This is a genomic window from Streptomyces daqingensis (genome assembly GCF_014645895.1).
GTDB classification, from domain to species: Bacteria; Actinomycetota; Actinomycetes; order Streptomycetales; family Streptomycetaceae; genus Streptomyces; species Streptomyces daqingensis.
In genome coordinates this window covers 1-55,680 of record NZ_BMMP01000023.1, presented here as the reverse complement: position 1 = coordinate 55,680, position 55,680 = coordinate 1, and the positions used below count along the sequence as shown (strand labels likewise).

At 71.3% G+C, this 55,680-nt stretch carries 56 protein-coding genes, 1 tRNA gene and 1 other RNA gene (1 of these 58 only partly in view); 29 read left to right on the top strand and 29 right to left on the bottom strand.

What is annotated here, in order from left to right; genetic code table 11:
* The 5 genes from IEY56_RS25840 to IEY56_RS25820 form a co-directional block, all read right to left on the bottom strand.
* Positions 1-102: the start of an SURF1 family protein gene (locus tag IEY56_RS25840; RefSeq protein WP_189039681.1), read on the bottom strand. Its footprint begins 777 nt before the window's first position; 102 of the gene's 879 nt are visible here — the first part of the coding sequence; it begins with the start codon at positions 100-102; its stop codon lies off the left edge, out of view.
* A gap of 81 nt (positions 103-183) precedes the next feature.
* Positions 184-2,301: a hypothetical protein gene (locus IEY56_RS25835; protein ID WP_189039680.1), complete on the bottom strand. Its 2,118-nt coding sequence runs from the start codon at positions 2,299-2,301 to the stop codon at positions 184-186.
* Entirely contained in the window at positions 2,298-2,867 is a 570-nt protein-coding gene (locus IEY56_RS25830; RefSeq protein ID WP_373292189.1) for a SigE family RNA polymerase sigma factor, read from the bottom strand. Before IEY56_RS25830 ends, IEY56_RS25835 begins: the two co-directional genes overlap by 4 nt.
* A gap of 407 nt (positions 2,868-3,274) precedes the next feature.
* The gene (locus tag IEY56_RS25825; protein ID WP_189039679.1) at positions 3,275-4,408 is read right to left on the bottom strand and encodes an aspartate-semialdehyde dehydrogenase; all 1,134 of its coding nucleotides are present in this window, start codon (positions 4,406-4,408) and stop codon (positions 3,275-3,277) included.
* Complete coding sequence (locus IEY56_RS25820) at positions 4,405-5,757, bottom strand: aspartate kinase (RefSeq protein WP_189039678.1); 1,353 nt, start codon at positions 5,755-5,757, stop codon at positions 4,405-4,407. The genes IEY56_RS25825 and IEY56_RS25820 overlap by 4 nt, the downstream gene beginning before the upstream one ends.
* Before the next feature lie 733 nt (positions 5,758-6,490).
* Between IEY56_RS25820 and IEY56_RS25815 the strand changes: the two genes are divergently transcribed.
* From IEY56_RS25815 to IEY56_RS25805, 3 genes are all read left to right on the top strand, one after another.
* Complete coding sequence (locus IEY56_RS25815; protein ID WP_189039677.1) at positions 6,491-7,144, top strand: SRPBCC domain-containing protein; 654 nt, start codon at positions 6,491-6,493, stop codon at positions 7,142-7,144.
* A gap of 137 nt (positions 7,145-7,281) precedes the next feature.
* Entirely contained in the window at positions 7,282-7,761 is a 480-nt protein-coding gene (locus tag IEY56_RS25810; RefSeq protein WP_189039676.1) for an SRPBCC family protein, read from the top strand.
* 255 nt (positions 7,762-8,016) lie between these two features.
* Positions 8,017-8,772 carry a VWA domain-containing protein gene (locus IEY56_RS25805; protein ID WP_373292188.1) on the top strand — a complete coding sequence of 252 codons (756 nt, stop codon included), beginning with the start codon at positions 8,017-8,019 and terminating at the stop codon, positions 8,770-8,772.
* 60 nt (positions 8,773-8,832) lie between these two features.
* Here IEY56_RS25805 and IEY56_RS25800 read toward each other — a convergent pair whose 3' ends face one another.
* The 6 genes from IEY56_RS25800 to ffs form a co-directional block, all read right to left on the bottom strand.
* A complete protein-coding gene (locus IEY56_RS25800) occupies positions 8,833-9,123 on the bottom strand; it encodes a DUF1905 domain-containing protein (RefSeq protein ID WP_045865983.1) in 291 nt (96 codons plus the stop codon).
* Between the two features lie 187 nt (positions 9,124-9,310).
* Entirely contained in the window at positions 9,311-9,985 is a 675-nt protein-coding gene (locus tag IEY56_RS25795; protein WP_189039674.1) for a DUF5063 domain-containing protein, read from the bottom strand.
* On the bottom strand, positions 9,978-10,577 hold the full coding sequence (recR, locus tag IEY56_RS25790) for a recombination mediator RecR (RefSeq protein ID WP_189039673.1): 600 nt from the start codon (positions 10,575-10,577) through the stop codon (positions 9,978-9,980). The genes IEY56_RS25795 and recR overlap by 8 nt, the downstream gene beginning before the upstream one ends.
* A gap of 292 nt (positions 10,578-10,869) precedes the next feature.
* Complete coding sequence (locus IEY56_RS25785) at positions 10,870-11,214, bottom strand: YbaB/EbfC family nucleoid-associated protein (protein ID WP_074467955.1); 345 nt, start codon at positions 11,212-11,214, stop codon at positions 10,870-10,872.
* 240 nt (positions 11,215-11,454) lie between these two features.
* Positions 11,455-13,893: a DNA polymerase III subunit gamma and tau gene (locus tag IEY56_RS25780; protein ID WP_189039672.1), complete on the bottom strand. Its 2,439-nt coding sequence runs from the start codon at positions 13,891-13,893 to the stop codon at positions 11,455-11,457.
* 156 nt (positions 13,894-14,049) lie between these two features.
* An RNA gene (ffs, locus tag IEY56_RS25775) (signal recognition particle sRNA small type) lies at positions 14,050-14,148 on the bottom strand.
* 73 nt (positions 14,149-14,221) lie between these two features.
* Here ffs and IEY56_RS25770 point away from each other — a divergent pair.
* Positions 14,222-14,306 (top strand) — tRNA-Ser (locus IEY56_RS25770).
* Positions 14,307-14,400: 94 nt separating this feature from the next.
* Here the strand turns inward: IEY56_RS25770 and IEY56_RS25765 are convergent.
* Positions 14,401-15,324 carry a LysR family transcriptional regulator gene (locus IEY56_RS25765; protein ID WP_189039671.1) on the bottom strand — a complete coding sequence of 308 codons (924 nt, stop codon included), beginning with the start codon at positions 15,322-15,324 and terminating at the stop codon, positions 14,401-14,403.
* A gap of 74 nt (positions 15,325-15,398) precedes the next feature.
* Between IEY56_RS25765 and IEY56_RS25760 the strand changes: the two genes are divergently transcribed.
* Complete coding sequence (locus tag IEY56_RS25760; protein ID WP_189039670.1) at positions 15,399-16,157, top strand: CTP synthase C-terminal region-related (seleno)protein; 759 nt, start codon at positions 15,399-15,401, stop codon at positions 16,155-16,157.
* A 68-nt stretch (positions 16,158-16,225) separates the two neighbouring features.
* On the top strand, positions 16,226-17,239 hold the full coding sequence (locus tag IEY56_RS25755; RefSeq protein ID WP_189039669.1) for a DMT family transporter: 1,014 nt from the start codon (positions 16,226-16,228) through the stop codon (positions 17,237-17,239).
* A gap of 17 nt (positions 17,240-17,256) precedes the next feature.
* Here IEY56_RS25755 and IEY56_RS25750 read toward each other — a convergent pair whose 3' ends face one another.
* From IEY56_RS25750 to IEY56_RS25735, 4 genes are all read right to left on the bottom strand, one after another.
* Positions 17,257-18,357: a pyridoxal phosphate-dependent aminotransferase gene (locus IEY56_RS25750; RefSeq protein ID WP_189039668.1), complete on the bottom strand. Its 1,101-nt coding sequence runs from the start codon at positions 18,355-18,357 to the stop codon at positions 17,257-17,259.
* Entirely contained in the window at positions 18,354-19,319 is a 966-nt protein-coding gene (dapF, locus tag IEY56_RS25745) for a diaminopimelate epimerase (RefSeq protein WP_189039667.1), read from the bottom strand. Before dapF ends, IEY56_RS25750 begins: the two co-directional genes overlap by 4 nt.
* Before the next feature lie 128 nt (positions 19,320-19,447).
* Positions 19,448-20,152 carry a 2OG-Fe dioxygenase family protein gene (locus IEY56_RS25740; RefSeq protein WP_189039666.1) on the bottom strand — a complete coding sequence of 235 codons (705 nt, stop codon included), beginning with the start codon at positions 20,150-20,152 and terminating at the stop codon, positions 19,448-19,450.
* Positions 20,153-20,249: 97 nt separating this feature from the next.
* Positions 20,250-21,107 carry an iron-containing redox enzyme family protein gene (locus IEY56_RS25735; protein WP_229712205.1) on the bottom strand — a complete coding sequence of 286 codons (858 nt, stop codon included), beginning with the start codon at positions 21,105-21,107 and terminating at the stop codon, positions 20,250-20,252.
* Positions 21,108-21,564: 457 nt separating this feature from the next.
* Here IEY56_RS25735 and IEY56_RS25730 point away from each other — a divergent pair, with 457 nt between their 5' ends.
* From IEY56_RS25730 to IEY56_RS25695, 8 genes are all read left to right on the top strand, one after another.
* On the top strand, positions 21,565-22,434 hold the full coding sequence (locus IEY56_RS25730) for an AfsR/SARP family transcriptional regulator (RefSeq protein WP_189039665.1): 870 nt from the start codon (positions 21,565-21,567) through the stop codon (positions 22,432-22,434).
* An 893-nt stretch (positions 22,435-23,327) separates the two neighbouring features.
* Positions 23,328-23,543, top strand: coding sequence for a type II toxin-antitoxin system VapB family antitoxin (locus IEY56_RS25725; protein WP_189039664.1), 216 nt, complete (start codon positions 23,328-23,330; stop codon positions 23,541-23,543).
* Positions 23,540-23,962 (top strand): PIN domain nuclease, encoded by a 423-nt coding sequence (locus IEY56_RS25720; RefSeq protein WP_189039663.1) that lies wholly within the window; start codon positions 23,540-23,542, stop codon positions 23,960-23,962. The genes IEY56_RS25725 and IEY56_RS25720 overlap by 4 nt, the downstream gene beginning before the upstream one ends.
* A gap of 660 nt (positions 23,963-24,622) precedes the next feature.
* On the top strand, positions 24,623-24,931 hold the full coding sequence (locus IEY56_RS25715; RefSeq protein ID WP_189039662.1) for a hypothetical protein: 309 nt from the start codon (positions 24,623-24,625) through the stop codon (positions 24,929-24,931).
* 233 nt (positions 24,932-25,164) lie between these two features.
* Positions 25,165-25,467: a hypothetical protein gene (locus IEY56_RS25710; protein WP_189039661.1), complete on the top strand. Its 303-nt coding sequence runs from the start codon at positions 25,165-25,167 to the stop codon at positions 25,465-25,467.
* Positions 25,468-25,699: 232 nt separating this feature from the next.
* On the top strand, positions 25,700-25,999 hold the full coding sequence (locus IEY56_RS25705) for a hypothetical protein (protein WP_189039660.1): 300 nt from the start codon (positions 25,700-25,702) through the stop codon (positions 25,997-25,999).
* Between the two features lie 222 nt (positions 26,000-26,221).
* Positions 26,222-26,536, top strand: coding sequence for a hypothetical protein (locus IEY56_RS25700; RefSeq protein WP_189039659.1), 315 nt, complete (start codon positions 26,222-26,224; stop codon positions 26,534-26,536).
* Between the two features lie 231 nt (positions 26,537-26,767).
* Entirely contained in the window at positions 26,768-27,067 is a 300-nt protein-coding gene (locus IEY56_RS25695; protein WP_189039658.1) for a hypothetical protein, read from the top strand.
* Positions 27,068-27,164: 97 nt separating this feature from the next.
* Here IEY56_RS25695 and fdhA read toward each other — a convergent pair whose 3' ends face one another.
* The 3 genes from fdhA to IEY56_RS25680 all read right to left on the bottom strand — a co-directional run bounded on the left by fdhA (position 27,165) and on the right by IEY56_RS25680 (position 30,144).
* Positions 27,165-28,394: a formaldehyde dehydrogenase, glutathione-independent gene (gene fdhA / locus IEY56_RS25690; RefSeq protein ID WP_189039657.1), complete on the bottom strand. Its 1,230-nt coding sequence runs from the start codon at positions 28,392-28,394 to the stop codon at positions 27,165-27,167.
* Positions 28,395-28,540: 146 nt separating this feature from the next.
* Positions 28,541-29,326: an Fpg/Nei family DNA glycosylase gene (locus tag IEY56_RS25685; RefSeq protein ID WP_189039656.1), complete on the bottom strand. Its 786-nt coding sequence runs from the start codon at positions 29,324-29,326 to the stop codon at positions 28,541-28,543.
* A gap of 116 nt (positions 29,327-29,442) precedes the next feature.
* Entirely contained in the window at positions 29,443-30,144 is a 702-nt protein-coding gene (locus IEY56_RS25680; RefSeq protein WP_189039655.1) for a TetR/AcrR family transcriptional regulator, read from the bottom strand.
* Positions 30,145-30,244: 100 nt separating this feature from the next.
* Between IEY56_RS25680 and IEY56_RS25675 the strand changes: the two genes are divergently transcribed.
* The 4 genes from IEY56_RS25675 to IEY56_RS25660 are packed head-to-tail and all read left to right on the top strand — an operon-like array spanning position 30,245 to position 34,768.
* A complete protein-coding gene (locus IEY56_RS25675) occupies positions 30,245-30,736 on the top strand; it encodes a (2Fe-2S)-binding protein (RefSeq protein ID WP_189039654.1) in 492 nt (163 codons plus the stop codon).
* Entirely contained in the window at positions 30,733-31,791 is a 1,059-nt protein-coding gene (locus IEY56_RS25670) for an FAD binding domain-containing protein (protein WP_189039653.1), read from the top strand. The genes IEY56_RS25675 and IEY56_RS25670 overlap by 4 nt, the downstream gene beginning before the upstream one ends.
* Positions 31,788-34,058: a xanthine dehydrogenase family protein molybdopterin-binding subunit gene (locus IEY56_RS25665; RefSeq protein WP_189039652.1), complete on the top strand. Its 2,271-nt coding sequence runs from the start codon at positions 31,788-31,790 to the stop codon at positions 34,056-34,058. The genes IEY56_RS25670 and IEY56_RS25665 overlap by 4 nt, the downstream gene beginning before the upstream one ends.
* Entirely contained in the window at positions 34,055-34,768 is a 714-nt protein-coding gene (locus IEY56_RS25660) for a Rossmann-fold NAD(P)-binding domain-containing protein (RefSeq protein ID WP_189039651.1), read from the top strand. Before IEY56_RS25665 ends, IEY56_RS25660 begins: the two co-directional genes overlap by 4 nt.
* A gap of 44 nt (positions 34,769-34,812) precedes the next feature.
* Here IEY56_RS25660 and IEY56_RS25655 read toward each other — a convergent pair whose 3' ends face one another.
* The 5 genes from IEY56_RS25655 to IEY56_RS25635 all read right to left on the bottom strand — a co-directional run bounded on the left by IEY56_RS25655 (position 34,813) and on the right by IEY56_RS25635 (position 39,319).
* Entirely contained in the window at positions 34,813-36,198 is a 1,386-nt protein-coding gene (locus IEY56_RS25655; protein ID WP_189039650.1) for an FAD-binding oxidoreductase, read from the bottom strand.
* A 768-nt stretch (positions 36,199-36,966) separates the two neighbouring features.
* Complete coding sequence (locus IEY56_RS25650) at positions 36,967-37,677, bottom strand: DNA alkylation repair protein (RefSeq protein WP_229712209.1); 711 nt, start codon at positions 37,675-37,677, stop codon at positions 36,967-36,969.
* Positions 37,678-37,816: 139 nt separating this feature from the next.
* A complete protein-coding gene (locus IEY56_RS25645) occupies positions 37,817-38,674 on the bottom strand; it encodes an alpha/beta fold hydrolase (RefSeq protein WP_189039649.1) in 858 nt (285 codons plus the stop codon).
* A gap of 115 nt (positions 38,675-38,789) precedes the next feature.
* Complete coding sequence (locus tag IEY56_RS25640) at positions 38,790-39,020, bottom strand: hypothetical protein (protein WP_189039708.1); 231 nt, start codon at positions 39,018-39,020, stop codon at positions 38,790-38,792.
* Positions 39,017-39,319, bottom strand: coding sequence for a hypothetical protein (locus tag IEY56_RS25635; protein ID WP_308424177.1), 303 nt, complete (start codon positions 39,317-39,319; stop codon positions 39,017-39,019). The genes IEY56_RS25640 and IEY56_RS25635 overlap by 4 nt, the downstream gene beginning before the upstream one ends.
* A gap of 116 nt (positions 39,320-39,435) precedes the next feature.
* Between IEY56_RS25635 and IEY56_RS25630 the strand changes: the two genes are divergently transcribed.
* The gene (locus tag IEY56_RS25630) at positions 39,436-40,269 is read left to right on the top strand and encodes a helix-turn-helix domain-containing protein (protein WP_189039648.1); all 834 of its coding nucleotides are present in this window, start codon (positions 39,436-39,438) and stop codon (positions 40,267-40,269) included.
* Positions 40,266-40,478 carry a DUF397 domain-containing protein gene (locus IEY56_RS25625; protein ID WP_189039647.1) on the top strand — a complete coding sequence of 71 codons (213 nt, stop codon included), beginning with the start codon at positions 40,266-40,268 and terminating at the stop codon, positions 40,476-40,478. Before IEY56_RS25630 ends, IEY56_RS25625 begins: the two co-directional genes overlap by 4 nt.
* Here the strand turns inward: IEY56_RS25625 and IEY56_RS25620 are convergent.
* The 3 genes from IEY56_RS25620 to glgC form a co-directional block, all read right to left on the bottom strand.
* Positions 40,450-42,063, bottom strand: coding sequence for a sodium:solute symporter family transporter (locus IEY56_RS25620; RefSeq protein ID WP_189039646.1), 1,614 nt, complete (start codon positions 42,061-42,063; stop codon positions 40,450-40,452). The two genes, IEY56_RS25625 and IEY56_RS25620, sit on opposite strands and share 29 nt — an antisense overlap.
* Positions 42,060-42,527 carry a DUF485 domain-containing protein gene (locus IEY56_RS25615; protein WP_189039645.1) on the bottom strand — a complete coding sequence of 156 codons (468 nt, stop codon included), beginning with the start codon at positions 42,525-42,527 and terminating at the stop codon, positions 42,060-42,062. The genes IEY56_RS25620 and IEY56_RS25615 overlap by 4 nt, the downstream gene beginning before the upstream one ends.
* A 449-nt stretch (positions 42,528-42,976) precedes the next feature.
* A complete protein-coding gene (gene glgC, locus IEY56_RS25610; protein WP_189039644.1) occupies positions 42,977-44,197 on the bottom strand; it encodes a glucose-1-phosphate adenylyltransferase in 1,221 nt (406 codons plus the stop codon).
* Between the two features lie 469 nt (positions 44,198-44,666).
* On the opposite strand from glgC, the gene IEY56_RS25605 reads away from it, so the two are divergent.
* The 3 genes from IEY56_RS25605 (at position 44,667) to IEY56_RS25595 (ending at position 47,643) form a co-directional block, all read left to right on the top strand.
* Positions 44,667-45,449, top strand: a complete 783-nt coding sequence (locus tag IEY56_RS25605; RefSeq protein ID WP_189039643.1) for a response regulator transcription factor — start codon at positions 44,667-44,669, stop codon at positions 45,447-45,449.
* A 2-nt stretch (positions 45,450-45,451) separates the two neighbouring features.
* The gene (locus IEY56_RS25600; RefSeq protein WP_189039702.1) at positions 45,452-47,104 is read left to right on the top strand and encodes a sensor histidine kinase; all 1,653 of its coding nucleotides are present in this window, start codon (positions 45,452-45,454) and stop codon (positions 47,102-47,104) included.
* 62 nt (positions 47,105-47,166) lie between these two features.
* Entirely contained in the window at positions 47,167-47,643 is a 477-nt protein-coding gene (locus tag IEY56_RS25595) for a hypothetical protein (protein WP_189039642.1), read from the top strand.
* Positions 47,644-47,773: 130 nt separating this feature from the next.
* Here IEY56_RS25595 and IEY56_RS25590 read toward each other — a convergent pair whose 3' ends face one another.
* Positions 47,774-48,004, bottom strand: a complete 231-nt coding sequence (locus IEY56_RS25590) for a hypothetical protein (RefSeq protein WP_045866009.1) — start codon at positions 48,002-48,004, stop codon at positions 47,774-47,776.
* Between the two features lie 265 nt (positions 48,005-48,269).
* Between IEY56_RS25590 and IEY56_RS25585 the strand changes: the two genes are divergently transcribed.
* From IEY56_RS25585 to IEY56_RS25565, 5 genes are all read left to right on the top strand, one after another.
* Positions 48,270-49,334 carry a tetratricopeptide repeat protein gene (locus IEY56_RS25585; RefSeq protein ID WP_189039641.1) on the top strand — a complete coding sequence of 355 codons (1,065 nt, stop codon included), beginning with the start codon at positions 48,270-48,272 and terminating at the stop codon, positions 49,332-49,334.
* Between the two features lie 483 nt (positions 49,335-49,817).
* Positions 49,818-51,092 carry an acyltransferase family protein gene (locus IEY56_RS25580; RefSeq protein ID WP_229712204.1) on the top strand — a complete coding sequence of 425 codons (1,275 nt, stop codon included), beginning with the start codon at positions 49,818-49,820 and terminating at the stop codon, positions 51,090-51,092.
* Between the two features lie 266 nt (positions 51,093-51,358).
* The gene (locus IEY56_RS25575) at positions 51,359-52,975 is read left to right on the top strand and encodes a M28 family peptidase (protein WP_229712203.1); all 1,617 of its coding nucleotides are present in this window, start codon (positions 51,359-51,361) and stop codon (positions 52,973-52,975) included.
* A gap of 274 nt (positions 52,976-53,249) precedes the next feature.
* Positions 53,250-53,546, top strand: a complete 297-nt coding sequence (locus IEY56_RS25570) for a type II toxin-antitoxin system VapB family antitoxin (RefSeq protein WP_045866012.1) — start codon at positions 53,250-53,252, stop codon at positions 53,544-53,546.
* 135 nt (positions 53,547-53,681) lie between these two features.
* Positions 53,682-54,359 carry a LytR C-terminal domain-containing protein gene (locus IEY56_RS25565; RefSeq protein WP_189039640.1) on the top strand — a complete coding sequence of 226 codons (678 nt, stop codon included), beginning with the start codon at positions 53,682-53,684 and terminating at the stop codon, positions 54,357-54,359.
* Between the two features lie 54 nt (positions 54,360-54,413).
* Here IEY56_RS25565 and upp read toward each other — a convergent pair whose 3' ends face one another.
* A complete protein-coding gene (gene upp, locus IEY56_RS25560; protein WP_189039639.1) occupies positions 54,414-55,049 on the bottom strand; it encodes a uracil phosphoribosyltransferase in 636 nt (211 codons plus the stop codon).
* Positions 55,050-55,271: 222 nt separating this feature from the next.
* On the opposite strand from upp, the gene IEY56_RS28715 reads away from it, so the two are divergent.
* On the top strand, positions 55,272-55,514 hold the full coding sequence (locus tag IEY56_RS28715; protein WP_229712208.1) for a hypothetical protein: 243 nt from the start codon (positions 55,272-55,274) through the stop codon (positions 55,512-55,514).
* The last annotated feature ends 166 nt before the right edge of the window (positions 55,515-55,680 follow it).

The following is a 55,680-nucleotide window of genomic DNA, read 5'->3' as shown; positions in this document are numbered from 1 at the left end:
ACGCGAGAGCTGCCAGCTGCCCATGAACAGGCAGACGGGGATCGCCAGCACCGCGAAGAGGTTGATCCCCCACCAGCGCGGGGTCAGCAGGAACCGGTACACGCTCCAAAGGTACGGGGCGCCTCCGCACGGCCGTACACGGGGCGCCGCCCTCCTCCGCCGCGAGGCGGGCGGGGACGCACCCTAGTCGGCCGCCAGGACTCCCGTCCGGTACAGGGTGCCCGCACAGGCGCCTTCGAGCTCCGTGCCGGCTGCCGCGGGGTCGCCCACGTCCGGGATGTGCGTCAGCACGACGCTGGCGCCCTCGTCCCCGCTGTCGCCGTCGCCACCGCCCGTGGACGGATTGTCCGGGCCGCCGGAGTCGCCGTTGCCGCCGCTGTTCCCGCTGCCGCCGTCGCTGCTGCCGGAGTCGCCGCCCGAGTTGCCGTTGTTGCCGCCCTGGGCGCCGCCGGGGCCCTCGCCCTCGGCGGACCTGGGGCTGGGCGAGCCGCTGGGGCACTCCTTCTCGGGGACCCAGGCGAACTTCACGACGTAGGCCTCCCCCGGCCTCAGCACCAGCTCGTCGGGCGACTGGTCCGGGTCGGGCAGACCGTCCGCGCCGTCACCGGGCGTGTGGTCGAGCACGTCTATGCGGTCGATGTCGGCACCGCCCTGAGCGGACGCCCCGACGACCCCCTCGCCCTCCACGGTGCACGCGTCGGACGAGGTGTTGACCACCCGGAAGCTGCCGTAGACCTTGCCCTCGCTGTCGGGGTCACCGGCGGACGCCGACCCCTTGCCGAGCTGGTCGCGGCCGCAGCTCGGCGCGCTCGTCGCGAGGGTGTCGTTCGGGTTCGCACCGCCGGACTCTTTGCCCGCCGAGGGGGACGGGGACGCGGAGCCGTCGGCGTCTCCGCCCTTGCCGCCGCTGCGGCCGGCGCCGCCGTCTGCGCTGCCGGAGCCCTGCGAGTGGCCTCCGCCGTCCAGGCCACCGGAGTTCTGGGCCTGCTCGTGGCTGTCGCCGGCGTTGACGGCACGGCCGTCGGGCAGGCCCGGCACGAGACCGGTCGTCATCAGCGCGGGCACGCCCACGCCCGCGAGCACGACGGCCGCCGCCGCACCGGCCAGGGCCCGGCGCCGGTGCGCCCGGCGCGCCGGGATCGCATGCCGCAGGTAGTCGAGCGACTGGGGGGACGGCTCGATGTCGCGGACGCTGTCGCGCATCATCCGGCGGAGCATCTCCTCGGCGCCGTCGTCCTCGCCGTCGGCGCCTCCGCCACCGTCACCGCCGCCGCTGCCGCCTCCTCCGCGGCCGCCACCGCCCGCGGAGCCGCCACCGCCGCCGGGACCGTCACCGCCGGCGGCAGCAGGCGGGCCCTCCGGCGGGACCGCGGCGGGGGTCTCTCCGCTCTGCGGGCCGCCGGCCGGGGACGCGGCGGCCGCGCCGTCGCCTTCCGCCGCGCCCTCCTGGGCCTTTCCGGCATGCTCGAAGCTGCCGGTGATGTGGTTGAAGTCGGTCGGTCTGTCCGGGGAATCTGCTCTGTTCTGTCGGTTGGAGTGCATGGCTGTACCCGCGTCTCGGCCCGCGTCCGGCCCTTCGGGGCCGGGTCGCGGTGCGTCGGTGAGGTCCGGGGGTCGTGGCACGTCGGGCCCGGCAGGGGAGCTGGGGCCTTCGGGCGTGCCGGGGACCTCGGTCGGTTCGGTGACACCCGGTACGTCCGGGGCGTCGATCTGGGGAGGCTCCGGGATCTCGGGCTCGTCGTAGATGCCGGGCGTCGCCGGGATCTCCGGGGGTTCCGGGATCTCGGGCATGTCCGAAGTACGGGGAGGCGCCGGGATGTCCGGGGTCGGAGGGATCTCGGGGGTGTCCAGGACATGGGGCGCGCCCGGGATCTCGGGCATCTCGGCCGGCCCCGTGACGTCCGGCACGTCCGGGACGCCGGGCAGGTCCGGCAGGTCAGGGGCCTCGGGTGCGCGGTGCGGAGGAAGTTCCGGGCCGTCCGGGACGTCGGGCGCGTCCGGGGCCTGCGGGGTCTCCGGCGCGTGAGGGCCCGGCGACTCGTCGGGCTCCTCCGGGTCGTCGTCGTGCGCGCCGCGGACCTCGGCCAGCCCGTCGGCTCCGCTCAGGCCGTGCGCGTCCAGCTCGTGCGTACCGTGCGGTTCGCGCCTCTCGTCCGGCGCACGCGTGCCGGCGGGCTCGCGCCCGCCCTCCTTCTCCGTGGCCCGGCCGGAGCCTCCGAAGGAGAGGACCCGGTGCCGGCTCCGCGGCACCACCACGGAGCTCTCCCGCGTGCGCAGGCCCTCCCTGCCGTACGCGCTCATGAGGCGGCCTCCATGGCGACGCGCAGGGCCGCTATCCCGCGCGAGCCGTACGCCTTCACCGAGCCCAGGGACAGGCCCAGCACCTCGGCGACCTGCGCCTCCGTCATGTCCGCGAAGTAGCGCAGCACCAGCACCTCGCGCTGGCGCCGCTGCAGCCCGCGCATGGCTTTGATCAGTTCGTCGCGTTCCAGCTGCTCGTACGCGCCTTCCTCCGCGCTCGCCATGTCCGGCATGGGCTTGGAGAGCAGCTTGAGTCCGACGATGCGCCTGCGCAGCGCCGACCGGGAGAGGTTGACGACGGTCTGCCGCAGATAGGCGAGGGTCTTCTCGGGGTCGCGTACGCGCTTGCGCGCCGAGTGGACGCGGATGAAGGCTTCCTGCACGACGTCCTCGCACGACGCGGTGTCGTCGAGCAGCAGCGCCGCGAGCCCGAGCAGCGAGCGGTAGTGGACGCGGTAGGTCTCGGTCAGATGGTCGACTGTCGTGCCGGCTGTCATCGCGTCGTCAGTCTCCGCGCCTTCTGCGGCGACGCGCGGCGGGCGAGTGGCGGACCACGGCGTTATCACCGGCATACCCCCGGTACTGAAACCGGTGGTTCCGGGAACTGCCGCCAACGTCGATCCGAGTGCCTCTGCCACGCTTGTTGGACACACACTCCCCCTGGAGGGTTGTACGCGTTCGGCTCACCCGTTGACGAATCGTCGAACGTCCCCATGCGTACCAGCTCTTCCTGAATGCCCCTGTTGTCACAGCGTCCTGACTTCTGGCAGTGGAGTCGAAGACGCCGCCCGCCCCGCCGCCGGTTGCAGCGGGGGAAGCGAAATTCTCGTCCACGCCGGTCCTGCCCGCCAGTGCCAAGACCCCTCCGTACGGCACAACTTCGGCCGGCGCCCTGCATACCGAGGACGGTCGACGGTGGACATGCCCGCTCCCCGCGCCCCACTGCGGCCGCGCGTGACCCCGGCGGTCGCCCCTACGCGACGACCCGTTCGGCGATCTGCGCCATGTTCAGCGCCGCACCCTTGCGCAGGTTGTCCGCGCAGACGAACAGTTCGAGCGCACACGGGTCGTCCAGCGACTTCCGTACGCGCCCCGCCCACGTCGGGTCCGTGCCCGCCACGTCCGCCGGAGTCGGGAAGTCTCCCTGGACCGGGTCGTCGCAGAGCACCACGCCCGGGGCGTTCGCGAGGATCGCGTGCGCCTCCGGCACCGACACCTCGTGCTCGAAGCGCGCGTGCACGGACACGGAGTGCGCCGTGAGCACCGGCACCCGCACGCAGGTCGCCGCGACGCGCAGTTCGGGCAGCCCGAGCACCTTGCGGGTCTCCTGCCGCACCGTGAGCTCGTCGGACGTCCAGCCGCCCTCCGCCATCTCGCCCGTGAAGGGCACGACGTTGTAGGCGACGGGCGTGGCGTGGGGGTTGGAAGCGTCCCCGACGGGAGCCGCCGCCACGCTGCCGAGACCGTCGGCGACCACACGCCTGATGTCGCCCGGGTGCCGGCCGAGTTCGGCGCCGGCGGCGTCGGCCGAGGTGAGCGCCGCCAACTGGCCGCGCAGCGCCTCGACTCCCGTCCGTCCGGCCGCCGAGACGGCCTCGTAGCTGGAGACGATCAGCTCGCGCAGGCCCCACTCGGCGTGCAGCGCGCCCATCGCGACGATCATCGAGAGGGTCGTGCAGCCGGGGCTGGCAATGATCCCCCGGGGCCGTGAACCCACGGCGTGCCCGTTGAGTTCAGGGACGACCAGCGGCACGTCCCCGTCCATGCGGAACGCCTTCGAACCGTCCACGACCACCGTGCCGTTGGACGCCGCCACCGGCACCCACTCCGCGGCGACCTCGTCCGGGACGGCGAACACCGCGACGTCGGCGCCCTTGAGCGCCTCCTCGTTCAGGGCGCGGACGCTGACGTCCTCGCCGCGGACCTCCCGTACCCGGCCGGCCCAGCGCGGGGAGGCGATCAGCCGGATCTCTCCCCACACGTCCGCCCGCTCCGAGAGCAGCGAGAGCAGGACCGTCCCCACAGCCCCGGTCGCACCGACGACGGCCAGGACGGGCCTGCCCGTACGGTCACCGCCAGGGCCGACCGTACGGGCGAAGGGCGTCACCGCCCTGTGCCTCCGTAGACCACGGCCTCGTCGCTCTCGCTGTCGAGACCGAAGGCCGAGTGCACCGCGCGCACCGACTCGTTGACGTCGTCCTCACGCGTGACGACGGAGATGCGGATCTCGGACGTGGAGATCAGCTCGATGTTGACCTCGGCCTGGGAGAGCGCCTCGAAGAAGGTCGCCGTGACACCGGGGTTCGTCTTCATCCCGGCGCCGACGAGGGAGATCTTGGCGATCTGGTCGTCGTAGCGCAGCGAGTCGAACCCGATGGCGCCCTGCGCCTTCTCCAGCGCGGCGATCGCCTTGCGGCCCTCGGACTTGGGCAGCGTGAAGGAGATGTCCGTCAGCCCGGTGGACGCGGCCGAGACGTTCTGCACGACCATGTCGATGTTGACCTCGGCGTCCGCGATCGCCCGGAAGATCACCGCTGCGACGCCGGGCTTGTCCGGCACTCCCACGACCGTGATCTTCGCCTCGGAGGTGTCGTGTGCGACACCCGAGATCATCGCCTGCTCCATCGACTGTTCCCCTTGCCCGCTGTCCTTGCCCTGCCCGCTCTTCAGCGCGGCCTGCGCACCGGGGGCGCCTTCCCCCCGGCCGTCGTGGCCGCCAGGCGGTTCACTGCTCACCCAGGTGCCCTGCAGCCCCGAGAAGGACGAGCGTACGTGGATCGGGATGTTGTAGCGACGGGCGTACTCGACGCAGCGGTGCAGCAGCACCTTGGAGCCGTTGCTCGCCAGCTCCAGCATGTCCTCGAACGAGATCCAGTCGATCTTGCGGGCCTTCTTCACGACCCGCGGGTCGGCGGTGAAGACGCCGTCCACGTCGGTGTAGATCTCGCAGACGTCCGCCTCCAGTGCGGCGGCCAGAGCGACAGCCGTGGTGTCGGAACCGCCGCGGCCGAGCGTGGTGATGTCCTTGCTGTCCTGGGAGACACCCTGGAAACCGGCGACGATGGCGATGTTGCCCTCGTCGACGGAGGTCTGGATACGGCCGGGCGTGACGTCGATGATCCGCGCCTTGTTGTGCGCGGAGTCGGTGATCAGGCCCGCCTGGCTTCCGGTGAACGACTGCGCCTCGTGTCCGAGGGATTTGATCGCCATCGCCAGCAGTGCCATGGAGATGCGCTCTCCGGCGGTCAGCAGCATGTCGAACTCGCGCCCCGTCTGGACCGGGGAGACTTCCTTGGCGAGATCGATCAGCTCGTCCGTCGTGTCACCCATCGCCGAGACCACGACGACAACCTGGTTGCCGTTCTTCTTGGCCTCGACGATCCGCTTGGCAACGCGCTTGATGCCCTCGGCATCGGCAACGGAGGAGCCGCCGTACTTCTGCACGACAAGGCCCACGTGTGCTCGCTCCTCGAATCTCAGTCGTTCTGCACCCTTGCCCCGCGAAACTCCGCGGAGGGACCCCGTCCGGGAATCCATGGGTCGGCTCAGTTTACCGAGAGAGCGTTCCGCCCTCTCGTTCAGCGACCAAACCTGCCCGTTCGAGGGCTGCCCACACGGGAACGTAAGGCAGCTCACACGGCCCGCACCGCGACGGGGCGTGACGGTCCGCACGCGGGAAGTGCCGCGTGCCTGGCCGCGCGGGGGGTGGCGCTCACCCCCGCGGAAACGCGTGCACCGAGCAGACAACTCGCGAGTAACCTGCGGGCGGGCTGGACGCGGAGCACGCACAACCGGTGCGGGACCGCCTCCCGCACGACCCGCGCCTCCCAGCGGATCCGCCCCGCCGGGGCGCTGCGACCCCTCTGCTCCGCCTACGCCACCGGACTCCCGGCCGAGCGGCCCCGCCCCGAGTCCGCGGACGCCGACGCCCGGCCCTGACCTGCCGGTTCGCCCAGAGCACGACCCGCCCGACGGACCGTGTGCCCCTGCGGCGACAATTGCGCGGTGACTCGGGGGGCGAGCGCCGCCGGGTCCGGCCCCCGCACGCGCCCGACGCCGGCGGAGAACCTTTCGGGCCGGTCCCCGGCACCGTTTCCCGGCCGCGGGCGGACCGGCGGCGCGGCCCGCCGCGCACCGCTTCCCGTCCGCACCCGGACAGCGTCCCGCCGCACGGCGAAGAGGAGCAGCGGTGAAGGAGATCGTCAGCCAGATCGACCTCGTGGAGCGGCACGTGGGGAGCCGCACGGTCGCGGACGGCGAAGCCCGTACCGTCCGGCTGCGCCGCACCTACGACGCTCCGGTCGACGACGTATGGCACGCCTGCACCGACCCCGCGCGCCTCAGCCGGTGGCTGATGCCCGTCAGCGGGGACCTGGAACCCGGCGGGACGTACCGGCTGGAGGGCGGCGCGAGCGGCGAGGTCCTGCACTGCGAACCGCCCCGGCTGCTCCGCGTCGGCTGGACGTTCGGCGACGCCCCGGAGTTCAGCGAGGTCGAGGTGCGGCTGGCGCCCGAGGGCGAGGAGCGGACGCTCTTCGAACTGGAGCAGGCCGCGGTGGTGCCGCCCGAGGTGTGGGACCCGTTCGGGCCGGGCGCGTTCGGCGTCCAGTGGGACCTGACGGCGCTCGGGCTCGCCCTGGAACTCGGCGGCGGCCCGGCCGGCGACCTCGCCGCCTGGCGTCAGGAGTCGGACGAGGCACGGGAGTTCATGACGCGCAGCAGCGAGGCGTGGGGAGCCGCATACGCGGCCTCCGGGGGCTCCGCCGAGGCGGTCGCCGCCGCCGTGCGGACCACGACGGGCTTCTACGTCCCCCAGCCCGACGAGGGCGCCGGCCCCTCCTGACCTGGCCCGCCTTTCCGCTGTCGGACGGACGCCGGCGGCGGCGGGCCGGCTCCGCGGGCGTTGTCAGTGCCCGCTGGTTCAATTCCGTGCACCGGGACGGACGACGGAGTCCGGCCCCGCTTCGGGAGGTGGACCTCGTGAGTGGACCGCGCGTGACAGTGGAGCGCCGTATCGCCGCCCCGGCAGGCCGGGTGTGGGCGGTTCTGACGGACATCGAGGCCGCCCCCCGCGTGATCAGCGGCATCGAGAAGGTCGAGATGCTCAGCGACCGGCCCTTCGGGGTCGGCACCCGCTGGCGGGAGACGCGCCGCATGCTGGGCAAGGAGGCCACCGAGGAGATGTGGGTCACGGCCAGCGAACCCTCGAAGCGCTGCGTCATCGAGGCCGGCTCCCGCGGCGTGCACTACGTCTCGGAGTTCCTCCTCACCGAGGAGGGCGGCGCCACGTCGGTGCGTCTGACCTTCGGCTCCGAACTCGCGGACGGAAGCGGGCTGAAGGCGAGACTGATGCACGCGATGGGCTCCCTCGGCGCGAAGACAGCGGCCAAGGCCATAGCGAAGGACCTCGCGGACATAGCGGCTTCGGCCGAGGCCGGCGGCCCGAAGGCCGCGGACTGACCACGCCCCGCGGCTTCCCGCACGGGAGTACCACGGCCGAGGCGAACCACCCGGCGGGCGCGTCGAGTTGACGTGCGCTCCGCATGCCCGGCCGCGTCGTGGAGGTCAACGCCCCGCCCCGCAACGCGTATTGGCATCCTGTTGCCCGACGTCCGGCCCTCCCGGATGGCGCACGACCATGTCCAAATCCCACGTTTGGGCCGTAATGTTCGCGTACGCCCTGTACGCAACTCCCCAGCACAGCAGGAGGCCCGCGTGTCCATCGACTACGTGAAGCGCCCGTCAGGCTCCCCCGCCGAGGCAGCCACCCGGCAGACCGAGCGCCCCTCCGGGCTGGTGAACCTCCGCAAGACGGCACGCGTGGCGCTGGAGAAGGCCGGCCTGTCCGGCCAGCGCGCCGCCGTCTACCTGGTGCTGGACCGCTCCGGCAGCATGCGCCGCTACTACAGGGACGGGACGCTCCAGCACCTGGCCGAGCAGGTGCTCGGACTCTCCGCCAACCTGGACGACGACGGCACCGTCCCCGTCGTCCTCTTCTCCACCGAGGTGGAGGGCGTCGCGGAAGTCCGGCTCGACGCCTACGAGAACCGGATCGGCCCCCTCAACGAATCCCTCGGCCACATGGGCCGCACCAACTACCACCTCGCGATCGAGACGGTCGTCGACCACTACGTGGCGTCGGGGACGACCGACCCCGCGTTCGTCGTCTTCCAGACGGACGGAGCGCCCACGTCACGCTCCGCCGCGCAGCGGGCGCTGTGCGACGCCGCGAAGCTCCCCGTCTTCTGGCAGTTCATGGGCTTCGGCGACCCGGAGAGCAAGCAGTTCGACTTCCTCCGCAAGCTCGACGAACTGCCCGTGCCCGCCCTGCGGCCGGTCGACAACGCGGGCTTCTTCCCCGCAGGGCCCGAGCCGATGCGGATCCCGGACGAGGTGCTGTACGCGGAGCTGATGCGCGAATTCCCCTCCTGGCTCGGCGCTGCCCGCAGAGCGGGGATCCTCTCCCGCTGACGCGCCCGCGCAGGCAGCGGGAGGGCTCAGCGGCAGGACCGGCCGGCAGGCCGGCCGGGGCTACGCGATGTCGGCGTGCGGGGTTCCGTCCAGCCGCTCCACGAGATGGACGGTGACGGTGTCTCCGGCCTGCTTGCCGATGGCGCGGCGCACCTCGGCGCGCACCGGCAGCTTGTGCGTACCGTCGCCCAGCGCCATGAACGAGCTACGGAACGGATGCCCGTCGATCGTCCCGCGCACCTTCACCAGCCCCCGGGTCCCGAAGTACCCGACGGAGTCCGGCCACACCAGATAGGTCCAGCCGCCCACGTCGGGGCCCTTCCGCAACGTGGCGGTGAATCGCTTGTCCATGCCTGCCTCCCTCGACCGTCCGCTGTGCGGGCCTGCGAGAGAAGAGACCGGGACGACGCGGGCGACTCATCGCCGCAAGCCGCACCGTCCGCTCCGGAGGCCGGACGGGCGGCCGGACGAGGGCGCCGGGGACGCCAGGACACCGGTGCAGGAAGAGCCCACCCGGCACGGCGAGCGGAACGAACGCTCAGCCGCGGCCGGCTTCGGGCTGCATCCCCAGCGGCACGCCGATCTCCGCGGCCATGACCGCGCCGGCCTCCTTCTCCAGCAGGCCGTCGTCCTCGCCGGCGTCGCTGTCCGTGTCCAGCCCGTCCAACGCGCGGAGCGGAGTGTCGAGACGGACGTGCGCCACGAGGGACTGCAGGGCGCGCAGGGCCGCCGACGCCGTGGGCCCCCAGTTCGACAGGTAGGAGAACTGCCACCACCACAGGGCCTCGCTGACCCTGCCCTCCTTGTAATGGGCCATGCCGTGCCGCAAGTCAGTGATCACACCGACCAGATCGTCGGAGATGCGGCATGGGACGGGGGCCGTACGGGGCTCGTACGGGTCGAAGACCTCGGAGTAGACGTCGACCGGCTCCAGCAGCGCGGCGAGCTTGAGCCGCATCTCGTCGACGTCGGGCTCGGGGCCGATGTCCGGCTCGTACCGCTCGACGGGGACGAAGTCCTCGTGCGCCCCCAGCCGGCCTCCGGCCAGGATGAGTTGCGAGAGTTCCAGCAGCAGGTAGGGGACGGCGCTGTCGGGGTCGTCCCCCTTGGCGACCTCCGTCACCGAGACGATGAAGCTCTCGATCTGGTCGGAGATCTGGACTGCGAAGTCGTCCGGATTGTCCTTGATCGCGTTCAGCGTGGCGTCAGACATCAAGCAACCTTCTCCCCTCGAAGGCCCGCCCCAGCGTGACCTCATCGGCATATTCAAGATCTCCCCCGACAGGGAGGCCGCTTGCCAGGCGCGTCACCTTCAGCCCCATGCTCGAGACCATACGCGCGAGGTAGGTGGCCGTCGCCTCTCCTTCCAGGTTGGGGTCCGTGGCCAGGATCAGCTCGGTGACGGCACCGTCCGCGAGCCTGCTCATCAGTTCCCGGATCCGGAGGTCGTCGGGACCGACGCCTTCGATGGGGCTGATGGCACCGCCGAGCACGTGGTAGCGGCCGCGGAACTCGCGCGTCCGCTCGATCGCCACCACATCCTTCGGCTCCTCGACCACGCAGATGACGCTGCGGTCACGCCGCGTGTCCAGGCACACCCGGCACTGCTCCTCCTGCGCGACGTTGCCGCACACGGCGCAGAACCGGACCTTGTCCTTGACCTCCAGCAGTGCGTGCGCGAGACGCCGTACGTCCGTGGGCTCCGCCTGGAGGACGTGGAAGGCGATCCGCTGCGCGCTCTTGGGACCGACGCCGGGCAGCCTGCCCAACTCGTCGATGAGGTCCTGAACCACGCCTTCGTACACGGATGCTCCTGCCTGTCTCTCCGGCTTCCGGACCTGTGCCCGTCCGCCCCACGGCCCGGCGAACCGTAACCGCCCCCCGACCGCGCCACCACCGCCCGGAACCCCGAAAGATCCCTGAGAGGCCGCTCACCGAGCGGCCCCGTGACATGAACGACCTGGTGCCCCCTGGCCGTTCCCTGAAACCGGACCGGCCGACCCCGGTCCGAAGCCTTCCGGACCCATGGGAGGCCGGAAGGCCCCGGCCGCTGAAACCAGCGGTCCCAGGACCTGCCCGGCAGGCCCTGCGCCGTGCCTAGAAGGGGAGCCCCGGAACGCCTCCGCCGCCCAGCCCCTCCGCGAGCGGGCCGAGCTTCTGCTGCTGCAACTGCTGGGCGCCGGCGACGGCGTCCCGTACAGCGGCGAGCACCAGGTCGGAGAGCGTCTCGGTGTCTTCCGGATCGACGGCCTTCGGGTCGATGACGAGGCCCTGGAGCTCACCCGCCCCGTTCACGGTCGCCTTGACGAGGCCGCCGCCGGAGGAACCGTCGACCGTACTCTCGGCGAGTTCCTGCTGCGCCTCGGCAAGGTCCTGCTGCATCTTCTGGGCCTGCTGCAACAGCTGCTGCATGTCGGGCTGGCCCCCACCACCGGGAATCACGACTTGGCTCCTGGCTCGTCGACGTCTCTGATGTCCGCGCCGCCGCCACCGCCGCGGACCGGCGGTGCGGAGCACGCTGCACGCACCGCGCATGTTCTGCGCGGAGTGCGCATACGGCACATGGTTCACGTAACCGCCGTACGCGTACTTCTCTTTCTACGGCTGAGCCTACGTGCTCGGAGCGGAGCCCGCTGAACCTGTCCTCATCCTGCCGAGGCGCACCTGCGGCGCCCTCGGGGATCACCCGTGCTCGAACTCCTCGATGACCGTCGCCCCGAGTTCCCGCATGATCAAGTCGTGGCCGGACAGCGCCGATTCGTCGAGATCGGGGTCGTCCTCCGCGGGCATGTCGTCCTCGAGGCCACCGCTGTACGCACCGGCCGCCGCGGACCCGGCACCCGGCCCCCCGCGTGCCGCGTACGACGACCCGGCCTGTCCGGGGACCGCCCCGGCCGGCGCGGCGACCGCCGTGGCCCCTGCACCGCCCGGCCCCGGCCCGCCCTGCGCGGCCGCCATGGCCTGCCGGGCGCCCATGGACGCCCCGCCCGCGGACCCCGGGCCGCCCTGCCCGGATCGCGCCCCGGGATCCTGGCTTCCTGCCTGGTCCGCGGCAGAAGGCCCGCCGGACGCACCGGAAGCGCCGCCGAACCCGCCGCCGCCCCCGCCGAATCCGCCACCGCCGAAGCCGCCGCTCTGCCCGCCCGGACCGGCACCGCCGCCCTGCGGCCCGCCGCCGGGACCGGAGCCCGCTCCGCCGGAGGGATCGACGATCGCCTCGACCTTCCAGTGCACGCCGAGCGCGTCGTTGACGGCCTGCACGAGGACGTCCTCGCTGCCGCCGCCCGCGAAGCTGTCCCGCGCGCCCGCGTTGGAGAAGCCGAGCTGCAGCGTCGTGCCGTCGAACCCGACGATCTGCGCGTTCTGGCTGAGGAGGATCCAGGTGAAGCGGCGGCGGTTCTTCACCGCCTCCAGGATCTGCGGCCACATCTGCCGCACCTGGGCCGCGCCCTGCGCGGGGTCCTTCGCCTCGCCGGACCCGGCGCCGGCCTCCTCGCCCGGCGACGGCGAGGGCGGCGGCGACGATGCAGCCGCCGCGGGCGCCGCGGGCGCCTGCTCGGCCGATGCACCCGGCGAGCCGCTGCCTCCGCCGCTCACGGGCCACGCACCCGGACGCGACGCCTGCCCGGAACTCTTGTCGGCACCGCCCGTCCCGGACGGCCACGCGCCGGGCCTGCGCCCGCCACCGCCGCCCGCCGGACCCGGCGAACCCTCCCCCGGACGCTCCGCCGCGGCAGGCTCGTCAGCCGCACCGGGAGCCTGAGCCGCGGGGGGCGCCGCAGGCCCGGCAGGGGCGGGAGTCTGCGCGGGAGGTCCGTCCGCCGGCGCCGCCGGCCCCTCTCCCCCCGCAGCGGGACGTACGGGAGGCGGGGCCACCGCACCGGCCCCGGCAACGCCCGTTCCGGCCCCGGCAGCACCCGCCCCGGCACCGGACCCCGCCCCGATTCCGGTTCCGGCGAAGGCCGCTCCCCGCTCCAGCCTGTCGAGCCGCGCCTGCACGGAACGCTCGTCTCCGTAGGCCGCCGGCAGCAGCACCCGCGCGCAGATCAGCTCCAGTTGAAGCCTCGGCGACGTGGCCCCGCGCATCTCCGTCAGCCCCGTGTTGACGACGTCCGCGGCGCGGCTGAGCTCCGCCGCCCCGAAGGTCCCGGCCTGCGCCCGCATCCGCTCGACGACGTCGTCGGGGGCGTCGATCAGCCCCTTGTCCTCCGCGTCCGGCACGGCGGCGAGGATCACCAGGTCCCGCAGCCGCTCCAGGAGGTCCGTCACGAAGCGGCGCGGATCGTGACCGCCCTCGATGACCCGGTCGACGATCTCGAACGCCCGCGCGCCGTCTCCCGTGGCGAAGGCATCCGCCACCTCGTCGAGCAGCGCGCTGTCCGTGTAGCCGAGCAGGGAGGTCGCCATGGCGTACGTCACGCCGTCCTCGCCCGCGCCCGCCAGGAGCTGGTCCATCACCGACATCGAGTCCCGGACCGATCCGGCCCCCGCACGGACGGCGAGCGGCAGCACCGACTCCTCGACCGGGATCGCCTCCCGCGTGCAGACCTCGGCCAGGTAGTCCCGCAGCGTCCCCGGCGGCACCAGACGGAACGGGTAGTGGTGCGTACGCGACCGGATCGTGCCGATGACCTTCTCCGGCTCGGTCGTCGCGAAGATGAACTTCAGGTGCTCCGGCGGCTCTTCGACGACCTTCAGCAGGGCGTTGAACCCCGCCGAGGTGACCATGTGCGCCTCGTCGACGATGTAGATCTTGTAGCGGCTCGACGCCGGCCCGAAGAACGCCTTCTCCCTCAGTTCGCGCGCGTCGTCGACACCGCCGTGGGACGCGGCGTCGATCTCGATCACATCGATCGAACCGGGCCCGTTGCGCGCGAGATCACTGCACGAACGGCACTCTCCGCACGGCGACGGAGTGGGCCCCTGCTCGCAGTTGAGGCACCGGGCGAGGATGCGCGCACTCGTCGTCTTGCCGCAGCCGCGCGGCCCGCTGAAGAGATAGGCGTGGTTGACCCGGTTGTTGCGCAGAGCCTGCTGCAACGGTTCGGTCACATGCTCCTGCCCGATGACCTCTGCGAAGGTCTCGGGGCGGTACCGGCGATACAGGGCGAGGGACGACACACCCCCGACGATATCGGTGCCCACCGACAAGTCACGCCGCCCTCTTCCTGCCCGCCTCCCCGCCCGCGCGAGCGCGGACAGCGAGCCCGCACAAGGATCTTGAGCCGCGGCGGGGCCTGGCGCGAAGCACAGGCGCACCCCTGAAGGAGCCCCTGGAACGCGAACGCCCCTCACGCACCCGCCAGAGCCCTCCTACCCTTGCTGCCTTCCGGCCCTGGGGGAGTTCAGAGAGATAGCGCCACGTGAGGGGCTGCGCCCAACACTACCCGATGTGCGTACCGGGGATCGAGTTCGCGAGCACGCCTGAACGTCTTGTAGAGTCTGCGGCGGAGGATTCGCCTAGTGGCCTAGGGCGCACGCTTGGAAAGCGTGTTGGGGGCAACCCCTCACGAGTTCGAATCTCGTATCCTCCGCCCAGCCTCACCGGGCTGTCACGAAGGCCCCGACCGGGAAACCGGCCGGGGCCTTCGTCGTGCGTGGTTGCTCTTCGTCTTTTCCCAACCTCCTTCAGCTTCGCGGCTGGGTCTCGGTGCCGACGGGTTCGACGGGTTCGGTGAGCGATGCGACCAGGTCGTCCACCACCGGTGGGCCGCCCGTGACGCGCAGGGCCTCGACGCGGTGGGACAGCTCCGGCTGTGTCAGTGGGATGCCGACCAGGTCCTGCCGCCCGGCGAGCGCGAAGCGTGGGAGGAGACCCAGGCCCTGTCCTCCGGCGAGCAGCTCGGTGTACGTACGCACGTCGTGGCCGTCGTACCGCAGGGCCACCCGCAGATGGGGGCTGTCTCCGACCACGGCGCACAGGTCCGCCAGGGGGGCGCTCACGCCCGGTGCGTCGATCCACCGGGCGTCGATCAGGTCCGCCAGCCGTAGATCCGTGCGGTGTGCCAGGGGGTGGTGGGGCGGAAGGGCCACCACCACCGGCTCCCGGCAGACTGGTACGCCGCGCAGCCCGGCCCCCCGGGGCGGGCGCAGGGGATCCTCGGGCAGGGCGAAGCCGTCGACCAGGCCGAGGTCCAGTTTGCCGGTGGCGACGTCCTCGGCGACCGCCTGGCGAGGCAGCGTACGTACCGTCAGCTCGTGCGCACCGGCACGCCGGGCCACCTCACCGATGATCCGCAGTGCGTGTGCGGTGGCCGCCAGTGGACAGATGCCGACGTTCAGCCGCCCGGTGGTTCCGCCCTTCACCCTCTGGACTTCCGCACGCGCGGCGTTGATGCGCAGGAGGATCGATGCCACGTGGTCCATCAGCCGGGCACCGGCCTCCGTCGGGCCCACCGGCCGCCGACAGACCAACTCGACGCCCAACTCCCCCTCCAGCGAGGCAATCTGCTGGGACACCGCGGACTGCGTATAGCCCAACTCCCGGGCGGCGTCGGAGAAGGAGCCGTGAGTGATGACGGCCGAGAAGGTCTTGAGCAGGCGCGGGTCCACCGGATCAGCATCACTTATCGAGAAATCAGAAGCTATCGTTTGTCCTTTTGTCATGGCCGCTGGATGATTCCGGCGTGCCCACCACCGTCGCACCACGCCCCCAGGCCGACCTGGACCTTTCGCGCACCCGGCCCGCCCGGATCGCGCTCGTCGGCGAGCGGTCGGCGGGTGTGCCCGCGCACACCCGCTACGCGCCGATGCTGGAGGCGCTGTGGCGCCGCGAACGGCTGCTGGTGGACGCCTACTGGGTGTCAACCGCGCAGCTCGACGGCCCTCGGGACCTGGCCGGCTTCGACGGCATCTGGCTGGTGCCGGGCAGCCCGTACCGGAGCGAGGCCGGCGCGGTGAGCGCTGTGCGCACGGCGCGCGAGCGGGACATCCCCCTGCTGGCGACCTGCGGCGGCTTCCTGCACGTCCTCCTGGAATTCGCCCGCCACGTCTGCGCGCTGGACGGTGCCGCCCACGCCGAGAACTCCCCCGGCAGCCCGCTTCGGCTGATCGTGCCGCTGTCGCGCGACCTCGTGGGCCATGAGGGGACTGTCCACATCGAGCCCGGCTCACTGGCCGAGGAAGCGCTCGGCGCGCGTACGACCGTGGAGCGCTACCAGTGCACGCACGGACTGGACCCCCGGTACGCCGGCACCCTGCGCGACCACGGGTTGCGCTTCACCGGCCACGACGACGACGGCCACCCCCGCATCGCCGAACTGCCGGGGCACCGGTTCTTCCTGTCCACCTTGTTCCAGCCCGAACTGGCCGACGACACCTCCCGTCCCCATCCCCTGGTGCGCGCCTTCGCCTCCGCAGCGGTCGGACGCAGCGCGGAGACGTAATCGAGGGGCACAGGCCCCCCTCGTGAAACGCGCGACAAGAAACGCACGGCAAATCGAAAGGACTCGAAGTGGCAAGCTCCGTAACAGCTTTATCCGCTGTACCGGCCAAGTCGTGGGTACCTCAGTTCGTCACCTGCTCGATGATCTGGGGGTCCGGGTTCGCGCTCATCAAGATCGGTGTCGAAGCCGGCATCGAACCGGGTTGGGTCGCCTTCTGGCGATGCTTCTTCGGAGCACTGGTGCTGTGGGGCCTGGTACTGGTGCGGCGGCTGGGAGTGCCGCGTGACCTGCGGGTGTGGGGGCACGCCCTGGTGGTGGGGACGGTGCTCAATGCCTTCCCCTTCACCCTGTTCGCCTGGGGCGAGCAGTACATCGACTCCGTCACGGCCGGGGTGTGGAACTCCACCATTCCCCTGTTCACCCTGATCTGGGTAGTGATCATGTTGCCGGACGAGAAGCCGACCCTGCGGCGGCTGCTCGGCATCGCCACCGGCCTGGTCGGCGCCCTGGTGGTGCTCGGCGTGTGGTCGGGCGGGCAGTCCTCGCTGATGAAGGGGAGTGTGATCTGCCTGGTCGCCACCGCCTCGTACGGGCTGGGTTACACCTACACCCGCCGTTTCCTGTCCGGCGGAGACATCCCCGTGATCGCCCTGACCGCCATTCAGGTCAGCTGGGCGACCCTCGAACTTGCCGTTGCCGCACCACTGTTGAGCGGCGCACCACATTGGGGCGGGACGGGGCCGATGGCCGCCATGGTGGTGCTCGGCGCCGTGGGCACCGGGCTCGCGTACATGTGGAACTTGTCGGTGATCCGCGCCGTCGGCTCGACGGTCGCCTCCACGGTTGCGTATCTGACCCCGTTGTGGGCGGCGATCGTCGGGGTGTTCTTCCTGAACGAGTCGCTGGGCTGGAACACCGTGGTGGGCGCGGTACTGATCGTCAGTGGCGTACTGCTGACCCGCACCGCGCCGTCACGTCCGGTGGCTGAGGCCAAGGCCGGAGCCGGGACCGGGGCCGAAGCCGTACCCCAGCCGGCCGAGGAGGAGAAGGGAGAGGGGACCGCGCAACCGGCGCGACACTGAGGAAGGCCGGTAAGCCCTCAACCGCCGGACGGCCCGTCCGGCAGCAGTACGGTGTCCAGCCGCCGCAGGCCCTCGGTCACCGTGTCGACGTCGCGGGCGAAGCCGAGCCGGAAGCCTTCGTCCGAGCCCATGGTCTCCCCGGGGGTCAGCAACAGGCCGGCCTCCAGCGCCCGGCGGCACAGCGCCAAGGAGGTCTCACCGGTACGCAGTTGTATCCAGGCAAAGGGCGTGCCCTGCGGCGGCACCAGCCGGACGGCATCCGGGTGGCGGGCCGCCCACTTCTCGACGAGCCGCAGGCCCGGGGCGCACAGCCGGTGGTACTCCCGCGCGTAGTTCTCGTGCCGGTCCAGCGCCGAGCAGGCCAGGGCCTCGCACAGCACGGAGTTGGCGATCGAGGTGAGGAACTTGCGCTCCGCGCAGGCTTCCGCCACCTGCGGCGAGCCGTACACCCAGCCGGTGCGCAGCCCCGGCAGGCCGTAGGTCTTGGACAGTCCGGAGACCGAGATGACCCGGTCCTGACCCACGGCCGGGGAGCGCGACAGATCGATCGCGTACTCCTCGTCGACCAGCAGATAGGCGTCCCGCTCCGCCACCAGCGCCACCAGCGCCCGCAGTTCCTCCTCCTCGACCCGGAGGCCGGTGGGGTTGCAGGGCGAGTTCAGCGCGATCAGCCGCAGGTTCTCACCGGCCGCCGCAGTCACGGCGGCGGCGTCCACGGACAGATCCGGTCCGTACGGCAGGACCGTCACGCTCGCGCCGAGCCGGGGCGGCAGGTCCAGCAGCGGCTGCCATCCGGGGTTGAATGCGATCACCTGGTCGCCGGGCCGCAGCAGCACGTCGAACAGCAGGAACAGCGCCTCCTGCGCGCCGTGCGTGACAGTGACCGACTCCGGCCGGCCGCCGTACAGTCCGGCGATCCGGTCGCGCAGTTCCGTTGTGCCCCGGTCGGTGCCGTAGTCGAGCTTGAGGTCCGCGGGGACGGTCAGGTCGGACAGTCTGCGGCTCGGTACGTAGCTGTTGCCGAGGTCGACGTCGTAGCGCCCGGCGGCGTCGACGAACGTCCAACGGGCGATGGAGTAGACCGACTTCGCGGCGATGCCGGCGTCGAGGGGCGTCATGCGGCAGTCCCCCGCGCCGCCGAGGCTCGGGCGGTCGGCCTGCTGGTGTCCGTGTGCGGTGCGGGCGTGCCTGTTGCGGGCGCGTCCGGTACGGCGGGCAGTCCGAGATGGGCGCGGAGTCGCGGCGCCAGGAATCCGGCCGCGACCTGCTCCGAGGCGCCGGACAGGGTGACCGCGCCCTGCGCGTCGATGGTCGTCTCGAAGACACCGCCGGGCATCCGCACCCGTACCGCGTGGTCCACCAGGCCCAGGGCATGAGCGGCGCTGGCCGCGGCGCAGGCGCTGCTGCCGGAGGCCAGGGCGTAGCCCGCGCCGCGCTCCCAGATCTCGATCTCCACCGTCTCGCGGTCGAGCACGCGCATGAACTGCACGTTGGTCCGCTCGGGGAAGGCCGGATGGCCCGCGATCAGCGGCCCCAACTCATGTGCCAGCGCGGCGGACACCTCGGGGAGCGGGACGACGGTGTGCGGGTTGCCGTTGTTCAGACAGGTCACCTGGAGCTGTCGACCTGCCACGTCCAGCGGCCGGGTCACGACGGGGCCGGGCAGGTCCTGCGCCGGAATGTCAGCCGCCTCGAAGGTGGGGCGGCCCATCTCCACCCGGGCGATGCCCTCGTCGAGGTCCTCGATCCGCACCGCGGTGTCGCCCGCGAGCGTACGGATGAGGACGTCCCGCGCTCCCTGGTGGTACTGGGACAGGTAGAGGGCGAATATTCGCAGTCCGTTGGCACTCCTGCCACAGACGCTGCCGTCGGAGTTGAAGGCGTGCAGGACGACCGGCTCGCCGTCTCGTACTGCACCGACCGGTCCCAGCAGGATCCCGTCAGCACCGACGCCGAAGTGCCGGTCGCACAGCAGGCGGGCGGCCTGCGCGGTGGACGGCAGCCCCAGCAGGTCGATCCGCTGCGGATCGATGACCAAGTAGTCGTTGCCCAGTGCTTGGTACTTCACGAAGTCGTACATGTGTCACCTGCTTCCGGGAGTCGTGGCGGTGCCCGGCCGGCTGTCGCCTGACCGCTCGGGGGCCGTACACCGACGAGAGATGCTCGTACGGTGTGCGGCCCCCAGCGGTCCGGACCCAGACCGCGTCCCTACATCGCCGACGGCTCCGGCGCGTCGTTCAGGGCCGCCTCGTCGTGCTGGTCGCCGTACCACCTCTCGCTCCAGCGGGAGAAGGCGACGATGAGGATGTCGCGGTGCCCGGGACCGCCGTCGGCGGAGAGCACGTCGGTGACGTCGTGTGCGAGCGCCCGGTCGTCCAGCAGCACAGCCTGACCGGCCTCCAGGGTGCCGTCCCAGAACGGCTCCTCCGCGCCGGGCTTCCACAACCGGGTCAGACCGCCCGCGACGTTGTTGCGCCGCAGGACGGCGATCATGACGAATTCGTGCCCGTCGTGATGCACGCCCTCCGGCGTCAGCGGGCCGGGCTTCTCACCGGTGGCCCGGGTGCGGTTCTGATGGACATTGATCTGCCAATCTTCCGTGGTGTCCAGGGGGAACCCCTCGGCCCCGGACCGGATGAGCGGCGTGAAATCCACCTCGATCGGCAGATATCCCCGGCGGACACCACCGGCGACGTTATTGAACTTCTTGAACGTGGTGTAGTCCCGGTGCGGCAGGAGTTCAAAACCCCAACCGGCACTCTCCGTGAAGCTCATGCGGTACTGCGAGAACCGTTTGTACCGGGTACCGTTGCCCATGTACTCGTCTACCGGGCAGTTGTCATAGCTGTCCAGCACATTCGGCTCAACCGCCGGTATGTCGATGACCGAGAAACGCTGGTCGGACAGTGGCATACGACTCGCCTTTCATTCCGCGAAGCTTGTTCCACTAGGTATTCCGGGTCCGGGTATCGGGTGCATGCCCGGGTCCGTCGGCCGGCTCCGTGCCACGTCAGCCGGTGACGAGTGCATCGGTCTCCGCGGCGCCGCGGTCCCCCACATTCTCACCGGCCACCTCGGCCAGCCGTTCGTCCAGATAGCGCGCGGAGGAATTGAGCCGCCACAACGCCCCGCGGGCGATTCCCAGTCGCATGTACTCCGACGGCGCTGCTGGTTTCACAATGTTGTGGAACCAGCCCGCGGCGTGCTGGGAGTCGATGGTGATGTGCAGACGGTGGTAGACGATTCCCACGTCCGGCAGACCGAGTCGTTCCCACGCACTCACCACCTGCACGAAGCGGTCTGGCACCAGCCATTCCGTCATGCCCAGGAAACCGACGGCCTCGGGATACCGGTGCCGGTACCGGCTGAGGAGCACTGCGAGATTTCCGCTCAGGAGTGCGGTGGCGGTCAGCGACTCCTCCATCTCCGTCTCGGACACGTTGAACACGTCGAATATCTGGTTGAAGAGAGTGGTGTGGACCTCTTCGGGCTTTCCATTCCCCATCTCGTCCCAATAGTTGGACGCGATCTCCATCTTCGCGGCACCGCTGGTGCCCACCTGCATCAGAGCCAGCAGGTCGTCGAACCGACCGTCGACCACGGACTCCTGGATCATGTACGTGCGCAGGTCCGCCGCGGTGGCGTGGTTGCGGATGAAGTCCGTGTAGTACGGGTGCTTGAAAACGCGGTGCTGCCTGGCCTGTCCCTTGAGCCAGGAAAGGAACTCACCGGGTTCGGCGGGCAGGTCCTCCAGGAGCGTGGCGTCCAGCTGCCGGTCCTCGCCGAGCAGCGTCGCCTGCTCCAGAAGCCGGGTCACCTCATGGACCGCGTTCGAGCCCTCTGCTGTCTCCGCGTCCGGAATGCGCATGATCAGGTGGTATATACGGGACAATAGGAGCTGTTGGTGATAAAAGCTCTCAGGGTCTCCGGACAAGGCATTTTCGTTCAGATCACCAATTGCCGCCCTTATCCTGTCACGTTCCGATCCTGTGAACTGCCGGTCCACCTCGTCGGCAGGCCTTGACAACCAGCCAGAGATCTCCGTGACCAACATGGATGAGTCGTACACGCCCACTCCTTTGGTTTTCTGCGTGAGGTTCCTGAGGACACCTGCGACGACTCTCGGCCACACAGTCGTTGCGGCTACAGAATGCCCGGAAAGCGACTTGCGTCGAACGCGGATTGCGTGCGTATGAAGAATCTCAGGCCACTGTGGCCTCCCCGTGGCTGGACGGTGGCGTCAGCACCTGGCAGCATGAATTCGCTCCGCCGCCTATTCCCCCCGCGCCTCACAGCGGCACAGGGGATCGTAGATGGGACGCGATATGGTGACGCAGGAAAGCAGTCTGAGCTACCACTTACTTGGGCCGTTGCGTGTGCTGCACGGAGAGAGGGAAGTGCCCTTACCGGCGGCGAAATTACGAATCCTGCTGGCGTCGATGCTGCTGCGTGCCAATCAAACGGTTTCCATGGATGAATTGGCCGCAGATCTATGGGACGAAAATCCACCCCGAGGCGCCCACACAACGCTGCGCTCCTATGTCATGAGATTGCGCCGGGCACTGTGCCCATCCTCCGACGAGCGGCTGGAGCCGATCCGTACCCTTCCGGGCGGCTATCTCATGACCGTGGACGACTCCCAGCTGGACCTGCTGCGTTTTCGCAGCACACTGACAATGGCCCAGCGCATGGCTGCCCACGGGGACCACCGACGGGAAAGCGCACTGCTGCGCGAGGCGCTGGGCCTGTGGCGCGGGCCCGCACTGTCGAACGTGCCCTCGGACGCCCTGCACCGCGATTTCGTCCCGGGGCTCGCCGAACGCCGCTACAGCGCGCTGGAGCAGCGCATCGACCTCGATCTGAAACGCGGGGCGCATCGCGAGATCGTCGTCGAACTCCGCGACGCGCTGCGCACGTGCCCGTGGCGGGAGCACTTCTGGGCACAGCTGATGCTGGCGCTCTACCGGCAGGGCCGCCAGGCCGAAGCACTCGACGCGTTCCGGCAGGTCAGCGAACGGCTGCGGGGTGAGCTCGGAATCGCCGCCGGTTCGGAACTCAGGCTTCTGCACCAGCAGATCCTCACCAACGACCCGGCGCTGAATTTGCCCCTCCGCTCCACCTTGACGACACCTGGAGATCGGCACCGCAACCGTCTATGTCGCCGCGCTGCTGTGGCGGCGCCTCGTACCTGCTAGAGCACCGGAGGCGAGGGTGCTCCGGCTGTAGCCGGTCGAGAGGGAACCGCTGCTCGCATCCGATGGCTCCAACTCCGTGGTTGCAGCGCTGGTTGCATTCACCTCCGTACAAGGGTGTCCATGCGCCGCGTACCCCACCCGCGGAGTCCAGTTCAGAACGACCCCGCTCTCCCCCGGATCCCAGGACGAACATTTGGAAAGCGCGTTGGGGGCGACCCCTCACGAGTTCGAATCTCGTATCCTCCGCCCAGCCCCACCGGGCTGTCACGAAGGCCCCGACCCAACTGCGGTCGGGGCCTTCGTCGTTGGTGCTTCTCGAACAGCGATGCCGCAGTGATCGGCAGGATTCAGGAGCACCGCACTGGCGAACGCTCAACCTGCCACGAGAGCGGCCCCGGCCGCTCTCGTTCCGGTGCGTGTCTGCAAGATGAAAGCGGCCGGCGCGACAACGACGGAGAACAGAACGGCCACCAAGGGCGAAGCGCCGCATCCTCTGGGCCGCGTCATAGCGAACGGCCGTATCGCGAGCACGGCGACCCGGCGATCGCGCAGATGCTCGGGTTGCACAACCGGTATCTCACCCGCTGGTCGTAGGTCTCCTTCGGCGGTCTGCTCCGGCAGCAGGGGCGGAGAGGGCCCGGCTTGGATTTCGCACAGTTCACCGAGACGGGACCACTGCCGATCACTTGTAGAGGTTCCGGGCAATCCACCGGCCCGGGCGTCGCCGGGCCGGGAACTGGGCAACCCGGGAATCGACCCGGTCGCAGGCCCGCCGGATCTGCATCAGGACGGCCGGACGCTCATCGGCTCCTCGGATCCCGCGTTTGATCAGCTCGCCCGACATCCATCGAGATATACTTGCTGCCATAATTGATATCCAAGGAGGTGCGAGTATGAGTCGAACAGTGATCGACCTGGATGACGAGCTCTTGGCCGACGTGGCTCAGGCCCTGGGCACCGGCAGCAAGAAGGAGACGGTCAACACCGCTCTGCGTGAGGTGCTCGAGAACCGCCGCCGAGCACTCGCCCTCACGCGACTGCGGGCTTCAGCGGACGAGGGCGACTTCGATCTGGACCTGTTCGAAGACAAGAGGGACTACCGGCGGTGAGCGCGGCGCAGTTCCTGATCGACACCAGTGCGCTCGCCCGCTTTCTCCGTACCGACGCCGACCAGTACGGATGGGACCAGGCTGCCACGGCCGGCCTCATCGCAACCTGTCCCGTGACCGAGCTGGAGTTCTTCTACAGCGCCCGGTCTGCCGCGGACCGAGCGCGTGGCATCGAGGACATGCGACTGCTCTTCGGCTGGGCGCCCGTCGACGACCGCGCCTACGGCCGCGCGTGGGAAGTCCAGGAACTGCTGACCCAGCGCGGTCAGCACCGCAGCGCGGGAGCGGTGGACCTCGTCGTTGCCGCCACCGCGGAGCTCCAGGGCCTGACCCTCCTGCACCGCGATCACGACTTCGACTGCATCGCCGCCGTCACCGGCCAAGCCATGCAGTGGTACGGCCCCGCCGCCGGTAAGTGAATGCCCGCCCGGTCTCATTCAGGGCAAGCGATCGACCGGACCGGCGTCAATAGCCAGGACCGGACGAGCGCGGACTCACGTCCACTGACCTCGCGAGGCCGGCTCTCTGCTCGAACATCGCGCGCCCGTCAGCGATCTCAACACTTGGATGGCCGCTGCGATCACCCGTCGCCTCCTGGCCAGGCCGCCGACCGGCCGTGGACAGGCGTCGAACCGCTGGCAGTTCATGGCGTGAGCGTGCCGCGGTGCACTGCAAGTTCCACAGCCCGCACCAAGCCGGCGCAGGCCGAAATGCCGCAGGAGCAGACGCAGTACGCCGTCGATTGGATCCCCGCGCTCACGCACCGCACTCGGGGCGGAAGTAGTCCGGCTCCGGAACGCACGGCGTCCGGACGGTGGCCCTTCCGGACGCCTGCGACGCCCGCCCGACCCCCATGCCGCTGACCCGCCTGTCGCAACTCCCCGTCGACACCGGAACCGGGGCACCCCGGACCGAGTGCGAAGGAGCGCCCTGCTCGCGACCTGTGACGTCCGCCTGCCCCTCGGTCAGTGACGACGGCGTGTTGGAGGTGAAATGCGCAACTCCTCCAATACCGTGTGTAACTGCGTACACGCGGTCGGTCACTGATCGCATCCAAGCCCTCAGAAAGTGGAGATCACATGCGCAAGCTTCGCGGAGCTGCCGTACTCGCCGCCATGGTCGGCAGCGTCAGCATGCTCGGTGCCGGCGTCGCAACCGCCGGTGGCTGGGAGCCGCCCACGATCGTGGCCTGCACCCAGACGAACGGCGACACCATCACGTCGGGCGACGTCGACGCCCCCGCCCTCACTGCGCTCACCCCCGGCAGCGGCAACGCCGACTCCCGTGCGCAGCAGAACAACTGCGGCATCGGCATCGAGAACAACACCAACACCGCCGGTGACGCCACTGGCGGCGACGCGACCGGCGCCGGCGTCCTCGGCGGCTGACGACGATCTCGTCGGAACACCTCAGGGACCGGGCCTCCAGGCCCGGTCCCTGAAGCATGCCCGAGCCGAGACGCGAAGCCGACGGAATCGCACCCGGCAATCCCGACTATGCGGATCTCTAGCATCAAGACAGCGTGTTGCTACTGAAAAGCCGCAACACGGCAAATATCGTGTCCCTGCTATATGCGATCACCTACTGGTCGCGTCGAGCCCTCACGAAAGTGGAGATCACAATGCGCAAGCTTCGCGAAGCTGCCGTACTCGCCGCCGTGGTCGGCAGCGTCACCATGCTCGGCGCCGGCGTCGCATCCGCCGGCGGATCACAGCCCCCCATCATCGCCTGCAACCAGACCAACGGCGACACCATCACGCAGGGCGACCTCGACGCCCCCGCCCTCGGCGCACTGACCGGTGGCGCCGGCAATGCCGATGCCCGCGCGCAGCAGAACAACTGCGGCATCGGCATCGAGGGGAACACCAACACCGCCGGTGACGCCGAGGGTGGCGACGCGACCGGCGCCGGCGTCCTCGCCTAATAACCACCTCGTCGGAACACCTCAGGGACCGGGCCTCAGGCCCGGTCCCTGAAACATGTCCGAGCCGCTACACAAAGCCGGTCAAAAGCAGCACCCGACAATCCGACCAAGGTGCTCTATCTCAGGGAAGCAGCGTGTTGCTGCCGAAAAGCCGCAACACGGTAAATATCGTGTCCCTGCTATATGCGATCACCTACTGGTCGCGTCGAGCCCTCACGAAAGTGGAGATCACATGCGCAAGCTTCGCGAAGCTGCCGTACTCGCCGCCGTAGTCGGCAGCGTCACCATGATCGGTGCCGGCGTCGCATCCGCCGGCGGATCACAGCCCCCGGTCATCGCCTGCAACCAGACGAACGGCGACACCATCACGGAGGGCGACCTCGACGCCCCCCTCCTCACTGCGCTCACCCCCGGCGCCGGCAACGCCGACGCCCGCGCGCAGCAGAACAACTGCGGCATCGACATCGAGAACAACACCAACACCGCCGGCGACGCCACCGGCGGAACGGCTGAAGGCCTCCTCGGCGCCTGATTTCGGCCTCGTCGGAACATCTCAGGGACCGGGCCCGCGGGCCCGGTCCCTGATGCGTGGCCCGAAAGACCGTCACGGCGGTCACCGCTCGCTGAATAAACATTGATCCGGGATGAAACGGCGTGTTGCAGATGGAAAGCATGATTCCGTGCAATACCGTTTCTCATTGTCTCAAAGCGGTCCATCACTGACCGTGTCAAGCCTCAGGGAAGTGGAGATCAAATGCGCAAGCTTCGCGAAGCTGCCGTAGTGGCCGCCATGGTCGGCAGCGTCGGCATGCTCGGTGCCGGTGTCGCGGCTGCCGGCGGCTCGGAGCCCCCGGTGGAGCTCCCGACCGTCGCCTGCTCTCAGACGAACGGCGACACAGTCGAGAGCGGCGACGTCGACGCCCCCGCACTCACCGATCTCACCGGCGGCTCCGGAAACGCTGACGCCCGCGCGCAGCAGAACAACTGCGGCATCGGCATCGAGGACAACACCAACACCGCCGGCACCGCCGAGGGCGGGGACGCGACCGGCGCAGCCGTGCTCGCCTGAGAACCACCTCGTCAGAACACCTCAGGGACCGGGCCTCCAGGCCCGGTCCCTGAGGTGTTCCGTTCTGTCACTCAGCCACAGCCATCGGCCGGCCCGATAGCGGCGTGCTGCGGATCAGAACAGAACGGCGTGTTGCACGGCTTAATAGTCGATTACCAGGAATATCGTTTGCCACCGTCAATATGCGACCAATTACCGGTCGCGTGACATCCTCATGGAAGTGGAGATGGAATGCCCAAGCTTCGCAAAGCTGCTCTTGTGGCGACCATGGTCGGAAGCGTCAGCATGCTCGGTGCCGGCGTCGCCTCCGCCCAAGGTGACGGAGGACAGCCCCCGGCCACCACAGTGACCTGTAACCAGACCAACGGCGACACCACGACGTCGGAGGTCGGCGGGCTCATCACCGTCAACGGCCCCCTCCTCTCCGTCGCCGACTCGCGCGCGCAGCAGAACATCTGCGGCATCGACAACGACGGGAACGTGAACGGCTCCGGTGACGCCTCCGGCGGAGGCGGGAACGGCCTCATCTGACCGGCACTGCGAGAGACCACGACGGCAGCTCAAAAACCGGCTGACACCCGGTTCTTGAGCTGCCCGTCTGTGTGTTCGGCGATGGATCCCAGGCCCGTCAGGCGGCCTTCTTGAAGCGGTCCAGCGCGCCGTGGGGGTTGAGGACGTACTTGCGGCTGGCGCCCTTGTCGAACTCCTCGTAGCCGCGAGGGGCCTCGTCGAGGGAGATGACCTGGGCGTTGACCGCCTTGGCGATCTGAACGCGGTCGTGGAGGATCGCCATCGCCAGTTCGCGGTGGTACTTCATGACGGGGCACTGGCCCGTGGTGAAGCTGTGGCTCTTGGCCCAGCCCAGACCGAGGCGCAGCTTGAGCGAGCCCGACTGGGCGTCGCTGTCGATGCCGCCCGGGTCCTCCGTGACGTAGAGGCCGGGGATGCCGAGGGAGGCGCCCGCCCTGGCCACCGTCATGACGGTGTTGAGAACCGTGGCGGGGGCTTCGTCGGCGTTCTTGCCGTGGCCCTTCGCCTCGAATCCGACGGCGTCCACTGCCGCGTCCACCTCGGGTTCGCCGAGGATCTGATCGATCTGGTCCTCGGGGGAGCCCTTCGTGAGGTCGACGGTCTCGCAGCCGAAGCTGCGCGCCTGGGCGAGGCGCTCCTCGTTGAGGTCGCCGACGATGACGACCGCCGCGCCCAGGAGCTGGGCCGCCGCCGCGGCCGCGAGTCCGACCGGTCCGGCGCCCGCGATGTAGACGCTGCTGCCGACGCCGACGCCCGCCGATACGCAGCCGTGGTAGCCGGTGGGGAAGATGTCCGACAGCATCGTCAGGTCGAGGAGCTTGTCCAGCGCCTGGTCGCGGTCGCGGAAGCGGAGCAGGTTGAAGTCCGCGTACGGGACCATCACGTACTCGGCCTGGCCGCCGGCCCAGCCGCCCATGTCGACGTAGCCGTAGGCGGAGCCGGGGCGGGCCGGGTTGACGTTGAGGCAGATGCCGGTCTTGCGTTCCTTGCAGTTGCGGCAGCGGCCGCAGGCGATGTTGAAGGGGACGGAGACGATGTCGCCCTGGTGGATGTACTCGACGTCCGGCCCCGTCTCGACCACCTCGCCGGTGATCTCGTGGCCGAGCACGAGGCCCGAGGGGGCGGTGGTGCGTCCACGGACCATGTGCTGGTCGCTGCCGCAGATGTTGCTCGCGAGCACCTTGACGATCACACCGTGCCGGCAGTCGCGGCCGACGTTGGCGGGGTCCACCCCGGGGCCGTCGTGCAGCCGCAGGTCGGGGTAGTCGAGGTTCTCGATCTCGACGACGCCGGGTTCTATGTAGGCAACGGCCTTGTTTCCAGTCATGAGCTGTCCCTCCGCCGGACACGGACACACCTTTCGTCCCTTTTACGGCAGTTTGGACCAGGCGGACCGAGTCAGCCAGTGCGGAGCGAGGAAAGCGCCTTTTACCTGCGGTTTTGTGCCTTTCGCCGGACTGCGGGGCCGTGCCGTCAGGAGGGTGCCGGCTGGCAGTGCGGGCACCAGACGGTGCCACGGCCCGCGACGCGGTCCCGCTGGAGCGGCGTGCCGCAGCGCGGGCACCGCGGGTCGGCGTCGTCGCGGTGGCCGGTCAGCCATGAAGGGCGTGGCGGTACGCGGTCGGCCTTCATCGAGGAGCGGAGGACGCGGCGCATCTCCGTGTGGAGGCGCCGCCGTTCGCCGTCGGTGAGGTCGCGTGCGGGGCGGGCCGGGTGGAGGCGGGAGCGCCAGAGGATCTCATCGGCGAGGAGGTTGCCGATGCCGGCGAGCACGGACTGGTCGGTGAGGCCGGACTTGACGGTCCCGCGCCTGCGGGCCAGCGCCTCGTCGAACTCCTCGCGGCCGACCGAAGCGGCGTCGGGGCCCTGGGCCTCCAGGGTGCGGGCGACGGCCGCCTCGTCGGCCAGCCAGAGGCCCTTGAGCTTGCGCTGGTCCCGGTAGCGGAGCTGCCTGCCGCCGACGAGCGTGAAGGTGACCCGGTCGTGCGGGGCGAGTTCGTCCTCCGGGGCGCAGCAGAGCAGGCCGCCCGTCATGCCGAAGTGGAGGAGCACGGTGGGACCGTCGGTTCGGGCGAGGAGCCACTTGCCGTGCCGCTCGGGCTCCGCGAAGGTGCGGCCCTCCAGGTCGCGGCGGAGACGCCGGGTGCTCACGCCGCGCAGGACGCCCGCGTCGTGCACCTCCACGCGAGCGATGCGCCGTCCGCGGGCGCAGGAGTCGAGCACCTTCCGGAAGCCTTCGACGTCCGGCAGTTCGGGCATGCCGTCACCGCCAATCCCCGTAGAGGTCGTAGCAGCCGCGCCGGGACGGTGCTTTCCGAGCGTACGGCGGGGCGGGGCGCCCGGCAGGGTGAGCCGGGGCGGGACGGCGGGTGCGCTCAGATGCCGGAGTCGCGGAGGGCCGGGAGGCCGACGGCGAGGGCCGAGACGGCGCGGCGCAGGGTGGGGAGCATCCGGGGGCAGGCGGCGGCGAGTTCGGGGTCCGCCTCGTACAGCTCGGTCAGGACGGGTGACGGCGAGGCCACCGGATAGAGGGTGCCGGCGAGGGCGGCCGCGGCCTGCACCAGTTCCGAGCCCTCGCCCTCGGAGAGCTCAGGGCAGGCGGCGGAGACGAGCGCGCCGAGCCGCAGGACGACGCCGTGCACCGCGTACTTGAAGCTGCGCGCCGCCTCCAGGGAGATGTTGTGCTCCAGCGTGGTGGCTGTGTGGCTGAGGAGGTCGCAGAAGAAGGGGCGCTCGTCGAGCGTCTCGGCGAGGGCGGAGACGGTGCGTGTGCGACGGCCGTCCGCGCCGGACTCCGTTCCCGTCTCCTCGCCCGCCTCCGCACGGAGGCGGGCCTCCACGGCGAGCTCCCATTCCTGCCAGCCCGCGGCCGCGAGCTCCAGGAAGATCTCCTCACGGGTGCCGAAGTAGCGCACGACGTTGGATTTCGCCAGGCCGACGGCCTGCGCGACGCCTCCCAGCGTCACGTCGCGCACGCCGGACTCCGCGCCGAGCTCCCGCGCGGCCGCGAGGATCGCCTCGCGCCGCTGCTCCTTCTGCTCCGGCCGCCGGGCCCGGACGAATCCCGCACCTGTCATGACGCTGCCAGCATACGAGCCCTGTAAAAGACCACTGTTTCTTTAATAAAAGAACGCTGTTCTGTTACTGTCCTTCCACTGCGCCACACAGGAGGACGCCATGGTTGAAGTGCGCCTGCGGGTCAACGGAACCGCCCGCGAGATCGACGTAGAACCCCAGGTCAGCCTGCTCGACGCACTGCGCGAGCGGCTCGGGATGACGGGGACGAAGAAGGGCTGCGACCAGGGCGCGTGCGGTGCCTGCACCGTGCTGGCGGACGGGGAGCGCATCTGCTCCTGCCTCGCCCTCGCCGTCCAGTACGACGGACGCGAGATCACCACCATCGAAGGCGTCGACCATCCGCTGCAGGCGGCCTTCACCGAGCACGACGGCTTCCAGTGCGGCTACTGCACGCCCGGCCAGATCTGCTCGGCGATCGGCATGCTCGCCGAGCACAAGGCCGGGGCGCCGAGCGCCGTGACAGAGGAACTCGACGGCGACGGAGCCGAGTTGACGGACGACGAGATCCGCGAGCGCATGAGCGGCAACCTGTGCCGCTGCGGCGCGTACAACGGGATCGTCGACGCCGTCCGGGAGGTGGCCGGACCGTGAGGCCCTTCGCCTATGTCAGCGCCCGCGACGTGGAGTCCGCCGTCGAGGCCGTCGCGGAGCACCCGGGAGCGAGATTCCTCGGGGGCGGCACCAACCTCGTCGACCTGATGCGCGAGGGCGTCGAACGTCCCCGTACGGTCGTCGACATCAGCAGGCTCCCGCTCACCGGGATCGAGGAGCTGCCGGACGGCGGCCTGCGCATCGGCGCCCTCGTACGCAACTCCCGCCTCGCCGCTGACCCGTTGGTCCGCAGCCGCTGTCCCGTGCTCGCCCAGGCCGTGCTCAACGGGGCTTCGGGACAGCTGCGGAACATGGCCACGGTCGGCGGGAATCTGCTGCAGCGCACCCGCTGCCCGTACTTCTACGACACGGCCTCGCGCTGCAACAAGCGTGAGCCCGGCGCAGGTTGCGACGCGATGGAGGGCTTCAGCCGCTCGGCTGCGGTGCTGGGCACGAGCGGGGAGTGCATCGCGGCGCACCCGTCCGACATGTGCGTGGCGCTCGCCGCGCTCGACGCGGTCGTCGAGGTGCGGAGCGTCCGCGGGACGCGGCGGGTGCCGTTCGGGGAGCTGCACCGGCTCCCGGGCGGCACCCCGCACATCGAGACCGCGCTGGACGGGGACGAGCTGATCACGGCGGTCGAGCTGCCGCCGCTGCCGCTCGCGGCGCGCTCGCGCTACCGGAAGGTCCGCGACCGGGCCTCGTACGCCTTCGCGCTGGTGTCGGTCGCGGCGGCGCTGGAGGTACGGGACGGCGCCGTCGCGGACGTGCGGCTCGCTCTCGGCGGAGTCGGGGCGAAGCCGTGGCGGGCGCACGAGGCCGAGGCGCTGCTGAGGGGCGCTCCCGCCGTCGAGGAGTCCTTCCGCCGTGCGGCGGACGCGGAGTTCGCCGCCGCGGAGGGCCGGTCCGCCCCGACCGGAATGCCGGACAGCCGCCGTGCGGCGGACGCGGACGGGCAGGGCGCCCGCGCCGGAAACGAGTTCAAGATCGAGCTGGGGCGCCGCACCGTCGTGGCCGTCCTGCGCCGGCTCGCCGACGAGGGGAGCGGAGCATGAGCAGCCCGCACAGTCCTGGAACGCACGCGGAACCCGGGACGCATCCGGGTCCCGCAGGCACCCGCTCGGCCGGCGTACCGGCGGAGCCCGCCCCGGCCGCCGTGGGCCGGGCCGTCGACCGGGTCGACGCGCCCGCGAAGGTCACCGGCAGGGCCCGCTACGCGGCCGAGTTCCCCTACGAGGACCTGGCGTGGGCGGCGTTCACGTACGCCACCGTCACGCGGGGCCGCATCACCGCGATCGACACGGCGGCCGCGTCCGCCCTTCCCGGCGTGATCGCGGTGATCACCCATCTCGACGCGCCCCGGATGAAGCCGTCGCCGAAGCCGAACCCCATCCGCAGCATGGAGAGCATGGCGACGGCGACGTCCGTCGACTACCTCAACACGCCCGAAGTGCACTGGAACGGCCAGCCCGTCGCCGTCGTCGTGGCAGAGGATCCCGAAACCGCCGCGCACGCCGCCGAGTCGGTCGCGGTGACGTACGAAGTCCTGCCTCACAGCGCTGACTTCGCCGCCGAGGAGCGCCACGCCGTACCGCAGAGGAACAGCGTCATCCAGCACGCGTCCGGCACGAAGGGCGACGCCGACGCGGCCCTCGCCGCCGCACCGGTCTCCGTGGACCTGCGCTTCACCACGCCCCGCCACCATCACAACGCCCTCGAACCGCACGCCACCACGGCCGTGTGGGACGGCGGCCGGCTGACGGTGCACGACGGGACGCAGAACATCCACTGGCTCCGTTCGCAGCTCGCAACGAAGTTCGACGTCCCCGTCGGCGACGTGCGCGTCCTCGCTCCGTTCGTGGGCGGCGGGTTCGGCGGCAAGTCGATGGTGTGGCCCGGCACGATCCTCACCGCTCTGGCCGCGCGCGTGACCGGACGTCCGGTACGGGCGGCGCTCACCCGCGAGGGTGTCTACCGGTCCGTCGGGGGGCGGCAGCCGTCGGTGCAGCGCGTGGCCATCGGCGCGGAACGGGACGGAGGCTTGACCGCGCTGATCCACACCAGCACGGCCCCGATGGGCAAGGTCGGCGGGGCGCCCGAGCAGATCACGTCCGTCGCACGGCACATGTACGGCGCGGAGCACATCCGCCATCGGCAGTACACGCTCGGTCTGGACACGCTCAGCACGACGAACATGCGCGCCCCCGGGGAGTCGATCGGATCGTTCGCGATGGAGGCGGCCGTCGACGAACTCGCCTACGAACTGGGGCTCGACCCCGTCGAACTGCGCCTGCGCAACGAGCCGTCCAGCAACCCCATCGACGGAAAGCCGTTCGCGCACCGGCAGTTGACGGAGTGCTTCGCGAACGGCGCCTCGCTCTTCGGCTGGCCCGCGCGGAGCTTCGAGCCGCGGTCCATGCGCGAGGGGAGTTCGCTCGTCGGCTGGGGAACGGCGGCGGCGTACCACCCGGCCTGGCAGCTGCCGGCCAACGTGACCGTACGGCTGGACGCCCGCGGACGGGCCCTCGTGCGCTGCGCCTTCCACGAGATGGGCATGGGCACCGCCACCGCCCAGTCGCAGATCGCCGCCGACGCGCTCGGCGTGCCCTTCGAGGCCGTGACCGTCGAGTACGGCGACTCGGGCCTGCCCACCGGGCCGGGCGCCGGAGGATCGGCGCAGACGGCCAGCGTGGCGAGCAGCCTGCTGGAGGCCTGCGAGAAGCTGAAGAAGTCGATCGGGACGCCGCGTGAGGGCGAGTCGTACGCGCAGCTCCTCGCCAGGACGGGCCGGGACCACGCTGAGGCGGTCGTCGGTTCGGAGACGCGGGTCGGCAAGCGGGTCGGGCAGGTCAGGTTCACCGCGAAGTACCTGCGGGAGCAGCGGCGCTGGATGAAGGCGGCGTGCGGGGCGCACTTCTGCGAGGTGCGCGTCGACGCCGACACGGGCGAAGCGCGCGTCACGCGCTGGGTGGCCGTCTTCGACGTCGGCCGGGTGGTCAACGCCAAGACGGCGGCGAGCCAGCTGCGCGGCGGCATCGTCATGGGCATCGGCCAGGCGCTCACGGAGCAGACGCTGCTCGACCCGCGAACGGGGCGGATCATGAACCCGAGCCTGTCGGAGTACCACGTCCCGGTGCACGCCGACGTCCCGCGCATCGACGTCAGCTGGCTCGACGACCCCGACCCGACCATGCCGCTGGGCATCGTCGGCGTCGGCGAGGTCGGCATCACCGGTGTGGCCGGAGCGGTCGCGAACGCCCTGCACCACGCGACGGGCAGACGCCTCCGCGACCTGCCGCTGACCCTGGAGAAACTGCTGTGAGGATCGTCCTGTTCGGCGCCTCCGGCATGATCGGCCAGGGCGTCCTGCGCGAGTGCCTGAAGGACGAGGCGGTGACCGACGTCCTCTGCGTCGTACGGACACCCCTGGAGATGCGGCACCCCCGGTTGCGGGAGGCGGTGCACACCGACTTCTCCGATCTCTCGCCGCTCGCGGGCGAGTTCGCGGACGCCGACGCGTGCTTCTTCTGCCTGGGCGTCTCGGCGGCGGGCCGGAGCGAGGAGGAGTACCGGCGGATCACCTACGACTGGACCCTCGCCGCGGCACGTGCCCTTACCGGCGGCGGGGACGGGAACAGGGGTGGCGACGGGCAGCGGCGGCCGGTCTTCGTCTACGTCTCGGGCGCGGGCACCGACAGCACCGGGAACGGCAGGGTGATGTGGGCACGGGTGAAGGGCCGTACCGAGAACGCGGTGCTGGCGATGCCCCTCCGCGCCTACATGTTCCGGCCGGGCTACATCCACCCCGTGAACGGCGAGACGTCGAGGACGCCGGGCTACCGGCGGCTGTACGCGGCCCTCTCCTGGCTCTACCCGGTGCTGCGGCGGCTCGTCCCGAAGCAGGTGACGACGACGGAGGACCTCGGCCGGGCGATGCTCGCCGTCGCCCGGCGCGCGGACGGCGACGGCGGGAGCGGCGGCGGGGAGCGGGTGCTCCACAGCCCGGAGATCAACGCCGCGGCGCGGGAGTGACGCGGCCCGTGCGGTGGCGGCGACGCGGTCACCGCACGGCCGCGTCACGGCACCAGGTAGGAGTGGAACAGGTTCGCCGGGTCCCAGTGGGCCTTGAGGCGCTTGAGCCGCTCCCAGCCGGCGGGCGCGTACGAGCGGCGCGAACGGGACGTGCCCGCCGCGAGATCGGCCTCGGCGATGTAGTGGCTGCCGGTCCCCCGCGGGTCGAAGGCGTCCATGGAACGCCGCAGCCAGCGGGTGCAGGCCTCGTCCTGCGCCGGGTCGTCCCAGATCGCGAAGGCGGCCAGATAGGACTCGCCCAGCGGCGAGAAGGCCATGGCGTCTCCGCCGCCCTGCGGGCCGGGACCGACCGGTTCGAAGGGCACCAGCACGAGCGAGTCGCCTGAGGGCGCTTCGGCGATCGCCCGTGCGGCGCGGGCGAGTTGGGTCTCGTACGGCTCCGGGGACCACAGCGTGTCGACCGCGTACCGCTGCTCTCCCGGCCACTTGCCGTCGGCGCCCTGGTGCAGCGCGACGTACGACGTCGGCTCCGGCGGCCGGTGCGTGACCGCCCGGTCGGCGAACGGGCAGCCGGTCACGGGCGCCAGCACGTCAGCGCCCTCCTGCGCGGATCGGGCGAAGACTGTCGACGTCAGCGTCAGCCCGGGGGCGGGGCCGGACGGGGTGGCGGCCGCCGGCTCGCGGGCCGACAGCACGAACGAGGTCTCCACGGACGGCGGCAGAGCCCGTGCGGTGGGCACGGCCCAGGCGGCCACGCGCTCCGTCTCCGGCAGCGGAAAGGTGAACGACGTCGTGACGATCGCGCCCGGATGCGGACGGAAGCGCAGGCGGAAGCGGGTGGCGACGGCGAAGAAGCCCGGTCCGGCGCCGCGGGCGGCCCAGAACAGATCCGGATTCTCCCTCTCGTTGCAGACGACGCGGCTGCCGTCCGCGGTGACCGCCTCGACCTCCTCGACGTACGAGCAAGCGGGCCCCCAGGCACGGGAGTTCCAGCCAAGTCCGCCGCTGAGCAGGAACCCGCCCAGCGCGACCGTCGAGCAGTGGCCGAAGGGGAGGGCGAGTCCGTGCGGTTCCAGCGCGGAGGCGAGGACACGGCCCGTGACCGCCGGTCCGACGTGGGCCGTTCCCGAACCGGGATCGACGACGCACCGGTTGAGCCGTGAGAGGTCCAACAGCAGGGCGTCGTCGCGGAGTTGGGTGCCGGACCAGTTGTGGCCGCCCGACCGGACGGAGACCCGCAGGTCCTGCGCGCGGGCGCGGGCGAGCGCCCGGGGGACGTCGTCCTCCGTGGCGGCGACCACGATCTCCGCGGGGAAGCGGCCGGGCTTGAGCCCGTTCCAGACGGCATCCGCGCGGGCCCGCTCGTACTCGGCGTCACCGCGCCTGATCAGCGAACCGTCGATGCTGCCGGCGGACATCCGGTCGGTCATGGGCTGGCCTCACTCATGGGGGACGCGGCGGGAGGTACGGGCGCTCAGTATGGTCCCGTTGAGGAGGCCGCCTGGGTATGCCGCCCCGGGCTCGTGGGAGGCCGGCGGAGACGGGCGGGCCGGCGAGAGCGGTGGGGAGCCGGTGGGAGAGGTTCCGCTGCGAACGGGCCGGGGGGAACCGTTCCGTCGGAGGTCCCGTACCGTCACTGCCGCCTGGTGCTCGGCTTCGTCGCTCCGCGGCTTGCGCGGAGGCTCATCTCCGGTAGCGTATGCAAGTGTGATTTTCGGTGCAACTGAGACACTTGTCCGCTGAATTCACACGTGCACCTCTTTATCCACAGCGGCGACGCACTCTGCGATGCGCGAGCAGCCTCCACCGGTCGCGCACAGACGACTCCTCCCGCCGGTCGTCGGCCTGAAGGCGACGGCGCATAGGATTCGACGACTTGTCCAGCACGGTCCAGCACGAGCAACTTCGGTCCGGGGCTCCGCAGCACGAGGGCTTCCGGCGCGAGGACGTCCGGTCTCAGGGCTTCCGCAGCCCTCGGGTCCGGCGGCGCCTCCGCCGCCGGAGGCGCGTCTCGGCTCACGAGGCTGGACCAACAAGACGGACCTGCCTCCCTGTTGAGGGAAGGGCAGGTCGGACAGACCCGGCGGCGGACCAGTTCGCGTTCCCTTCCGTGACAGTTCACGAACGGTCCGCCGCCGCGGCACGTCCGGTCCCCGGATCGGTCCGGACTCTCCCCGTCCGGGGATTCCCGACGTGCCCTAGCCCCGCCGCCGCACCATCTCGGTGATCCACGTGGGCGCGAACGGGGACGTGCAGCCCGGGGGCGTCGGGTAGTCCTTCAGCACTTCCAGGCGCTCGCCGATCGCGATCGCGCGGGCGCGGTGCTCGGCGTGCTCGATCCCGATCTGGGCCAGGCAGTGGTTCATCGCCCACTGCAACCGGTCCGGGGCGTCCTTCATCTCCGCCTCTACGGTGTCGAGCAGCCCGGCGAGGTCGAGGCCCTCGGGTTTCTTCGCCACGCGTTCGGTGGTCAGCGCCCAGCCCGCACTCGCGACCGCCGGATCCGGATCGGCCCGCCAGGCCAGCCGCAGCTCCTCCGGGTGCGGGCTCTTCTTCACCACGTAGTTCACGAGCCAGTCCTGCACCTTGGGGGTGCGCGCCTCGCGCAGCATGACGTCCAGCTCGTCACGCCCGAACGCCTTCGGGCGGCAGATCAGCAGCGCCAGCAGCCTCGCCGCGGCGTCGCCCGTCTCCCAGAGGGCGCATGCGAGTTCCTGCTGCTTACGGAGCCTCTTCGCCAGGGCGCGCAGCTCGGTGAGGTTCACGCCGTGATCGTCGCCGTGCCTCTCGTTGACCGCGCGGATCCTCGGATCGTCGAGGCGGGCCAGCTCGGCCGTCACCTCGGCCAGCGGCGTCGGGGCCGGCGCCGCCCGGCTCGCTGTCCGCGGACTCGGCGTCGTCTCGGGCATCCCGGCCTCCCGTCCGTCGCGTGGATCGTCCATCGCGTAGGACGTCCGTCGCATAGGACGTCCGTCGCATAGGACGTCCAGCGTACGGCCGCCGCCGCGGAAGCCGACGGGCGTCAGAACCCGGTCCTCCCGCGCCGGCTCAGCCGGCGTCCCGCACCGGCGCCGCCCCGGTCCGGAGCAGGAAGTCGGTGAGCACCTCAGCGAGCCGCTCGGGCTGGTCCTCGGGGACGAGGGTGGACGAGTCGGCGATCTCGACCAGCCGGCCCTGCGGGTAGAGCTCCGCGAGGCGCCGGCCGTGGTCGCGCGGCATCAGCCTGTCCTCGGCCGCCCAGACGACGAGTACCGGACGCTCGAACTCCCGCAGCCGCTCACTCCAGGCGAGCAACGTCGCACGCCTCGGCGCCGACGTGGCGAACTTGGCGAAGTCCCTGCGGACGGCCCTGCTCTGGGTGGCGGGAGCGAACCAGTCGTCGAGGATCTCGTCGGGGATGCCGCGCAGGCTCATCCCGCCGTATCCGCGCGGGTTGTTCCGGAACCAGGGGACGCGCATGAGGCGCGTCAGCAGCCGGACCCCGCCGGGAACCCCGCACACCGCCGCGGCGGCCCGTGCAGGCCCGGGAGGGAAGTTGTCGAACGCCTCGCAGGCGACGAGCACGAGGCGCGCGACCCGCTGAGCCCGCCTTTCGGAGACCAGGAACTGGCCGCCGCCCCAGTCGTTGAGGACGAGGGTCACGTCGTCGAGGCCGAGCCGTTCGATGAACTCGCCCAGGAGCAGCGCGATGCCGCGCTGGGACAGGTCGGCGTCCGGGTGCATCGGCCGGCGGTGCCCGCCCATCGGCAGCGTGGGCAGGACGCAGCGGTACCCGTCCAGCAGGGGCACCACTTTGCGCCACTGCGTTCCGCTCATCGGCATCCCGTGGCAGAGGACCAGTACAGGCCCCTCGCCACCGGTGTCCTGATAGTCGACCGTTCCCGAGGACAGCGCGATCTCCGGCATTCCGCCTCCATACGAGGTTCTCTCTCCAGCCATTCCACCGACTCGTCGCGTATCCCGCAAAGGGTGCAGGGGCGCGGGAACCGGGCAGGCGGCCGACCGGCCGGACGGCACCCGCTCACGCGCGTCCCGCGCTGCTCGCCGCGTTCACCGCGGCGAGAGTGGCGGCCAGGCGCTCCTCCGGCGTGGCCGTGCGGACGCGGCACGGGTCGGCGTCCCACTCACGGCCTCCCCTGACGGGCCGCAGCTGCACCCGGCCGCCGCACGAGTCCATCACCTCCCCGACCCGGCCGCGCTCCTCGTCGACCGCCACCGTCCCGACGGTCGGCGGGCCCGGCTCAGCCGTCACTCCCGCACCGCCGCCCTGCGGAGGGCCGCCGTGAGCGCCGCCGCCGTCTCCAGGTTGCAGCGGCCGAGTTCGACGAGGGGCCGGTGGCCGAGCGGGCGGCTGCAGGAGAGCAGGTCGATGCTCAGCGAGGGCAGTGTGATACCCAAAGCCGCCACCGCGTCCCCGAGTTGGGCCACGGCACGGTCGGAGAGTTCGAGCGCGTCCAGCGTCCGGCTGCCATCAGAGGCCGGGTGCCCGGTGGCCGCGGACGGGCCGGACGGCGTCTCAGGACCGTGAGGTACCGGTTGATTCGGGGCCATGTGCATCCTTCACTGGTAGCCGTTCGTCACGCTTCGAAACCAAAGGGTGACGCCCCGGAGCTACGCTGAGTAGGAGCTGCGACCCAGCAGGCAACTTGCGGACAGAGGACGCCGGCATGACCCAGCCCAAGGAACTCGACCCGTACACGTCGGCACGGGCCTTCTACGGTGCGGAACTTCGGCGCCTGCGGGAGCAAGCAGGCCTTTCACAGGACCAGTTGGGAGAACGCGTCTTCTGCTCCGGGACGTACGTGGGGCAGTTCGAGTCGGCTGTACGGAGGCCCCAGACGGACGTCTCCCGGCTCTTCGACGACGTGCTCGGCGGCGGTGAGCACCTCCAGCGGCTGTGCAGGCTGGCCCGCCAGTCCAAGCACCCCGACTACTTCGCGGACGCCGCCGAGTTGGAGAAGCTGGCGACGACGATCAGCGAGTACGCGCCCATGCTGGTCCCGGGACTGCTGCAGACGGAGGCATACGCACGTGCACTGACGAGGGCGACGCTGCCGTTCGCCCCAGACGACGAAGTGGAGGAGCACGTCTCCGCGCGAATGGAACGAGGGTGCCGCATCGACCGGCCCGGTGCCCCCGAGGTGTGGGCCATCATCCACGAGGCCGCGCTGCGCGTGCCGGTCGACGGACCGGAAGTAATGCGTGAACAGATCGACCGTCTCTGGGAGTTGTCCCGCTCACACAGCCGTGTCGTCGTGCAGATCGTCCCGTTCGACGCGGGCCCTCACCCGCTTATGTACGGCACGACGATCCTGATGACCTCCGCCGAATCCGCTCCCGTCGCCTATACGGAGGGCGCGCACACAGGTCAGCTCATCGACGAACCACCTATGGTCGCCAAGTTCCAGAGGTCATACGATCACGTGAGGGCTGCCGCACTCTCACCGAAGGCGTCCCTGCCCGTGCTCGCATCGGCCGTGAAGGACTACTCCACACCATGAGCCTCCTGGACGTGACCGACGCTGTCTGGCGTAAGTCCTCGTACAGCAACGGCGAAGGCGGAGCCTGCGTCGAGGTCGCCGACGGGTTCCGCGGCGTGCAGCCCGTGCGGGACAGCAAGGCCGCCGGAGGACCGGCGGTGCTGTTCTCCGCCGGTGCCTGGCGTTCGTTCGTGTGCGCCCTCAAGTCCGGGTCGCTGCGGCCGCGTTGACCTGCTCGACGTCCCGCGTAGCTGTTCGGGGCGCAGCGGACGGCGGGGGCTCGCGCAGCGAACCGGCCGCACCCAGCAGGAACGCCGCTGGGATGCTGACCAGCCCCGGGGCGTGCAGGGGGAAGACGCTCCAGTCGGCGTCCGGTACCAGCGCGTGCGGGCTGCCGGAGACGGCGGGCGAGAACGCGAGCAGGGCGACGGTGACGAACGTTCCCCCGTAGACGCACCAGCTCAGCCCGCGCAGGGTGAACCGGAGCCACAGCAGGCTGTAGGCGACGGCGGGCAGCACGACCGTGGCCGCCTCGGTGTAGGAGAAGGTCAGCCAGAACTGGGCGTTGGCGGTGCGTCCGGTGACGGCGAGGCCGATGCAGAGGCCGCCGACGAGCAACAGGGCCGTCCGTGCCCGGAGCCGACCGGGTCCCGGGCCTGGTCCTGTCGGCGGCTGCGCGCCGTCGCCCATGTCGTGGACGATCGCGGCCGACCCGGCAAGCAGCAGCACCGAGGCGGATGCCAGCACGGTGAGGAAGGCGACGCAGGAGACGAAGGTCAGCAGGGTGCCCGGCGCGTCCATGCTGCCGGGTTCTGCGCCGTCGAGGACCGCGGCGAGCAGCAGCACGTTGTCGCCGCCTCGCGGTCCCGCCTCGCGCAGCGTCTCGCCGTCGACCAGTGCCTGGATGCCGTAGCCGGTGACCGCCGCCGCCGCGCACAGGAGGCAGGAGGCCAGCACGGCCCAGCTGGTGGCGCGGCGTGCGGTGCCGGCGGTCGGGCTCGCCGAGAGACGCGTGAGGAGGTGCGGCAGGAAAGCCGTCCCGAAGAGCACGGTGAGGCCGAGACTGAGGGTGTCGAGGCGGCTGGCGGCGCCGGTGCCGAAGAGCCGTCCCGGTGCGAGGTACGCGTCACCAGCGCCGCTTCCCGCCGCGGCCTTGGTGAGCAACTCGCCGTAGTCCCAGTCGAATTGGGTGAGTATGAGCACCACCAGCAGCGGCGCGGCCACGACGAGCGCGAGGGTCTTGCCGATCTGCAGCAGCGTCGACCCGCGTACGCCTCCGATGCCCGCGCAGGCGCAGATGAGTACGCCGACGAGGACGATGCCCGTGATCTCGCCCGTCCGTCCGGGCACTCCCATCAGGGCGGCCGTGATGCGGCCGATGGGCACGAGCTGGGCGATGAGCAGCGGCACGGAGACCACGAGAGTCGCCCATCCGGCCGCGCGCCGTGCGGGACCGGACGGCAGGCGCCGGGCCAGGACGTCGCCGAGGGACCTGCCCTGCCCTCCTGGCAGCCGCTCCGCCAGCCACACCTTGAGCAGCAGCGGCGAGAGGGCGGCGGCGACGACGAGCAGGACGCCGTCGTAGCCCGTCTCCGCGACGATGCCGCAGAAGTACAGCACCCCCGCGGCGGAGACGAAGTCGCCGGTCAGCGCGAGTCCTTGGCGCAGCGGCCGGGAGCGGGACGGGTGCGCGAAGAAGCCGCCGCCGCCGTGCTGGAGGTCCGGGCTGGCGAGCATCGCGACGAACAGGCACCCGGCGATGAACAGGAGGAAGAGCGAGATGACCGTCGCGCGGTCCCCGGCGAGCCAGCTCACAGAGGCGCCCTTCCGCCGAACGCCTTGCCCCGGTCGAAGGCGTCGAAAGGCGCGGAGGGGACGGCGGACCGGGCGGCGGGGGCCTGTCCGCCTCCGGTGGCGGAACCGGCGGCGCCGGGTTCACGGCCGAAGCCGTCCCGGTGCCGGGCGGCGACCCGTCGCGCCAGCGGGTCCACACGCCGTTTCGCGGCTCTGTCGTGCGCCCACACACCGAAGCCGATCACCAGCACCTGCGCGCCCGTGGCCAGTTCGCCGACCTGGAGACCGCCGTGGACGGAGCGGCTGAGGACGCCGGGGGCGAGGCAGAAGGCGAGCGCGTGCAGCAGGAACGCGCCCAGCACGAGGGCGACCCCCCGGCGCAGCAGGCTGCGGCGTGCCACCCGCAGGCCCTCGGACGAGCAGCGGACGGCGGACAGGCGGCCGCCACCGGCGTCGGGACGCGCGGTGCCGGTAGCTGCACCCATAGCCGCGCCGGGGTACGACGCGCCCGCGGGCGCCGCTGAGCGCCGCCCGCGCAGGCCTCCCTCAACTCCCTGTCCGGCGCGGCCGGTTGACCGGCACTCCGCAGCGCGCGGCACGGGGCCCAGGAGCGCCGCGCCTCGCGGTGCCGTCTCCCGCGGTGCCGCCGGCCGCGTCTCCCGGACGCGGGCGCGGAGCCGGAAGGGGAGGCGTGAGGGGAGGCGTGCGGGCATGCCGATGCGCGGGGTGACGGTCACGGAAACTCCAGCAAGGGATGTGCGGGCAGCCTGAAGCCGGGGAGGGGCGGTGGCCGCAAGGGGGGATGCGCCAGTGATTACCGGCGGTTACGAAGAAGTCTAGAGCCACTCATGGTGATCGTCCAAGGGCTCTGCGTGAAGGGCCCGGTGAAGGTACCGTGTCCGGCCGCTCACACTCCGTGTCCCCGGGCGCGCGGTCACTCCCGTACGCGCTGCCCCTTGCCGAGCGCCACGATCCCCTCGGGGGAGATGGTGCAGTACTCCGCGTCGTGTTCCGGGTTCACGCCGATCGTCGCTCCGGGCGGCACCACGACGTTCTTGTCGAGGATCGCCTGCCGCACCACCGCGCCGCGTCCCACCCGTACCCCTTCGAGCAGCACCGCGCCCTGCACCATGGCGCCCTCCTCGATCACGACCCCCGGCGCCACGACGGAGTTCGCCACCTGGCCCGCGAAGACGCCGCCCGCGCTGACCATCGACTCGTTCGCGATCCCCCCGGCCACGAACTTCGCCGGAGGGCGCTGCGCCTGCTTGGTGAAGATGGGCCAGTCGCGGTTGTAGAGGTTGAAGACCGGCTCCGGGGAGATCAGGTCCATGTGGGCGTCGTAGTAGGCGTCCAGTGTCCCGACGTCCCGCCAGTAGCCGTGGTCGCGTTCGCTCTCCCCCGGCACCTCGTTGGCGTCGAAGTCGTAGACCTGCGCCTGCCCGCGCGCCGTGAGCAGCGGCAGGATGCTGCCGCCCATGTCGTGCACGGAGTCCTCGTCGGCGGCGTCCTCGCGCAGGGCTTCGAGGAGCACGTCGGTGGAGAAGATGTAGTTGCCCATCGACGCGAAGACGTGATCGGGGTCCGAGGCCAGTACGGGCGGGTCGGACGGCTTCTCCAGGAACTCGCTGATCTTGTCGCTGCGCGCGTCCGTGCTGATCACGCCGAACGAACTCGCCTGGTCCCGGGGGACCTTGATGCCCGCGACCGTCACGCCGGCGCCTCCGGCGATGTGCTGCCTGAGCATCTGCCACGGGTCCATGCGGTAGACGTGGTCGGCGCCGAACACGACGACGTAGTCGGGCTGTTCGTCGTGGACGAGGTTGAGGGACTGGTAGATGGCGTCGGCGCTGCCGAGGTACCAGCGCGGCCCGAGGCGCTGCTGCGCCGGCACGGGCGTCACGTAGTCGCCGAGCAGCCCCGTCAGCCGCCACGTCGTGGAGATGTGCCGGTCCAGGGAGTGCGACTTGTACTGCGTCAAGACGCAGATGCGCTGGATGCCGCCGTTGACGAGGTTGGACAGGACGAAGTCCACCAGCCGGTAGACACCGCCGAACGGCACCGCCGGCTTCGCGCGGTCGGCCGTGAGGGGCATGAGCCGCTTGCCTTCGCCGCCTGCCAGCACGATGCCCAGCACGCGTGGTTTTGCTGCCATCACGACACCTCCGCCGCTTCGTCCGACCACCGGGTCCGCCTCCGGCCCGGCCTCGAGTCGATCACGCCCGCACCCCGCACCGGTGGTACGGCGCACCCCGGAGCGGCGGCTCCCGCCCACGCCCGCTCCGCGGAGTCCCGCGCCGGAACGGGGCGCCAGGGGTGGCGCCGGGCCGGCGGGGACGGATCGGACGGGAGCAGTCGGAGCGGGCCGGGACGGGAGCGGGACGTGGACGCGGACCTGTGTACCCCTTGTGCGCCTGTTCGCCGCGCGGCAAACGTCGCGGCGGGAGCGGCGCGGCGACTCGGGGCCGCCGGAGGGTCGCGCGCCGCCGCGGGTCCGCGCGAGACTGCGCCGGACCGGCGGGCTCCGAGCGGTCGGACCGTCCCGCTCCGGGCGGCCGGAGCAGAACGGCCGGACCACGACGGCCGGCCGGGGACCGCCGGGCGAGGATCACAGGGGAGGACGAATGAACGGTGCGGGCGGTGACCGCGGACGCGTACTGGTAGTCGACGACGACGCCGCCATCCGGCGCTCCCTCCGCCGCGGCCTGCGGCTGAACGGTTTCGACGTCGACCTGGCCGAGGGCGGGCACGGCGCCCTCGCCCGCATGCGGCAGCACCCCGCCGACGTCGTCGTCCTCGACATCTCGATGCCCGGCCTGGACGGGATCCAGGTGTGCCGGTCGCTGCGCGAACGCGGTGACGACGTACCGGTCCTGATGCTCTCCGCGCTCGACGAGACGGCCGACCGCATAGCCGGGCTCCAGGCAGGCGGGGACGATTACCTGATCAAGCCGTTCGCGCTGCAGGAGCTGGTGCTACGCCTGGACGCACTGCTGCGCAGACGACCTCCTCCCGCCTCCCCGTCCGCGGCCTCCCCGTCCGCGGCCTCCTCGCCCGCGGCGCCCCCTCTGGCGGACCAGCCCCTTCAGGCGGACCCCGTACGCGTCGGCGGCCTCGTCCTCGACCCCGCGTCCCGCGAAGCGCGCCGGGACGGCGAGCTCCTCCCCCTCACGCGCCGCGAGTTCGAACTGCTGCAGGTCCTCGCACGCAACGCGGGCATCGTGCTCACCCGCGACCAGCTCCTGGAACGCGTCTGGGGATACGACTTCGAGGTGCGCACCGACGCCGTCGACACCTTCGTCAGCTACCTGCGGCGCAAGACGGAGGCCGGCGGCCGCCCGCGGCTGCTGCACACGGTGCGGGGCGTGGGCTTCGTACTGCGCGAGGAAAGGCAGGCGGCGCCGTGAAGATGAAGCTCTCCACCCGGATCGCACTGGCGATCGGCGTCACCGTCCCGCTCCTCGTACTGGCGTCCGGCTGGCTTCTGTACCTCCTGGTCGCCCGCGACCTGCACGCCGAGCAGGACGCGCACCTGCGCGAACGCGCCGCCGTCGTGCAGGGCGACGCCCGGCGACTGCTGCGGGCGGCGGCCGCCGGCCGTCCCGCCGCCGAACTGGCCCGTGAGCGCAGGCTGTACGCGTCCGCTCTCGACGTGGGCATCCGCGTGACCGGCCCGGACGGCACCGTCTCCGGCGGGCCGCAGCCGGACGCCCGGACACGGCTGCCCGAGGCGGCACCGGACCCGGTGACCGTGCGGGAGAGGGGCGCCGGACGGGCGGAGGGTGTGCCGGGCGGCCGCCGCGTCAAGAGCTGGCGGGTGCTGTCCGTGCACGTCGAAGGCCGGCGGCCCGGCGTCGAGGGAACGCTGTGGCTGTTCTCCCCGGACACCGCGGGGCAGGCCCGGCTGGCATTCGTCCGCAGGCGGGTCGTGGTGGTCGCCGTCGCGGCCGCGCCCGTCTCCGCGCTGCTCGCCTGGGCCGCGGCGTCCCGGGCGAGCCGTCCGCTGCGCCGCCTGCAGCAGCGGACCAGCGGCCTCGACCCGCGCGCCGACACCTCGCGGCTCGAACACGCCCCCAGCGGCGTCACGGAAGTCGACGACCTCGCCGCCACGCTGCGCACGGTCCTGGCCCGCTACGACGAGCAGGCCGCCCGCACGTCGCAGGCGCTCGCCACGGCCCGCTCCTTCTCTTCCGCGGCGGCCCACGAGCTGCGCACGCCGCTGATGAGCATGCAGACCAACCTCGAGATCCTCGCCGAACACCCCGAACTGGCGGGCCAGGACCGGGACGAGGTGGTGGAGGACCTGCGGCAGGAGCACAGCCGGCTCCTCGGGCTGTTGGTCATGCTCCGCCGGCTCGGCCAGGGGGACCTCGTCGAAGCCGACGCCTTCGCGCCCCTGGACCTCGCCGAAGTGGCCGAGGCCGCCGTGTCCGACGCGCGGCGGCGCGACCGTGCGGCGGACGTCACGTTCTACGCCGCCGCACCGGGGGAGGGCAGCGGCGGCCACTGCGGCCCGGCCGGTACGGCCGCCCCGCCCGGGACCGGCCCGGCCGCGTCCGGGACCGTCCTGACCGTGCACGGCTGGGAACCCGGCCTGCGCTCGCTGCTCGACAACCTCGTCGCCAACGCGCTCGCGCACGGGCGGGGCGCGGACGGTCGCGCGCACGTCGAGGTCCGCGTACGAGGCGGCACCTCGCCCCTGGGGCCCATCGCCGTCCTCACCGTGGACGACGGCGGCCCCGGCATACCGCCCGAGCAGCGGGCCGCGGTCTTCCAGCGCTTCCAGCGCGGCCCCGGCAGCACCGGTTCCGGACTCGGGCTGACTCTCGTGGCGCAGCAGGCCGCCCTGCACCGGGCGACCGTCGAGATACGGGACCGCCCGGACGGCCGCGGCGGTACACGCGTCGAGCTGCGGATCCCGCTGGCGGACCACGAGGGGACGGGGACGGCACAGGCCGCACAGGACCTGCCGTCGCAGCGTGACTGGCTGATCGGCGCCGCCCCCGGCACGTCCTCCCGAACGGCTCCCGGTCCACAGGGAATTCACAAGAACGGTCCCTAGCGTCTCCGTCCGCGCGGGGCGAACCGCACTCGTGCTGTCCCCACACGACACGGAGGAGACACATGATCAAGGTGAAGACGACCACCGTCGCGCTGACGACCGTCGCCGCGCTGCTCGCCACTGGCGGAGCGGCCGCCGCGGTCGCCACCTCGGACTCCGACGCGGACCCGGCGGCGGCCGGCACATCCGGGACGCAGGCGCAGGCGGCGAAGACGGCGAAGCACGCGCCGAAGGGGGACGGCGCGAAGCACCTCTGCAAGCGCGCACCGAAGATCGACAAGAGGATCGACCGGGTGCTGCGCCGTCTCGACGGCGACGTGAAGAAGCGCGGCTCGCTCGAACGGCTCGAGAAGCGCATCAGCAACGCGAAGAAAGCCGGCCACGACGACGTCGCGAAGTTCCTCGGCGAACGGCTCAAGGACCGCCGCGCGCTCGGCCCGAGGCTCGAGGACCGCCAGAAGGACCTGGCCGACCTGCGGAAGTGGTGCGCGGAGCAGACGGCTGAGCAGAAGGACGAGAAGGAGGCGGACAAGGGCTAGGCACGTCCGGCGTCCGGCGTCGGCAGGGGCCGAACGGAAGCCGGAGCCGTTCCGAGCAAGACTTCCTGCCAGGGCCGTTCCGCGACGCGGGGCGGCCCCGGCGCCTGTCCCGGGGCGGGGCCGGTTCGCGTCAGTTCGTACGCTCACCCACGTAGAACTCCAGCCGGCGGCAGGCCACGCACGCCCGGGCCAGGATCGTGTGATGGACGCTTCGCGACTTCCGCGCCCCGCCGAAGACGTTCAGCTTGACCGGACCCGACATCCATCGCACCCCGTTCTGGCCGAGCGTCTCGACGAACCCGTCCTCGAACTCGACGCCCCCGCACCCGGGGCATTCAGGGGTCCCGCTCTGCGGACTCATGCCGCCGTAGCGTACTCACCCGGCCGGACTGCCGGGAGCCGTTTCCCCGTGCCCGCGGCGCCGACGCGGTTTCTCCGTCCGGTCCGGTTCTCCCCGCCCGCGTGCTCACCGGTGCGCTGAAGTCCCGGTCCGTTGTGCCGAGTTCGCATTCGAGGCCCGCCCGCATCCGCCGTCCGCGGCACCGCCCCACGGTTCTATACACTCTATGTATACATACTGTGTATAGTCTCCCGGGAGCCCCTACAGGACCGCGGAAAGGCAAGGCATGTACGGCAAGGCATTCGCGCCCGAGTACCAGGGCACCCTCGACTCGCTGTCGGTCAACTCCTCCCTCGCCGACGTCCTCGCGCAGGCCGGCACGCGGCTGCGAGCCGCCGAACGTGCCGGCGCCGTACGGGAGGCTGCCCACTGCGGACTCGCCGTCGCGGAGGCCAGCCGGCGTCTCGGGAACGTCGACGACGCGGAGCGCGCCTGGAGGGCGAGCTACCGCGCCGCTCGCAGCGCCGGCGACCCCACCGCGATGGCCTGGGCCGCCTGGAGCGGAGGCACCCTGGCCCGCCAGCGGGGAGCCATGGCGCTGGCCCGGCGGCTCCTCGCGCTCTCCGCCGAGCTGGGCGAACGCGGCGGCAGCGTCCACGCCCGCGGTTACGCACTCGCCGGACTCGCCGAGACCGGCCGCATCCAGGGCGACTACGAAGCCGTCGAAGCGCTGCACGAGCAGCTCCTCGCCGAGGCACGCTCGCGCGGCGAGGCCCGCCACATGGTCTGGGCGCTCGAAGGCATCGCCCAGATGCACCGCAACACCGGCCGGTACGGCTCGGCTCTCGCCATGTTCGAGGAGGCCGCCGAGATCGCCGCGCACGCCGACGACAGGCGGGGCCTCGCCTGGGCACTGCGCGGCATGGCCGACGTGGTCTCCGTCCGCGACGGCGACACCGGCCGCGCCCTCGGCCTGCTCACCGAGGCCGCCGCGCTGTGCGGCGCCATGGACCTCGCCGGAGCCCTCGCCTACAACCACAAGATGCGGGCCAACGTCCTGTACCGGGCGGGCCGTTGGACGGAGGCGCGGCGGATGTACGAGCAGGCGCTGGCAGAGTTCCGCGAGCTGGGCGAGCCGCGGGGCGAGGCCCTGGCACGGCTCGGCCTGGTCAAGTCGCTCGCACGGCTGGGGCGCGACCCCGTCCGTACGTCCGCTGATCTGGACGCACTGCACCGGGCCCTCGAAGCGATCGGGCTGCGCCACGCCCGGCAGATGGTGGACACCGCCAGGGCCCAACTGGGCGTCGCCACAAGCCCGGACGGTGAGACGGAGGACGCCGTCGCGGCCTGAGCGACGTGCCCCACGGGCGGGGCGAGCCGTCGTGCTCCCCCGCCCGCGTCGGTCCCGGACCGCTGCCCGCGTCGGGCCCCGGCCGCCTTCCGCGGGCCGCGCGGCCCGGCGCCGCCGGCTCGATGTGGTGAATCCGACCCGCCGATCAGGCCGGGTACGGCCGCTTACGGGGAACCCGTGAGCCATGAGCCCCTCGACAGCGCCATGCCGCGCACGCCGAGTACGGGCCGCAGCCCGTACGCCGATGAGACGCAGACCGGAGCACTCGGCCCGGCTCGCCTCCCTTTCCGCACCTCACAGGCCGTCACCCCGGACCCGGGAGCGGTCCGCCGCACCGTCCCGCGCGCCGACGCACCGTCAGCAGTGTTCGGGCCGCGGCGAGTTTGCGAACACTGGGAGCGCAATTACAGTGATCGCGATGCTCTCCCCCTCCCCCTTCCTCCTCACCGCAGCGCGTCCGCCACGGCCTTTCCAGGAGGTCCGGTGAGACAGCAACTCACGAAGTACAGCTCGGCACGGGCCCCGCTCCCTCCCGCCGCCCCGCAGTCCACGGAGCCGGCGGCGGGCAGCGAGCGCCGGCGTGCCTCCCCGGGCACGGCGCCCGGCGCCGACGGCAAGCCGGACGACCGGACGGCGCGGAGCGGCAGCGCGAAGCCGCGGGACCCCTACTTCGACAACGCCAAGTACCTGGCCATCGTGCTCGTCGCGCTGGGCCACGCGTGGGAACCGCTGAGGGCCGACTCGCGAGCCGCCGGAGCCCTCTACATCTTCGTCTACACGTTCCACATGCCGGCGTTCATGGTGATCTCCGGTTACTTCTCGCGGAGTTTCCAGGGAAAGCCGCACCAGCTGAAACGCCTGGTGAGCGGGATCGCCGTCCCGTACGTCCTCTTCGAGGTCGCCTACACGTTCTTCAAGCGCTGGGCGGACGACGACCCGAACCAGCCGATCAGCCTGCTCGACCCGTGGTATCTCACCTGGTTCCTGGGCGCGTTGTTCCTGTGGAGGCTGACGACGCCGCTGTGGAAGACCGTCCGCTGGCCGGTCGGGCTCGCGCTCGCCATCGCGGTGCTGGCGTCGGTCTCCCCCGACATCGGTGACGACCTCGACCTCCAACGCGTACTGCAGTTCCTGCCGTTCTTCGTCATCGGGCTGTTCCTGAAGCAGGAGCACTTCGACCTCGTGCGGCGCCGCTCGGCCCGCCTGCTGTCCGTCCCCGTGCTGGTCGTGGCGCTCGCCGTCGCGTACTGGGCGGTCGAGCGGATGAACGCCGAATGGTTCTACCACCGCGACAGCGCACAGGAGATGGGCGCTCCCTGGTGGGTCGGGGTCATCATGACGCTCGCGCTGTTCGGCTGCTCGATGGTGCTCACGGCCTGCTTCCTCGCGTGGGTTCCGCGCCGCCACATGTGGTTCACCGCGCTGGGCGCCGGGACGCTCTACGGCTATCTGCTGCACGGCTTCGTCGCCAAGGGCTCCCGCTTCTGGGAGTGGTACGACGTCGGCTGGGTGAACACCCCGCTCGGCGCGATCGGCGTGACGTGCGCGGCGGCGGCGCTCATCACCGTGCTCTGCACCCCGCCGATCCAGCGGATCTTCCGCTTCGCCATGGAGCCGAGGATGGCGTGGGCGTTCCGGGAGGACCCTGCCGCGACGGCCCGTCAGCGCGTGGAGAACACGGCCGGGAGCAACGCTGGGAGCAAGACCCAGGGCAACACCGAGGGCAGGACCGAGGGCAAGGTTCCCGAACGCATGTGACTCCCCGCGGGAGAGCGGCACTTCCCGCACAGCACAGGCCCGGACCTGCCGAGGTCCGGGCCTTCGCCGTGGCCGCACCGAGCGGCCCCCTCACCCCGGGCGGGGTGACGCGGGCACGACGCGGAGACCGGGTGCGCCCGACACGTTCCCTGCGGGCCCCCGGCCCGCTAACTTGCCGGTACGCGCGCTTCGTCCGCAACCCGGACACGTAGCACACCAAGCCGGACAGCGCCGTCGCCACCGTTCGCACCGGAAGGACCCCGACAGTGCCCGTACCACTCTCCACGACCCGCCGCTCTCCCCACGGAGCAGCACGAAGAGGCCGCACGGCCAGGTCGCTCGCCGCTCTGACGGCAGCCGTACTGGCCACGCCGCTGCTCGTCACGGCAGCCGCCTCGCCCGCCGCGGCCGACACCACGGCTCAGCCCGCGTCGTCCAAGTCGTCCGGTTCGCAGGGCAGTTCGTTCAGCGCGAGCGCCGACGAGGGCTCGAAACTCGCGAAGAAGCTCGTCCGCCGTACGGGCGTCAAGGGCGCCATGCGGCACATGAAGGCCTTCAACGCCATCGCCGAGCACGCCGGAGAGGGCAACCGCGCCGCCGGGTCGCGCGGCCATGAGCTCTCGGCCAAGTACGCGGGCACCGTCCTCAAGGCGGCCGGCTACGAAGTCACCTACCAGGACTTCGACTTCATATACCGCGAGACCCTCGCCGAGAAGCTCACCGTGCGCACGCCCGGCGAACGCGACGTCCCCGTCAAGGTGATGACGTACACGAAGAGCACCCCCGAGGGCGGCACCGAGGCGGCGGTGACCCCCGTACCCGTCGACGAGGACGGCACCACCGGCTGCACCGCCGAGGACTACGAGTCCGGGGACTTCGACGGCAGGATCGCGCTGATCCAGCGCGGCGGCTGCACCTTCGCGGAGAAGCAGGCGGCGGCGGCCGACGCCGGCGCGGTCGTGGCGGTCGTCTACAACAACGAGGAGGGCGAGCTCAGCGGCACCCTGGAGGACCCCTCCAACGGCCGCATCCCCACCGGCGGGATCAGCAAGGAGGACGGCGAGGCCCTGGCGGCCGACGCCGAAGCAGGCGACGTCACGGTCAACGTGGAGCTGCGCGAGTTCCAGGAGGAGCGCAGCACGCCCAACGTCATCGCCGAGACCCCCGGCGGCGACGCGGACAACGTCGTGATGCTGGGCGCCCACCTCGACTCCGTCGGCGAAGGTCCCGGCATGAACGACAACGCCTCGGGCTCGTCCGGAATCCTCGAGACCGCGCTGCAGTTCGCCGCGGCCGGCGGCACCGAGCATCACGGCAAGTCCGGCGGCAAGGGCGGTTACGACGGCAACAAGGTGCGCTTCGCGCTGTGGACGGCCGAGGAGGTCGGCCTGCGCGGTTCGGAGCACTACGTCTCCGAACTCTCCGAGGCGGAGCGGAAGAAGGTCGCCCTCTACCTCAACTTCGACATGATCGCCTCCCCGAACTACGGCCTGTTCGTCTACGACGGCGACGACTCGGACGGCGAGGGCTCCGGCCCGGGACCGGAGGGCTCGGCCCTCCTGGAGCGCGACATCGTCGAGTTCATGGCCGGGCGCGGCGCCGAGGCACGCGGCACGGACTTCGACGGACGCTCCGACTACGGCCCCTTCATCGAGGCGGGCATCCCCTCGGGCGGCGCCAAGACGGGCGCCGAGGACCTCAAGACGGAGGAGGAGCAGAAGCTGTGGGGCGGCGAGGCGAACGCCGCTTACGACGGCTGCTACCACCTGAAGTGCGACGACCTCGGCAACATCGACAAGAAGGCGTTCGACCTGAACGTCAAGGTGATGGCGAACGCGGTCGGCCACTACGCCCATGACCTCGGCGGGCTGCCCCGCCCGTAGTCCCCGCAGCCCCTCCGGCACTCCCTCCGGGAGCCGCCGTACTGCCGGCGCCCGCCCCGCAGCGACACCTCGTCACCTGTCGCGCGGCGCGGGCGCCGACGCTTCACCACCCCTTGTGCAACTCGCGCCGCGGAAAACGCTTCACCCCTTGCCGGACGGGCGCAGCGCCATGTCGGCCGTACACCGCCCCCGGGCCCGTCCCCGGCCCGCCGACCCGCCCCGTAAGAGCCACAGGAAGCTGCGCCCGGCGCTGGTGGCCCGGTAGGCTTTCCGTGTGATCTTCAAGCGAATCGGAAACGGGCGGCCGTACCCCGACCACGGCCGGGAAAGCACCCGCGAGTGGGCGGATGTGGCCCCACGCCCGGTGCGTCTTGACCAGCTCGTCACCACGAAGGGCCAGCTCGACCTCGAAACGCTGCTGGCCGAGGACTCCACGTTCTACGGAGACCTCTTCGCCCACGTCGTGAAGTGGCGCGGCGACCTCTACCTGGAGGACGGGCTGCACCGCGCCGTGCGAGCGGCACTCCAGCAGCGGCAGGTACTGCACGCGCGCGTGCTGGAACTGGACTGAGCCGCCTGACGCTCCATGACCTCGCCGGTCGCGGTACCGGGCCCCGGAATTGTGCCCTAGCCCTTTCAGGGTCGGCACGTCACGATCACTGATCATCTAGTAGGCATTGCGTTCATACGGCATTACCCTGCGCCTATGAGCATGCTGACTCCCCCCGGCATGGGCGGAAAGTACCGGATCACGGGAAACCGCTACCCCCGCATGCGTCGCCCCCGCCAGCGGCGCAGGATCGTGCTCGCCTCCATCGCCACCGTCTGCGCCCTGAGCCTGGCCGCGTGGGGAACGCTCCAGCTCATCGACATCTTCTCCGGCGGCAGCTCCGCCAGCGCCTCCAGCGGCCAGGACAAGTCCAAGGCCAAGGGCGCGAAGTGCACCGACGACGCGAAGACCCAGGCCGCCGGGAAGGGAAAGCCCGGCGACGGCGAGAAGCTCCCCGAGCCGGACTCCGTCAAGGTCAACGTCCTCAACGCCACGGACCGCAGCGGTCTCGCCAAGTCCACGGCCGACGAGTTGAAGAAGCGCGGCTTCAAGATCGGCGAAGTGGCGAACGCGCCCGGCGAGTTCGACGGGAAGGTCAAGGAGACGGGCGTGGTGCTCGGTGCTCCCGGCGAGGACGGCGTCGCCCGTCTGAAGGTGCTGGGGACTCAGCTCGACGACGCCGACACCCGCTTCGACGAGCGCAAGGGCGACGACGTCGACCTCATCATCGGCGACGCCTACAAGAAGCTGGCCAAGAAGAAGGATGCCGAGGACGCCCTGAAGGGGCTGTCCGCCGCCGGCGCCTCACCGTCCGGCCGGGACTGCTCCCGCTGACACGCCGTCCGGGACGCGCGGGCCGTCCGGTTCACGTGCCCCGCGGGCAGCCGCTCAGCCCGCCGTCCCGTACATGCGGTCGCCCGCGTCGCCGAGCCCCGGCACGATGTAGCCGTTCTCGTTCAGACGCTCGTCCACGGACGCCGTCACGACGGTGACCGGCGTCCCCGCCAGCTCCTTCTCCATCAGCCGCACGCCCTCGGGGGCCGCGAGCAGGCAGATCGCCGTCACGTCGTCGGCGCCCCGGCGGATCAGCTCCCTGATGGCGGCGACGAGCGTGCCGCCCGTGGCCAGCATCGGGTCCAGCACGTACACCTGACGGCCGGACAGGTCGTCCGGCATCCGGTTCGCGTACGTGGACGCCTGCAGCGTCTCCTCGTCGCGGATCATGCCGAGGAAGCCCACCTCGGCCGTCGGCAGCAGCCGCACCATCCCGTCGAGCATGCCGAGCCCGGCACGCAGGATCGGCACCACGAGGGGACGCGGGTGCGACAGGCGCACGCCGGACGTGTCCGTCACCGGCGTGCGGATGTCGACGGGCTCGGTGCGCACGTCCCTCGTGGCCTCGTAGGCGAGCAGGGTCACCAACTCGTCGGCGAGACGCCGGAACGTCGGTGAGTCCGTGCGCTCATCACGCAGGGTCGAGAGCTTGTGCGCCACCAACGGGTGGTCGACGACGTGGATCCGCATGACTCGACAGTAGCCGAGGGATGCGAACGGCTGTACTGGCGTACCCCTTCGATGCGGGGGAAAGCGGTCCTGTACGGCGGAGGTGTGCAGATGCCCGACTCACATGACCAGCGGAAACGCGAACGCAAGTCCGGAGGCGACGGGCCGGCGGCCGGGAAGAAGGCAGACCGGCCCGACCCCGGCCACGTACGCGCGCGCAGGATCAGCGCGGAGCGCGGCGAGGTGAAGGCCCACGGCAGCGCTGCCGCCGCGCCGGACGGGCGCCGCGCGGCCGCGAGGCCGCGCCCCGCGAGCGGCAAGGAGTCCGGTCACGCCGGGCACAGCGACGCCGAACGGCTGCGGCGGCGCGCCCGCTTCCTGCGGGAACGCAGCGAGGCGAAGGAGCTCCGTGAACGCGTCCAGCCACGCCGTACCCGCAGCGCCCGGCTGCGTCAGGCACTGCGGATGCGCACGTTCCGCTGGTGAGGCGCGGTCGCCGCGCCCACCGGCGGGCCCGGCCGAGCGGAGCCACGGCGGGACCGGTTCCGCCGTGGCGTCACCGGAACGGGTGGCCTTAGGGCGTGTCCGCAAAGTGGGTGTCGGCGTTGGTTAGTTGTGGTGCCTCGTCGTCATGAGCTGACTGATCATGCCT

What these genes read in the sequence shown, in the direction of transcription:
- IEY56_RS25655 (WP_189039650.1), bottom strand. Translation starts at nt 36,198, where the DNA reads ATGACCGACCGGATGTCCGCCGGCAGCATCGACGGTTCGCTGATCAGG.
- IEY56_RS25585 (WP_189039641.1), top strand. Translation starts at nt 48,270, where the DNA reads ATGTACGGCAAGGCATTCGCGCCCGAGTACCAGGGCACCCTCGACTCG.
- IEY56_RS25705 (WP_189039660.1), top strand. Translation starts at nt 25,700, where the DNA reads ATGCGCAAGCTTCGCGAAGCTGCCGTACTCGCCGCCGTAGTCGGCAGC.
- IEY56_RS25600 (WP_189039702.1), top strand. Translation starts at nt 45,452, where the DNA reads ATGAAGCTCTCCACCCGGATCGCACTGGCGATCGGCGTCACCGTCCCG.
- IEY56_RS25735 (WP_229712205.1), bottom strand. Translation starts at nt 21,107, where the DNA reads ATGCGCATTCCGGACGCGGAGACAGCAGAGGGCTCGAACGCGGTCCAT.
- IEY56_RS25635 (WP_308424177.1), bottom strand. Translation starts at nt 39,319, where the DNA reads ATGGCCCCGAATCAACCGGTACCTCACGGTCCTGAGACGCCGTCCGGC.
- IEY56_RS25645 (WP_189039649.1), bottom strand. Translation starts at nt 38,674, where the DNA reads ATGCCGGAGATCGCGCTGTCCTCGGGAACGGTCGACTATCAGGACACC.
- IEY56_RS25615 (WP_189039645.1), bottom strand. Translation starts at nt 42,527, where the DNA reads ATGGGTGCAGCTACCGGCACCGCGCGTCCCGACGCCGGTGGCGGCCGC.
- IEY56_RS25725 (WP_189039664.1), top strand. Translation starts at nt 23,328, where the DNA reads ATGAGTCGAACAGTGATCGACCTGGATGACGAGCTCTTGGCCGACGTG.
- IEY56_RS25795 (WP_189039674.1), bottom strand. Translation starts at nt 9,985, where the DNA reads ATGTCTGACGCCACGCTGAACGCGATCAAGGACAATCCGGACGACTTC.
- IEY56_RS25835 (WP_189039680.1), bottom strand. Translation starts at nt 2,301, where the DNA reads ATGAGCGCGTACGGCAGGGAGGGCCTGCGCACGCGGGAGAGCTCCGTG.
- dapF (WP_189039667.1), bottom strand. Translation starts at nt 19,319, where the DNA reads ATGTACGACTTCGTGAAGTACCAAGCACTGGGCAACGACTACTTGGTC.
- IEY56_RS25665 (WP_189039652.1), top strand. Translation starts at nt 31,788, where the DNA reads ATGAGCAGCCCGCACAGTCCTGGAACGCACGCGGAACCCGGGACGCAT.
- IEY56_RS25650 (WP_229712209.1), bottom strand. Translation starts at nt 37,677, where the DNA reads ATGCCCGAGACGACGCCGAGTCCGCGGACAGCGAGCCGGGCGGCGCCG.
- glgC (WP_189039644.1), bottom strand. Translation starts at nt 44,197, where the DNA reads ATGGCAGCAAAACCACGCGTGCTGGGCATCGTGCTGGCAGGCGGCGAA.
- IEY56_RS25685 (WP_189039656.1), bottom strand. Translation starts at nt 29,326, where the DNA reads ATGCCCGAACTGCCGGACGTCGAAGGCTTCCGGAAGGTGCTCGACTCC.
- IEY56_RS25740 (WP_189039666.1), bottom strand. Translation starts at nt 20,152, where the DNA reads ATGCCACTGTCCGACCAGCGTTTCTCGGTCATCGACATACCGGCGGTT.
- IEY56_RS25750 (WP_189039668.1), bottom strand. Translation starts at nt 18,357, where the DNA reads ATGACGCCCCTCGACGCCGGCATCGCCGCGAAGTCGGTCTACTCCATC.
- fdhA (WP_189039657.1), bottom strand. Translation starts at nt 28,394, where the DNA reads ATGACTGGAAACAAGGCCGTTGCCTACATAGAACCCGGCGTCGTCGAG.
- IEY56_RS25800 (WP_045865983.1), bottom strand. Translation starts at nt 9,123, where the DNA reads ATGGACAAGCGATTCACCGCCACGTTGCGGAAGGGCCCCGACGTGGGC.
- IEY56_RS25715 (WP_189039662.1), top strand. Translation starts at nt 24,623, where the DNA reads ATGCGCAAGCTTCGCGGAGCTGCCGTACTCGCCGCCATGGTCGGCAGC.
- IEY56_RS25590 (WP_045866009.1), bottom strand. Translation starts at nt 48,004, where the DNA reads ATGAGTCCGCAGAGCGGGACCCCTGAATGCCCCGGGTGCGGGGGCGTC.
- IEY56_RS25710 (WP_189039661.1), top strand. Translation starts at nt 25,165, where the DNA reads ATGCGCAAGCTTCGCGAAGCTGCCGTACTCGCCGCCGTGGTCGGCAGC.
- IEY56_RS25595 (WP_189039642.1), top strand. Translation starts at nt 47,167, where the DNA reads ATGATCAAGGTGAAGACGACCACCGTCGCGCTGACGACCGTCGCCGCG.
- upp (WP_189039639.1), bottom strand. Translation starts at nt 55,049, where the DNA reads ATGCGGATCCACGTCGTCGACCACCCGTTGGTGGCGCACAAGCTCTCG.
- IEY56_RS25700 (WP_189039659.1), top strand. Translation starts at nt 26,222, where the DNA reads ATGCGCAAGCTTCGCGAAGCTGCCGTAGTGGCCGCCATGGTCGGCAGC.
- IEY56_RS25680 (WP_189039655.1), bottom strand. Translation starts at nt 30,144, where the DNA reads ATGACAGGTGCGGGATTCGTCCGGGCCCGGCGGCCGGAGCAGAAGGAG.
- IEY56_RS25730 (WP_189039665.1), top strand. Translation starts at nt 21,565, where the DNA reads ATGGTGACGCAGGAAAGCAGTCTGAGCTACCACTTACTTGGGCCGTTG.
- IEY56_RS25625 (WP_189039647.1), top strand. Translation starts at nt 40,266, where the DNA reads ATGAGCCTCCTGGACGTGACCGACGCTGTCTGGCGTAAGTCCTCGTAC.
- IEY56_RS25630 (WP_189039648.1), top strand. Translation starts at nt 39,436, where the DNA reads ATGACCCAGCCCAAGGAACTCGACCCGTACACGTCGGCACGGGCCTTC.
- IEY56_RS25565 (WP_189039640.1), top strand. Translation starts at nt 53,682, where the DNA reads ATGAGCATGCTGACTCCCCCCGGCATGGGCGGAAAGTACCGGATCACG.
- IEY56_RS25695 (WP_189039658.1), top strand. Translation starts at nt 26,768, where the DNA reads ATGCCCAAGCTTCGCAAAGCTGCTCTTGTGGCGACCATGGTCGGAAGC.
- IEY56_RS25605 (WP_189039643.1), top strand. Translation starts at nt 44,667, where the DNA reads ATGAACGGTGCGGGCGGTGACCGCGGACGCGTACTGGTAGTCGACGAC.
- IEY56_RS25675 (WP_189039654.1), top strand. Translation starts at nt 30,245, where the DNA reads ATGGTTGAAGTGCGCCTGCGGGTCAACGGAACCGCCCGCGAGATCGAC.